The sequence below is a fragment of the Streptomyces sp. NPDC046881 genome, assembly GCF_040645015.1.
In the GTDB taxonomy this organism is placed as follows: Bacteria; Actinomycetota; Actinomycetes; order Streptomycetales; family Streptomycetaceae; genus Streptomyces.
On sequence record NZ_JBEYXJ010000060.1, the window covers coordinates 1 to 50,381 of the forward strand.

Annotated in this window: 32 protein-coding genes; 23 read left to right on the top strand and 9 right to left on the bottom strand. The window is 73.8% G+C overall.

Features of this window, described 5'->3' with window-relative positions; all coding sequences use genetic code 11:
- Positions 1-9 precede the first annotated feature (9 nt).
- The 10 genes from ABZ923_RS25535 (at position 10) to ABZ923_RS25580 (ending at position 18,028) form a co-directional block, all read left to right on the top strand.
- Complete coding sequence (locus ABZ923_RS25535; protein ID WP_361475843.1) at positions 10-8,307, top strand: SDR family NAD(P)-dependent oxidoreductase; 8,298 nt, start codon at positions 10-12, stop codon at positions 8,305-8,307.
- Positions 8,308-8,351: 44 nt separating this feature from the next.
- Entirely contained in the window at positions 8,352-9,149 is a 798-nt protein-coding gene (locus ABZ923_RS25540) for an arylamine N-acetyltransferase (protein WP_361475781.1), read from the top strand.
- A 56-nt stretch (positions 9,150-9,205) separates the two neighbouring features.
- Positions 9,206-10,549 (top strand): NAD(P)/FAD-dependent oxidoreductase, encoded by a 1,344-nt coding sequence (locus tag ABZ923_RS25545; RefSeq protein WP_361475783.1) that lies wholly within the window; start codon positions 9,206-9,208, stop codon positions 10,547-10,549.
- Positions 10,550-10,668: 119 nt separating this feature from the next.
- Positions 10,669-11,745, top strand: coding sequence for a 3-dehydroquinate synthase family protein (locus ABZ923_RS25550; RefSeq protein ID WP_361475785.1), 1,077 nt, complete (start codon positions 10,669-10,671; stop codon positions 11,743-11,745).
- Positions 11,742-13,160 (top strand): 3-deoxy-7-phosphoheptulonate synthase class II, encoded by a 1,419-nt coding sequence (locus tag ABZ923_RS25555; RefSeq protein ID WP_361475787.1) that lies wholly within the window; start codon positions 11,742-11,744, stop codon positions 13,158-13,160. Before ABZ923_RS25550 ends, ABZ923_RS25555 begins: the two co-directional genes overlap by 4 nt.
- Positions 13,157-13,975, top strand: a complete 819-nt coding sequence (locus tag ABZ923_RS25560) for a shikimate dehydrogenase (protein ID WP_361475789.1) — start codon at positions 13,157-13,159, stop codon at positions 13,973-13,975. The genes ABZ923_RS25555 and ABZ923_RS25560 overlap by 4 nt, the downstream gene beginning before the upstream one ends.
- A gap of 175 nt (positions 13,976-14,150) precedes the next feature.
- Entirely contained in the window at positions 14,151-15,311 is a 1,161-nt protein-coding gene (gene rifK / locus ABZ923_RS25565) for a 3-amino-5-hydroxybenzoate synthase (RefSeq protein ID WP_361475791.1), read from the top strand.
- The gene (locus tag ABZ923_RS25570) at positions 15,308-16,402 is read left to right on the top strand and encodes a Gfo/Idh/MocA family oxidoreductase (protein WP_361475793.1); all 1,095 of its coding nucleotides are present in this window, start codon (positions 15,308-15,310) and stop codon (positions 16,400-16,402) included. Before rifK ends, ABZ923_RS25570 begins: the two co-directional genes overlap by 4 nt.
- A 7-nt stretch (positions 16,403-16,409) precedes the next feature.
- Positions 16,410-17,105 carry an HAD-IA family hydrolase gene (locus ABZ923_RS25575; RefSeq protein WP_361475795.1) on the top strand — a complete coding sequence of 232 codons (696 nt, stop codon included), beginning with the start codon at positions 16,410-16,412 and terminating at the stop codon, positions 17,103-17,105.
- A 2-nt stretch (positions 17,106-17,107) separates the two neighbouring features.
- Positions 17,108-18,028 (top strand): ROK family protein, encoded by a 921-nt coding sequence (locus tag ABZ923_RS25580; protein WP_361475797.1) that lies wholly within the window; start codon positions 17,108-17,110, stop codon positions 18,026-18,028.
- 437 nt (positions 18,029-18,465) lie between these two features.
- On the opposite strand, the gene ABZ923_RS25585 is transcribed toward ABZ923_RS25580, so the two are convergent.
- Entirely contained in the window at positions 18,466-20,127 is a 1,662-nt protein-coding gene (locus tag ABZ923_RS25585) for a bifunctional 3-(3-hydroxy-phenyl)propionate/3-hydroxycinnamic acid hydroxylase (protein ID WP_361475799.1), read from the bottom strand.
- Positions 20,128-20,335: 208 nt separating this feature from the next.
- On the opposite strand from ABZ923_RS25585, the gene ABZ923_RS25590 reads away from it, so the two are divergent.
- The 6 genes from ABZ923_RS25590 to ABZ923_RS25615 all read left to right on the top strand — a co-directional run bounded on the left by ABZ923_RS25590 (position 20,336) and on the right by ABZ923_RS25615 (position 24,793).
- Positions 20,336-21,109, top strand: a complete 774-nt coding sequence (locus tag ABZ923_RS25590; protein WP_361475801.1) for an alpha/beta fold hydrolase — start codon at positions 20,336-20,338, stop codon at positions 21,107-21,109.
- Between the two features lie 33 nt (positions 21,110-21,142).
- On the top strand, positions 21,143-22,501 hold the full coding sequence (locus ABZ923_RS25595) for a cation:proton antiporter (RefSeq protein WP_361475803.1): 1,359 nt from the start codon (positions 21,143-21,145) through the stop codon (positions 22,499-22,501).
- Positions 22,498-22,941: a type II 3-dehydroquinate dehydratase gene (locus ABZ923_RS25600; RefSeq protein WP_361475805.1), complete on the top strand. Its 444-nt coding sequence runs from the start codon at positions 22,498-22,500 to the stop codon at positions 22,939-22,941. Before ABZ923_RS25595 ends, ABZ923_RS25600 begins: the two co-directional genes overlap by 4 nt.
- 69 nt (positions 22,942-23,010) lie before the next feature.
- Positions 23,011-23,703, top strand: a complete 693-nt coding sequence (locus ABZ923_RS25605; RefSeq protein ID WP_361475807.1) for an alpha/beta hydrolase — start codon at positions 23,011-23,013, stop codon at positions 23,701-23,703.
- Between the two features lie 53 nt (positions 23,704-23,756).
- Positions 23,757-24,335, top strand: coding sequence for an SRPBCC domain-containing protein (locus ABZ923_RS25610; protein ID WP_361475809.1), 579 nt, complete (start codon positions 23,757-23,759; stop codon positions 24,333-24,335).
- A 110-nt stretch (positions 24,336-24,445) separates the two neighbouring features.
- A complete protein-coding gene (locus tag ABZ923_RS25615; RefSeq protein WP_361475811.1) occupies positions 24,446-24,793 on the top strand; it encodes a DUF1330 domain-containing protein in 348 nt (115 codons plus the stop codon).
- Between the two features lie 19 nt (positions 24,794-24,812).
- On the opposite strand, the gene kynU is transcribed toward ABZ923_RS25615, so the two are convergent.
- The 8 genes from kynU to ABZ923_RS25655 form a co-directional block, all read right to left on the bottom strand.
- Complete coding sequence (gene kynU / locus ABZ923_RS25620) at positions 24,813-26,009, bottom strand: kynureninase (RefSeq protein ID WP_361475813.1); 1,197 nt, start codon at positions 26,007-26,009, stop codon at positions 24,813-24,815.
- Complete coding sequence (locus ABZ923_RS25625; protein ID WP_361475815.1) at positions 26,002-28,278, bottom strand: Sir2 family NAD-dependent protein deacetylase; 2,277 nt, start codon at positions 28,276-28,278, stop codon at positions 26,002-26,004. The genes kynU and ABZ923_RS25625 overlap by 8 nt, the downstream gene beginning before the upstream one ends.
- Positions 28,279-28,330: 52 nt before the next feature.
- On the bottom strand, positions 28,331-32,278 hold the full coding sequence (locus ABZ923_RS25630; protein ID WP_361475817.1) for an amino acid adenylation domain-containing protein: 3,948 nt from the start codon (positions 32,276-32,278) through the stop codon (positions 28,331-28,333).
- A 3-nt stretch (positions 32,279-32,281) separates the two neighbouring features.
- Positions 32,282-38,671, bottom strand: a complete 6,390-nt coding sequence (locus ABZ923_RS25635; RefSeq protein ID WP_361475819.1) for an amino acid adenylation domain-containing protein — start codon at positions 38,669-38,671, stop codon at positions 32,282-32,284.
- 90 nt (positions 38,672-38,761) lie between these two features.
- Positions 38,762-39,493 (bottom strand): dienelactone hydrolase family protein, encoded by a 732-nt coding sequence (locus ABZ923_RS25640; protein ID WP_361475821.1) that lies wholly within the window; start codon positions 39,491-39,493, stop codon positions 38,762-38,764.
- Between the two features lie 38 nt (positions 39,494-39,531).
- A complete protein-coding gene (locus tag ABZ923_RS25645; RefSeq protein ID WP_361475823.1) occupies positions 39,532-40,875 on the bottom strand; it encodes an MFS transporter in 1,344 nt (447 codons plus the stop codon).
- Between the two features lie 65 nt (positions 40,876-40,940).
- Entirely contained in the window at positions 40,941-42,509 is a 1,569-nt protein-coding gene (locus ABZ923_RS25650; protein ID WP_361475825.1) for a tryptophan halogenase family protein, read from the bottom strand.
- Positions 42,510-42,565: 56 nt separating this feature from the next.
- Complete coding sequence (locus ABZ923_RS25655) at positions 42,566-43,372, bottom strand: tryptophan 2,3-dioxygenase family protein (RefSeq protein WP_361475827.1); 807 nt, start codon at positions 43,370-43,372, stop codon at positions 42,566-42,568.
- A 306-nt stretch (positions 43,373-43,678) separates the two neighbouring features.
- Between ABZ923_RS25655 and ABZ923_RS25660 the strand changes: the two genes are divergently transcribed.
- The 7 genes from ABZ923_RS25660 to ABZ923_RS25690 all read left to right on the top strand — a co-directional run bounded on the left by ABZ923_RS25660 (position 43,679) and on the right by ABZ923_RS25690 (position 50,327).
- Positions 43,679-45,361, top strand: coding sequence for a 4-hydroxyphenylacetate 3-hydroxylase N-terminal domain-containing protein (locus tag ABZ923_RS25660; RefSeq protein WP_361475829.1), 1,683 nt, complete (start codon positions 43,679-43,681; stop codon positions 45,359-45,361).
- Entirely contained in the window at positions 45,358-45,906 is a 549-nt protein-coding gene (locus tag ABZ923_RS25665; protein ID WP_361475831.1) for a flavin reductase family protein, read from the top strand. The genes ABZ923_RS25660 and ABZ923_RS25665 overlap by 4 nt, the downstream gene beginning before the upstream one ends.
- Positions 45,903-46,460 carry a hypothetical protein gene (locus ABZ923_RS25670; RefSeq protein WP_361475833.1) on the top strand — a complete coding sequence of 186 codons (558 nt, stop codon included), beginning with the start codon at positions 45,903-45,905 and terminating at the stop codon, positions 46,458-46,460. The genes ABZ923_RS25665 and ABZ923_RS25670 overlap by 4 nt, the downstream gene beginning before the upstream one ends.
- Complete coding sequence (locus tag ABZ923_RS25675) at positions 46,457-47,476, top strand: amidohydrolase family protein (protein ID WP_361475835.1); 1,020 nt, start codon at positions 46,457-46,459, stop codon at positions 47,474-47,476. Before ABZ923_RS25670 ends, ABZ923_RS25675 begins: the two co-directional genes overlap by 4 nt.
- Before the next feature lie 32 nt (positions 47,477-47,508).
- Positions 47,509-47,976, top strand: coding sequence for a RidA family protein (locus ABZ923_RS25680; protein WP_361475837.1), 468 nt, complete (start codon positions 47,509-47,511; stop codon positions 47,974-47,976).
- A 31-nt stretch (positions 47,977-48,007) separates the two neighbouring features.
- Positions 48,008-49,447: an aldehyde dehydrogenase gene (locus ABZ923_RS25685; RefSeq protein ID WP_361475839.1), complete on the top strand. Its 1,440-nt coding sequence runs from the start codon at positions 48,008-48,010 to the stop codon at positions 49,445-49,447.
- A 106-nt stretch (positions 49,448-49,553) separates the two neighbouring features.
- A complete protein-coding gene (locus ABZ923_RS25690) occupies positions 49,554-50,327 on the top strand; it encodes an SDR family oxidoreductase (protein WP_361475841.1) in 774 nt (257 codons plus the stop codon).
- The last annotated feature ends 54 nt before the right edge of the window (positions 50,328-50,381 follow it).

Consider the following 50,381-nt stretch of genomic DNA (forward strand, 5'->3'; position numbering starts at 1 on the left):
TCGGTCGTCCTGTCCGGCGACGAGTCGGCCGTGCTGGCGGTGGCGGAGAAGCTGCGCGAGCAGGGCCGCCGGGTCAAGCGGCTCACCGTCTCCCATGCCTTCCACTCGGCGTTGATGGAGCCGATGCTCACGGACTTCGCCTCAGCCCTGGACGGGCTGACGTGGAACGAGCCCGTCATCCCCGTCGTATCGAACGTCACCGGAAAGACCGCCGAGCCGGGCCAGTTGACGGACCCGGCCTACTGGGTCGACCACGTCCGCCGCCCCGTCCGCTTCGCCGACGGAATCGCCGCCTCCGGCGGCTCGGTGTTCCTGGAACTCGGCCCGGGCGGTGCGCTGACCGGCGCGATCACGGAATCGGTGGACGCCGTCAGCGTCCCGGCCCTGCGTGACGAGCGAGGCGAGGCCCAGACCCTCCTCGCGGCCGTGGCCCACCTCTTCGTCCGCGGCTCGAAGGTGAACTGGGCGGCGGTCCTCCCCGAGGGCGCCACCGGAACTCACCTGGACCTGCCGACGTACGCCTTCGACCACCAGCAGTACTGGCTCCCGGCCCCTCGTCCCCTCCTGGACGCCACCGCCCTCGGGCAGGGTGCGGCGGACCACCCGCTGCTGGGCGCGGTGGTGCAGCTGCCGCAGTCCGACGGGCTGGTGTTCACCTCCCGGCTGTCGCTGCGCACGCACCCCTGGCTGGCGGACCACGCCATCGGGGGAGTGGTGCTGGTGCCCGGCACCGGGCTGGTCGAACTCGCCGTACGGGCCGGTGACGAGGTCGGCTGCGGAGTGCTGGACGAACTCGTCATCGAGGCGCCGCTGGTCGTCCCGGAGCAGGGTGCCGTACGGGTCCAGGTCGCCGTCGGCGGGCCGGACGAGACCGGCGCCCGCAGCGTGGAGGTGTACTCCACGCGCCAGGACGTCGGCACGGAGAGCGGTCCGGACGCCTGGACCCGGCACGCCAGCGGCACGCTCAGCACCGACATCGCCGCCACCGGCACCTTCGACTTCACCGCCTGGCCGCCGCCCGGGGCCCAACAGGTCGACATCTCCGGCGGCTACGAGAAGCTGACGCACGCGGGATACGGGTACGGCCCGGCGTTCCAGTGCGTGCGGAAGGTGTGGCGGCGCGACGGCGAGCTGTTCGCGGAGGTCGTCGTCCCGCAGGAGCAGCGGGAGAACGCCGCCGGGTTCGGCATCCACCCGGCGCTGCTCGACGCCGCGCTGCACGCGAGCATCCTGGACGCGGCCGCCGGGGTGAGCGACGGTGCCGTGGCGGAGGAGGAGGCGGTCGTACGGCTGCCGTTCGCCTGGAACGGGCTGACGCTGCACGCCTCCGGGGCCGCGTCGATCCGGGTCCGGCTGCTGCGGCCCGACCCGGACACGCTGTCGCTCGAGGCCGCGGACGACGCCGGTGACCTGGTGCTGACGCTGGACTCGCTGGTCTCGCGGGCCGTCTCCGGCGAGCAGCTCGAAGCGGCGGCCGGTGCGCCCGGCACCGACGCGCTGTTCCAGGTGGAGTGGAGCGAACTGCCGTCGGTGGCCGGCACCGGTGAGCTGCCGGCGGCGACGGTGGTCGAGGCCCGCAGCGGCGCCGGTGACCCGCCCGTGGCGGTGGTGGGGCGGGTGCTGGCGGCCGTGCAGGCGTGGCTGGCGGACGAGTCCGCCGGGGACGGGCGGCTGGTCGTGGTGACCCGGGGCGCGGTGCCGGCCGGTGGCGACCAGGCGGTCACCGACCCCGGCGGGGCGGCCGTCTGGGGTCTCGTGCGTGCCGCGCAGGCGGAGAACCCCGGCCGGATCGTCCTCGTCGACACCGACACCGACACCGACGATCCGGACCTCGGTCCCGCGCTCGCGACCGGCGAGCCGCAGCTGGCGGTGCGGGGGTCGGCGCTGTACGTGCCGCGGCTGGCCCGTGCGGTCGGTGCGGGGGAGCGGGGGCTGGACCCGGAGGGCACGGTGCTGATCACCGGTGGTACCGGTTCGCTGGCCGGTCTGCTGGCCCGGCACCTGGTGACCCGGCACGGCATCCGGCACCTCGTCCTGGTGAGCCGCAGCGGCCTGGCGGCCGAGGGGGCGCCGGAGCTGGTGGCGGAGCTGGAGGCGCTGGGCGCCGAGTCGGTCGCGGTGCCCGCCTGTGACGTGACCGACCGGGCCGCGGTGGCCGCGTTGCTGACCGGGCTGACCGGGAGCGGGGCCCGGCTGACCGCCGTCGTCCACGCGGCCGGTGTCTTCGACGCCGGTGTGGTCGGCGAGATCGACCCCGACCGGTTGGAGCGGGTGTTCGCGCCCAAGGTGACCGCTGTCGAGCACCTGGACGAGCTGACCCGTGAACTCGCCCCCGATCTGGACGCGTTCGTCACCTACTCGTCGGTGTCCGGTGTGTTCCTCGGTGCGGGCACCGGGAGTTACGGTGCCGCGAACGCCTGCATGGACGGGCTGATGGCACGGCGCCGGGCCGCCGGGTTCCCGGCGCAGTCCCTTGCTTGGGGCCTGTGGGAGCAGACCGGAGGGATGGGCGCCGGCCTGGACGACCTGTCCCGCAGCCGGATGAACCGCCGGGGCGGCGTGCTCGCGCTCGGGCCCGAGGAGGGCATGGAGCTGTTCGACGCCGCCCTGGGCAGCGACCGGACCCTGCTGGTGCCGGTGAAACTGGACCTGCGGGGGCTGCGCGCCGACGCGAGCGCCGGGGCCACCGTGCCGCCGCTGCTGCGCGGACTGGTCCGGGCGGGCCGGCGGGCCGCGCGCGGGACCGGACGCGAGGGCCGGGACGGGCTGGCCGGACGGCTGGCCGGGCTGGCGCCCGCCGAGCGGGAGGCGCTGCTGCTCGACCTGGTCCGCACCCATGTCGCAGGCGTCCTCGGGCACGCCGGGCCGGAGCGGGTCAGGGCCGAGACGGCGTTCAAGGACGCCGGGTTCGACTCCCTCACCTCCGTCGAGCTGCGCAACCAGCTGCGCGAGGCCACCGGCCTCAACCTGCCCGCCACCGCCGTCTTCGACTACCCGACCCCGCTCGCCCTCGCCCGGCACCTGCACGAGGAGTTCCAGGGCGTCACCCCGGCCGCGGCCGCCTCGCCGGCCGTGGCACACGACCCGGACGAGCCGGTCGCCGTGGTCGGCATGGCCTGCCGGCTGCCCGGCGGGGTCGCCGGCCCCGAGGACCTGTGGCGCCTGGTCCGCGAGGGCCGCGACGGCGTCACCGGCTTCCCCACCGACCGCGGCTGGGACCTCGACACGGTCTTCGACGCCGACCCCGAACACGCCGGCACCTCCTACGTCGGCCAGGGCGGATTCCTGCACGAGGCACCGCTGTTCGACCCGCTGTTCTTCGGGATCTCCCCGCGCGAGGCGGTGGCCATGGACCCGCAGCAGCGGCTGCTGCTGGAGACGTCCTGGGAGGCGCTGGAGCGGGCCGGCATCGACCCGCTGGCGCTGAAGGGCACCGACGTCGGCGTGTTCAGCGGCATCATGGGCGTCGACTACTACTCCGGCGGTGACGTGCCGGAGGAGGTCGGCGGCTTCGCCCTGACCGGCGCCGGGGCCAGCGTGGCCTCCGGCCGGGTGTCGTACGTGTTCGGCTTCGAGGGCCCCGCGGTGACCGTCGACACCGCCTGCTCCTCCTCGCTGGTCGCCCTGCACCTGGCCGCGCAGGCCCTGCGCAACGGCGAGTGCTCCCTGGCCCTGGCCGGCGGCTCCACCGTGATGGCCGGGCCCGGCATGTTCATGGAATTCTCCCGGCAGCGGGCGCTCGCCACGGACGGGCGGTGCAAGTCCTACGCCGACGCCGCCGACGGCACCGGCTGGGCCGAGGGCGCAGGTGTGGTCGTACTGGAACGGCTGTCGGAGGCGCGGCGCAACGGGCACCCGGTGCTCGCCGTGATCCGCGGCAGCGCCGTCAACCAGGACGGCGCCTCCAACGGGCTCACCGCCCCCAACGGGCCCTCGCAGCAGCGGGTGATCCGCAAGGCGCTGGCGAACGCCGGGCTGACCCCGGCGGACGTCGACCTGGTGGAGGGCCACGGCACGGGCACCGTCCTCGGCGACCCGATCGAGGCGCAGGCCCTGCTGGCGACCTACGGGCGGGACCGGGACCCGGAACAGCCGCTGTGGCTCGGCTCGCTGAAGTCGAACATCGGGCACGCGCAGGCCGCCGCCGGAGTCGCCGGCGTGATCAAGGCCGTACAGGCGCTGCGGCACCGGGAGATGCCCGCCACGCTGCACGTCGACGCGCCCTCCTCCCAGGTCGACTGGTCGGCCGGTGCCGTGCGCCTGCTCACCGAGGCCCGGGCGTGGGCCGACCCGGGACGGCCGCGCCGGGCCGCGGTGTCCTCGTTCGGGCTGAGCGGCACCAACGCGCACGTCATCCTGGAGGAGGCCGCGCAGGAGCCGGCGCAGCCGCCCGCGCCGGAGCCGGCGGATCCGGCCGGTGCCGTACCGCTCGTGGTGTCGGCCCGCGGCACCACGGCGCTCGCCGGGCAGGCCGCGCGGCTCGCCGCGTTCCTCGACTCCACCGGGGCCACGCCCGCCGACGTCGCGGCCGCGCTGGTGAGCCGGCGGGCCGTCCTGCCGGAGCGCGCCGTCGTCGTGGCCGGCACGCGTGCGCAGGCCCTCGCCGGACTGGGCGCGCTGGCCCGCGGCGAGAGCAGCCCCGACGTGGTGACCGGAAGCCCCGCCCCGGCCGGCGCCGGCAAGGTCGTCTTCGTCTTCCCCGGCCAGGGCAGCCAGTGGGCCGGCATGGGCCGCGAACTCCTCGACACCAACCCGGAGTTCGCCGAGCGGATCGCCGAGTGCGCCCGGGCGCTGGAACCCTGGGTCGACTGGAAGCTGGAGGACGTGCTGCGCGGCGAGGCACCGGCCGACCTGCTGCGGCGCACCGACGTCGGGCAGCCGGCGGGCTTCGCCGTGATGATCGGCCTCGCGGCCGTGTGGGCCGCGGCCGGGGTCGTACCGGACGCGGTGGTGGGCCACTCGCAGGGTGAGATCGCCGCGGCCTGCGTCGCCGGAGCGCTGCCGCTCGACGAGGCGGCCCGGCTCGTGGCGCTGCGCTCCCAGGTGATCGCCGAGCGGCTGTCCGGGCACGGCGGCATGATCGCCGTTGCCCTGCCCGAGGCCGAGGCGGCCGCCGCCGTCGAACCCTGGGCGGGCCGCGTGCAGGTGTCCGCGGTCAACGGCCCCTCCTCGGTCGTGGTGGCCGGGGACGCCGACGTCCTGGACGAGGTCGTCGAGACGCTGTCGGCCCGGGGCGTCCGGGCCCGGCGGATCGCGTCCGACTTCGCCTCGCACACCTCGCACGTGGAGGCGGTGCGCGAACCCCTCGCCAAGGCGTTCGCCGACGTCCGCGGCCAGGCCCCCGTCATCCCCTTCCACTCCACCGTCACCGGCGAGCGCGTCACCGAGGCCGGCGCCCTCGACGCCGACTACTGGTACCGGAACATGCGCCGGCAGGTGCGCTTCGGCCCCGTCGTCGCCGACCTGCTGGCCACCGGGCACACCGTGTTCGTGGAGGTCGGCGCCCACCCGGTGCTGGCCCCGGCGGTCAGCGAGACCGCCGACGGCGCCGACGTGCTGGTGACCGGCACCCTGCGCCGCGACGACGGCGGCCCCGCGCGGCTGCTGGCCTCCCTGGCCGCGCTGTTCGTGAAGGGCGTGCCCGTGGACTGGACGGGTGTCCTGCCGGCCGCCGCCCGCCCCGTGGACCTGCCCACCTACGCCTTCGACCACCAGCACTACTGGCTGCCCGCCCCCGCCGCCGGGGGCGACGCCGCCTCGCTGGGACTGGCCGGCGCCGACCACCCCCTCGTCGGCGCGGTGGTCGAGGTGCCCGACACCGGCGGCGTGCTGTGCACCGCCCGGCTGTCGCTGCGCACCCACCCCTGGCTCGCCGACCACGCCGTGGGCGACGTCGTCCTGCTGCCCGGCACCGGCCTGGTGGAACTCGCCGTCCGCGCGGGCGACGAGGCGGGCTGCGCCACCCTGGACGAACTCGTCATCGAAGCCCCGCTGATCCTGCCCGCACAGGGCGGTGTACGCGTCCAGGTCGGTGTCTCCGGCCCCGACGAGCAGGGCGCCCGTACCGTCACCATCCACTCCGCGCGCGACGGCGCGGCCGGCGCCGACGGCTGGACCCGGCACGCCACCGGCGTCCTCACCCCGGCCCCCCGCACCCGCCCCGCCGCCCACCCCGACCTCACCGCCTGGCCGCCGCCCGGCGCCGAACGCGTCGAGGTGACCCCGGAGGACTTCTACGCCGGACTGCGCGACCACGACTACCGCTACGGCCCCGTCTTCCGCGGCCTGCGCGCGGTGTGGCGGCGCGGCGAGGAACTCTTCGCCGAGATCGCCCTGCCCGAGGAGCAGCACGCGGCCGCGACGGAGTTCGGACTCCACCCGGCCCTGCTCGACGCCGCCCTGCACACCAAGGCGTTCCTCAGCAGCGGCGAGCACCGCACGATGCTGCCCTTCGCCTGGAACGGGCTCACCCTGCACGCCTCCGGAGCCGCCGCCCTGCGGATCCGGGTCACCCGGCCCGCCCCGGACGCGCTCGCCCTGGACGCCGCCGACGAGACCGGCAGCCCCGTCCTGAGCGCGGACTCGCTGGTGTTCCGGCCGGTCGCCCCCGAGCAGCTGCGCACCACGGGCGGCGCCGACATGCTCTTCGGCGTCGACTGGCTCCCGCTGCCCCGGCCCGCGGACCCGGAGACACCGTCCTGGCTCCGGCTGGCCACCGCGGAGGAGGTGGCGACGCTCGCCGAGGACACCCCGGACGGCGCCGGACTGCCCCGCGCCGTCGTCCTGGAGGCCGTGACGGCCGGCCCGGACGACACCCCGCTGGCCGTGACCGACCGCACCCTGGAGGTCGTCCAGACCTGGCTCGCCGGCGGCGGCCTGGAGGACAGCCGGCTGGTCGTGCTCACCCGGGGCGCGGTGCCCGCGGGCGGCGACCAGGCGGTCACCGACCCGGGCGGCGCGGCCGTCTGGGGGCTGATCCGCGCCGCACAGGCCGAGAACCCCGACCAGATCGTCCTGCTCGACACCGACGACGAACCCACGGATCTCGGGTCGTTGCTCGGTGCGGCCCTGGCGACCGGTGAGCCCCAGCTGGCGGCGCGGGGGTCGGCGCTGTACGTGCCGCGGCTGGCCCGTGCGGTCGGTGCGGGGGAGCGGGGGCCGGACCCGGAGGGCACGGTGCTGATCACCGGTGGTACCGGTTCGCTGGCCGGTCTGCTGGCCCGGCACCTGGTGACCCGGCACGGCATCCGGCACCTCGTCCTGGTCAGCCGCAGCGGCCTGGCGGCCGAGGGGGCGCCGGAGCTGGTGGCGGAGCTGGAGGCGCTGGGCGCCGAGTCGGTCGCGGTGCCCGCGTGCGACACGACCGACCGGGACGCGGTCGCCGCGCTGCTCACCGGACTGACCGGGAGCGGCCCCCGCCTCACCGCCGTCGTCCACGCGGCCGGCCTGTACGACGCGGGCGTGGTCGGCGAGATCGAACCCGACCGGCTGGAGCGGGTGTTCGCGCCCAAGGTGACCGCTGTCGAGCACCTGGACGAGCTGACCCGTGAACTCGCCCCCGATCTGGACGCGTTCCTCGCCTACTCGTCGGTGTCCGGTGTGTTCCTCGGTGCGGGCACCGGGAGTTACGGTGCCGCGAACGCCTGCATGGACGGGCTGCTGGCGCGCCGCCGGGCCGCCGGGTTCCCGGCGCAGTCGCTCGCCTGGGGCCTGTGGGAGCAGACCACCGGCATGGCGGCCCGCACCGACGAACTCACCCGCGGCCGGCTCAGCCGCCGCGGCGGCGTCCTCGCCCTCACACCCGAGGAGGGCATGCAGCTCTTCGACGCGGCGCTGCGCAGCGACCGGACCCTGCTCGTGCCGGCCAAGCTCGACCTGCGCGGGCTGCGCGCCGACGCGAGCGCCGGGGCCACCGTGCCGCCGCTGCTGCGCGGACTGGTCCGCGCGGGCCGGCAGTCGGCGCGCGCCGCCGTCACCGGGGACGAGCGGCGCCGGCTCGCCGAACGCCTCGCCGGGCTGCCGGCCGGGGAGCGGGCCGAGGCCCTGCTGGACCTGGTGCGCACCCAGATCGCCGTCGTCCTCGGCTACACCGACGGCCACCAGGTCGACCCCGACCAGGGCCTGTTCGAGATCGGCTTCGACTCGCTGACCGCGCTGGAACTGCGCAACCGGCTCGGCGAACTGATCGGCGCCAAGCTCGGCGCGGGCCTCGTCTTCGACCATCCGACGCCCACGCTGATCGTCGCCCACCTGACCGAGCGCCTGTACGGCGAGGACGCGACCGGGCCCGTGGCCCTGTCCGTCTGAGGCGTCCACGCACCCCACCACCCCCGAAGGGAGCAGCTGACCGCATGTTCGACGTGGATGCCTACCTCCGCCGCATCGGCTGGACGGCAGGGCCGCCGAGGCCCGACCTCGACACCCTGCGCACGCTGCACAAGCAGCACCTGACGACCCTGCCGTACAACGTCGCCGGGCAGGGCTTCGCCGACGGCGTCCACCTCGTGGACATCGACGAGGACGAGGTGTTCCGCACCGGGATCATGGAGGGCCGGGGCGGCACCTGCTTCCAGCTCAACCGGCTCTTCTTCCGCCTCCTGTCCGCACTGGGCTACGAGGTCTCCCTGCTGGCGGCGAGCACCGCCGAGGGCCGGGAGAACTTCGGCACCGAGATCGAGCACATGTTCATCCGGGCCGTCCTCGACGGCGAGGAGTGGCTCGTCGACGTCGGCTACCCGGGACCGTCGTACCTCGAACCGCTGCACGTCGGCGACGAGGTGCAGAGCCAGTACGGCTGCCAGTACCGGCTCGTCCGCGGCGACGACGGCGCCATCGCCCTGCAACGGCGCGGACGCGTCACCCGGTGGGGCACCGTCTACACGTTCCGGCTGCAGGCCCGCCAGTGGCACGACTGGAAGGAACTGGAGGACCGGGCCCGCGCCCACCACGCCACCGCCACCGAGGACGACGGCCAGGGCACCCTGTGCGGCCGGACGTTCGACAACGGCCAGGCCGTGCTCAAGGGCCGCCGCTACCTGGTCGTCCGCGACGGCCGCGAACGCGTCCGCACCGTCGTGGACGACGCCGAACACCGAAGGCTCGTCACCGCCCTCCTCACCGGCGACCTCGACTCCGCCGACCTCGCGTGACCGGCCGGCAGACCAACCGAACCGACAACACCAGCACACGACCGGAAGGACATTCCATGAGCAGCAACACGGCCGACGTCGTCGTCATCGGTGGGGGACCGTCCGGCGCGGTGACCGCCTACACGCTGGCCAAGGAAGGGCACTCCGTGGTCATCCTGGAGCGCGAGGAGAACCCGCGCTTCCACATCGGCGAGTCCCTCCTGCCGTACATGATGGGCCTGTTCGACCGGATCGGTATCCGGGAAGCGGTGGAGAGCGGGGGCTACGTCCCGAAGTTCGGCGGCGAGTTCATCGACCCGACCGAGACCAAGTTCTTCTCCGGCGTCTTCCGCGCCGACTTCGCCAAGCAGGGCGAGGGCCGCTACGACCGGGCCTTCCAGGTCCAGCGCGCCAGGTTCGACCGCATGCTCGTCGAGGAGGCCGGCAAGGCGGGCGCCGAGGTGCACTTCGGCGCCGTCGTCGGCGACCTGCTGATGGAGGGCGACCGCATGGTCGGCGTCCGCTACACCAAGGGCGGCGAGGAGCACGAGGTCCGCGCGCAGTACGTGGTCGACGCCAGCGGGCGCGCCGGGCGCATCGCCCACAAGTTCGGGCTGCGCAAGACGCTGGAGAAGCTCCGCATGGTCGCGGTGTTCCGGCACTACGACGGCCTGGACGAGCAGCACAACCTCGGCGTCGAGGGCGACATCCAGGTCGGCGCGCACGCCGACGGCTGGGTCTGGGCCATCCCGCTGTCCAAGGACGTCATCAGCGTCGGCACCGTCATGCCCCGCGACGTCTTCCGCGCCTCCACCCCGGAGCAGGTCTTCGAGGAGCACCTCGCCCGGGTGCCGCGGATCACCTCCCGGCTGACCGGCACCCGCCCGATCATGGACCTCAAGGTCGAGACCGACTACTGCTACCACGCCGACACCGTCACCGGCCCCGGCTGGGTCATGGTCGGCGACGCCGGCTGCTTCGGCGACCCCATGTTCTCCGGCGGTGTGCTCGTCGCCTCGGCCACCGCGGTCCGCGCCGCCGAGAACCTGAGCCGGGCCCTGAAGAACCCGCAGGACGCCGACCGGCTCATCGCGGAGTACGAGAACTTCTTCAAGACCGGCTACGACACCTACATCCGGCTCATCCACGCCTTCTACGACGGTGAACTGGTCGCGGTCGCCGCCGACGCCGGCCGCACCACCGACCGCGACACGCTGGAGCGCTACCTGATCCGGCTGATCGGCGGCGACTTCTGGAGCGAGCACAACGCGGTCGCCCAGGAGATGCGCCGGCGCACCGAGTGGGACACCTTCGAGCCGTTCCAGCGGGTCTTCGGCTGCCCGTCCTACCCGCACCTGGACGAGCAGGACCGCAAGGAGCGCGCCGAGTCCCGCGTCCGCCGGGTGACCGCCGGCCAGTAGCCCCACGGTGCCCTCCGGGGCCCCCGTCCGTCACGGAGACCCGGCCGCGGTGTGCCGCCGCCGGCCGGGCTCCGGGCGACCGACCGAGTCCGCGCGCTACGGAACAAGGTGAAGCGGAAGTGACAAGAACAGTCCCGGTGCGCTTCGGCGACCGGTCCTACGACGTGCTCATCGGCCCCGGAGTCCGCTCCGCCCTGCCCGGGATCATCGAACGCATCGGCGCCCGGCGCGTCGCCGTCGTCTCGGCCCGACCCGCCGAGTGGGTGCCCGACACCGGCGCGGAGACCCTGTTGCTGTCCGCCCGGGACGGTGAACCGGACAAGAACCTCGCCACGGTGGAGGCCCTGTGCGCCGCGTTCGTGCGGTTCGGGCTGACCCGCTCCGACGCCGTCGTCTCCGTCGGCGGCGGCACCACCACCGACGTCGTCGGCCTGGCCGCCGCGCTCTACCACCGCGGGGTGCCCGTCGTGCACCTGCCGACCACCCTGCTCGCCCAGGTCGACGCCAGCGTCGGCGGCAAGACCGCCGTCAACCTGCCCGAGGGCAAGAACCTGGTCGGCGCCTACTGGCAGCCCGCCGCCGTGCTGTGCGACACCGACTACCTGTCCACCCTGCCGCCGCGCGAACTCCGCAACGGCCTCGGGGAGATCGCCCGCTGCCACTTCATCGGCGTCCCCGGTCTGCACGGACTTCCCCTCGCCGAACAGATCGCCGCCAGCGTCACGCTCAAGGCGGGCATCGTCTCCGCCGACGAACGCGACGCCGGCCCGCGGCACCTGCTCAACTACGGCCACACCCTCGGCCACGCCCTGGAGGCGGCCACCGGCTTCGCCCTCCGGCACGGCGAGGGCGTCGCCATCGGCACCGTCTTCGCGGGCCTGCTCGCCGGCACCCTCGGCCGCATCCCGCCCGAGCGGGTCGGCGAACACCGGGCGGTGGTCGCCTCCTACGGCCTGCCCACCGCCCTGCCCGACGACACCGACCCAGGCACGCTCCTCGCGCTGATGCGCCGTGACAAGAAGGCCCGCTCCGGCCTCACCTTCGTCCTGGACGGCCCGGCGGGCGCCGAACTCGTCGCCGACGTGCCCGAACAAGCGGTGGCCGACGCCCTGGCCCGGATGGAGCGCGCCCCTCTCGACCGACTGGTCGCCGGTGCCCCGGCCGGGGTCGCGGGAACGGAGGCGGCGGTGACATGACGTACTTCCCACGGTGGCCGCCCGGCACCCCCGGGCGGATCCGGCGGCGGGCGGTCGAGCGCATCCTCGCCGACCGGCTCGAAGCGGCCCTGGCCAGGCCCGCCGCACAACAGCCCGGCTGGCCGGACCCGGACCGGGCCCGCGCCGTGGTCCGCCGGCTCACCGCCGGCGAACCCCTCGTCACCCCCGCCGAGACCCGGCGGCTGCTCGACCGGCTCGGCGCCGTCGCCCGCGGCGAGGCCCTGCTGCTCCAGTCCGGCGACTGCGCGGAGACCTTCGCCGAGTCCACCGAGCCCCACCTGCGGGCCAACCTCGGCCTGCTCAGGCGGATGGCGCTGGTCCTCACCCACGGCGCCGGCCTGCCCGTGGTCACGGTCGCCCGCGCCGCCGGACAGTACGCCAAGCCCCGCTCCGCGGCCGTCGGCGCCGACGGACTGCCCGTGTACCGGGGCGACATCGTCAACTCCGGCGAGGCCACCCCCGCCGCCCGCACCCCCGACCCCGAACGCATGGCCCGGGCGCACGCCCACGCCCGCGAGGCGATGACCGTCGTACGACGGCTCTCCCGCGGCGACCTCGCCGACGCGCACGCCCTGCACGAGGAGAACCGGCACTTCGTCAGCACCGCGCCCGGCGGCCGCCCGCACACGGCACGGGCCGCGGAGATCGGCCGCGGGCTGCGCTTCATGACCGGCATCGGCGCCCCCGCCCCCCGGCTCGGCGAGATCTGGACCAGCCACGAGGCCCTGCTGCTCGACTACGAACGTACCCAGCTGTGGGTGGACACCGAGGGCCCCGAACCCCGGCTGTCCAGCGGCCTCGCCCACTTCCTGTGGATCGGGGAGCGCACCCGGCACCCCGACGGCGCGCACATCGCCTTCGCCGAACTGCTGGCCAACCCCATCGGCGTGAAGATCGGCCCCGGCACGACCCCGGAGCAGGCCGTGGAGTACGTCCGCCGGCTCGACCCGCACGGGGTGCCCGGCCGGCTCACCCTGATCAGCAGGATGGGACACGACCGGGTCCGCGAGGTGCTCCCGCCGATCGTGGAGAAGGTCACCGCCTCCGGCCGCCAGGTGATCTGGCAGTGCGACCCCATGCACGGCAACTCCCGCACCACCGCCGCCGGTTACAAGACGCGGCGCTACGACCACATCCTCGACGAGATCACCGGCTTCCTGGAGGTGCACCGGGCGCTCGGCACCCATCCCGGCGGCCTGCACCTGGAGGCCACCGGCGAGGACGTCACCGAGTGCACCGGCGGCGCCCGCGGCCTCGCCGACGAGGACCTGCCCGCCCGCTACCGCACCGCCTGCGACCCTCGCCTCAACGCCGAACAGTCCATGGAACTCGCCTTCGCGGTCGCCGAGTTGTTCGCGGCCCAGGCGGCGCGCAGCACGGAGGCACGACGATGACCGACACCCCCCGGCAGACCCTGGTCAGCGGAACCACCCGGCTCTACGCCGTCCTCGGCGACCCGGTCGGCCAGGTCCAGTCGCCCGGACTGCTCAACCCGCTCTTCGCACGCCTCGGCATCGACGCCGTGCTCGTCCCCGTGCACGTCGGCCCCGCCGACCTGGAGACGGTCGTGCGGGGACTCCAGCGTGTCGGCAACCTCGACGGCCTGTTCGTCACCGTCCCGCACAAGCCGGCCGCCGCCCTGCTGGCCGACCGGCGCAGCCGCACCGTCGAGATCACCGGCAGCGCCAACGCGCTGCGCCGCGAACCCGACGGCGCCTGGCTCGCCGAGAACTTCGACGGCTCCGGCTTCGTGGCCGGCCTGGGCCAGGCCGGCCACCGGCCCAAGGGCGCCCGGGTGGCCCTGGCCGGCGCGGGCGGCGCCGGCAGCGCCATCGCGGCCGCCCTGCTCGACGCCGGCGTGGACCGGCTGACCATCACCGACCCCGACACCCCCAAGCTGACCACGCTCGTCGGCCGGCTCGCCGCCCACTGGCCCGGCCGCGTCCGGGCCGCCGACACACCACCCCTGGCCGACAGCGACATCGCCGTCAACGCCACCCCGCTCGGCCTGCGCCCCGACGACCCGCTGCCCTTCGCCCCGCAGGCGCTGCCGCCGGGCGCGGTCGTCGCCGACATCATCATGAAACCCCGCGACACCCGGCTGCTGCGCGAGGCCGCCGCCAGCGGACTCGCCGTGCACCACGGAAGCCACATGCTCACCGGACAGATCGACTCCTACCGTGCCTTCTTCGGACTGCACACGACCTAGCCAACCCCGCCACCGGCCGACTACCAGACCGAGGGATGGGAGGCCCGGCACGCCGCGCCCTAGCCTGAGGACGGCCAGCACTGCGCGAACCGTCCGGACCGGCTCTGTCGCCCCCCCTCTTCGCCTCGCCCGCTCACTCCCGCCCAGCCCGTTCCCGACGGAGATTTGGAGAACCATGAACGCGCGACCGGCACCGGAATTCCCGAAGTGGCCGCAGTACGACGACGACGAGCGGACCGGACTGATCCGGGCCCTGGAACAGGGCCAGTGGTGGCGCATGGGCGGGGAGGAAGTCGACTCCTTCGAGCGTGAGTTCGCCGACTTCCACGGCGCCCCGCACGCCCTCGCCGTCACCAACGGCACCCACGCCCTCGAACTCGCCCTCCAGGTCATGGGCGTCGGCCCGGGCACCGAGGTGATCGTGCCGGCCTTCACCTTCATCTCCTCGTCCCAGGCCGCCCAGCGCATCGGCGCGGTCGCCGTCCCCGTCGACGTCGACCCGGACACCTACAACATCGACGTCGCCGCGGCGGCCGCCGCCGTCACCCCGCGCACCCGGGCGATCATGCCCGTGCACATGGCCGGCCTGATGGCCGACATGGACGCCCTCGGCAAGCTCTCCGCCGACACCGGCGTCCCGATCCTCCAGGACGCGGCCCACGCCCAGGGCGCCCGCTGGCAGGGCAAGCGGGTCGGCGAACTCGGCTCGGTCGCCGCGTTCTCCTTCCAGAACGGCAAGCTGATGACCGCCGGCGAGGGCGGCGCCGTGATCTTCCCCGACAGCGACCTGTACGAGTCGGCTTTCCTGCGGCACAGCTGCGGCCGGCCCCGCACCGACCGGCACTACAAGCACCAGGTCGCCGGCACCAACATGCGGCTCAACGAGTTCTCCGCCGCCGTGCTGCGCGCCCAGCTGCGCCGCCTGCCCGCCCAGACCGCCCTGCGCGACCAGCGGTGGGCACTGCTGTCCCGGCTGCTCGGCGCCGTCGACGGCGTCGTACCGCAGGGCGGTGACGTCCGCGCCGACCAGAACACCCACTACATGGCGATGTTCCGGCTCCCGGGCATCGCCGAGGCGGACCGCAACGCCCTCGTCGACCGGCTGGTCGCCGCCGGGCTGCCCGCCTTCGCCGGGTTCCGCGCCGTCTACCGCACCGACGCCTTCTGGGAGGTCGGCGCCCCCGACGAGACCGTGGAACAGGTCGCCGAGCGCTGCCCGAACACCGAGGCCATCAGCGGCGACTGCGTCTGGCTGCACCACCGGGTGCTCCTGGCCGCCGAGCGGGACCTGGAGCTGACGGCCGAGATCATCGCGGACGCAGTGGCCGCCGTATGAGCGTGCGGGCCGCCGTGGTGGGGCTCGGCTGGGCGGGGCGGGAGCTGTGGCTGCCCCGGCTGCGGTCCCACCCGGACTTCGACCTGGTCGCCGTCGTCGACCCCGACCCCGCCGCGCGGGCGGCCGTCGGCGCGGCGACGGGCACCCCCGCCCACGCCGCACCGGACGCGCTCGACGCCCGGTCGGTGGACCTCGCCGTCGTCGCCGTACCCAACCACCTGCACACCACGGTCGCCGCCGGCCTGCTCGGCCGGGGCGTGTCCGTCTTCCTGGAGAAGCCGGTGTGCCTGTCCGGCGCGGAGGCCGACACCCTGGCCGAGGCCGAACGCGACGGCGGTGTGCTGCTGGCCGGCAGCGCCGCCCGGCACCGCGCCGACGTCCGCGAACTCGCCGCACTGCTGCCCGAGCTGGGCAGGGTGCGGCACGTCGACCTGGCCTGGGTACGGGCCCGCGGGGTGCCCCGGGCGGGCGGCTGGTTCACCCGGCGCAGCGAGGCCGGCGGCGGCGCCCTGGTCGACCTCGGCTGGCACCTCGTGGACACCCTGACCGCGCTGCTCGGACCGTCCCCGGTCCGCCAGGCCGTCGGCGCGACCTCGGACGACTTCCTCAACACCGGTGCCTGGTCGGCCGCCTGGCGCCGCGAGCAGCCGGCCGCCGCCCCCACCGGGGACGTCGAGGACACCGCCCGCGGGTTCCTGCTCCGCGAGGACGGCGTCTCCGTCTCCCTGCGGGCCAGTTGGGCGTCGCACGAGGCGACGGACCTCTCCCTGATCCGGATCGAGGGCAGCACCGGCACCGCCGAACTGCGCTGCACCTTCGGCTTCAGCCCCAACCGGCAACCGGAGTCCGTGCTCACCCTCACCCGCGAGGGCACCACCCGCCGGTTGCCGGTGCCCGCCGAACCCGTCGGCGCGGAGTACGGCCGGCAGCTGGACGGCGTACCGGCCCTCCTCGCCGACCCCGCCGGCCGGGGCCGGGCCGTCGCCGAGGCGCGGACCACCGTACGGCTCATGGAGCGCCTCTACGCCTCCGCGCGGGCCGGCCGCGACGGGCCGAGCGAGCCCGTGTACCAGCAGACCACCAGCAGATGAGGACCCCATGACAGTCCACTCGACCGACCGGCCCCTCGTCCCGGCCGGCCTCCTGACGACACCCCGGCGGGCGGTCGTCTTCGACCTGGACGGGGTGATCGTCGACAGCTTCGCGGTCATGCGGGAGGCCTTCGCGGTCGCCTACGCGGAGGTCGTCGGCGACGGCCCGGCCCCGTTCGAGGAGTACGTGCGCCACCAGGGCCGCTACTTCCCCGACATCATGCGGATCATGGGGCTGCCGCCGGAGATGGAGGAACCCTTCGTCCGCGAGAGCTACCGGCTCGCCCACCGCGTGGAGGTCTTCGACGGCGTCCTCGAACTGCTGCTGACCCTGCGGGTGCGCGGCCTCCGGCTGGCCGTGGCCACCGGCAAGGCCGGCGACCGCGCCCGCTCGCTGCTCGACGGGCTCGGCCTGCTGCCGTTCTTCGCGCACGTCATCGGCTCCGACGAGGTGGCCCGGCCCAAGCCCGCGCCCGACATCGTGCGGCGCGCGCTGGAACTGCTGGACGTACCGCCCGAGCAGGCCATCATGGTCGGCGACGCCCCCACCGACCTGGCCAGTGCCCGGGACGCCGGTGTCGCCTCGGCCGCCGCGCTGTGGGTCGGCCCCGACGAGGAGGAACTGCTCGCCGCCGGCCCCGACGCGGTGCTGCGCCGCCCCGGCGACCTGCTCGCCCTGTGCCCCGCCGTACCGGGCGACTGAGCGTGCCCGCTCCCCGGGACCGGCAGCCCGGCGCCGCCTCGGCGCCGGGCTGTCTCGGCATCGACGTCGGCGGCACCAAGGTCGCCTTCCGCGCGGAGCGCGCCGACGGCCGGATCGAGGAGTCCTCCTTCACCTGGGGCCCGCACCGGGACGCCGACCGCGACCTGGCCGACCTGGCCACCCACCTGAAGGAGTTCCCCGGCGCGGCGGACGTACGGGCCGTCGGCGTGGCCATGCCGGCCACCGTCGGCCCCGACGAGCGGATCACCGCCTGGCCCAGCCGCCCCGCGTGGACCGGGCTCGCCCTGGGCCCCGCCCTGCGCGCGCTGTTCCCCGGGGCGAGGGTCGCCTGGGCCGACGACGGCGACCTCGGCGCCCTCGCCGAGGCGGACGCGGCGGACTGCCCGAACCTCCTCTACGTCGGCGTGGGCACCGGGATCGGCGGCGGACTCGTGCTGAACGGCGCCCTGTGCCCCGGTCCCGCCCGCGGCTCCTTCGAGATCGGCCACCTCGTCATCGACCGGGACGGCCCCGAGTGCGTCTGCGGCCGCCACGGCTGCCTCCAGGCGACCGCGTCCGGCCCGGCCACCCTGGCCCACGCCACCGCCCTGCGCGGCACGCCGGTCACCTTCGACGCACTCCGCCGCGGCCTGGGCGAGCAGCGGCCCTGGGCCGTCGCCGCACTGGACCGCACGGCCCGCGCCCTCGCCGCGGCCATCGCCGGCGTCGGGGAACTCGTCCACCCCGAACGCGCCGTCCTGGGCGGCGGCTTCGCCGGGGGGATCCCGGCCCTCCTGGACTGCGTCACGGCCCACCTGGCCGCACTGTCCCGCCCCGGCCACCCCACCCCCACCCCGACCCCGGCCCGCCTGGGAGGCCTGTCGTCCCTCCGCGGCGCGGTCCTGCTGGCCCGCCAGCTCTGACGGCCCGGAACCCCCCCACCCAGCGACCGACCCAACGCGTCTGCCGGGCCCGTCACCCGCGCCCCCTGTGGTCCGCCGCCCGCGTCTGCCGGGCCCGTCACTCGCGTCGGCCGGGTGGGCCGCCCGCGCCACCGCGCCCGGCACCCGTGTCTACCGGTCCGGCCGTCCGTGCCTGCCGCCACCCGGCAGCTCCGGCGCCCCACGTCGCTCATCCCGAGCGCGCCGCCCAGCGCAACCGGAGCGCCCGCCGGACCGAACCCGCGCCGCCCGCCGGACCGAACCCGCGCCGCCCGTCGGACCGAACCCGCGCCGCCCGTCGGACCGAACCCGCGCCGCCCGCCGGACCGAACCCGCGCCGCCCGCCGGACCGAACCCGCGCCGCCCGCCGGACCGAACCCGCGCCGCCCGCCCGACCGAACCCGCGCCGCCCGCCCGGCTCAGCCGACGCGGGCCGCGCCGGCCGGTGTCGTCGCCGTCACCTGGGTGCGCAGGTCGTCCACCAGGGCGTTCACGCCGGCCGGGTCGGCTGCCGCGCCGAAGACGTGGTAGTCGGGGCGTACCAGCAGGGCGGTCGCGCCGTAGCGGTCGAGGCAGGCGCGCAGCACGCCGTCGGCGTCGACCGCGTCGGTCGCCCCGGCCGTGCCGTCGTACGACGTGCCCGCCGGCCACAGGCGGACCAGCCCCGCGCCCACGTCCCGCAGGAAGGACAGCCGGTCCGGGCCGAGGGCCGGCTCCGCCTCGGACTTGGTGAACAGGACGAAGCCGCGGCCCACCGGGTCCTCCAGCGGCGCACCGGACGGTGTGAGCAGCCGGCCGTGCGGCAGGACCTCGCCCGCCGGCGGTACCCGGGTGTCCGCGTCGGTGCCCTCCGGGCGGTGCAGCAGGCCGCAGGTGACCGGCCGCGCCGGATCCGGCCGGCCCGGCCCCCGCCCGCGCCGGTTCGCCAGCACCGTCGCGTCCCGCTCCGCCGCGGCCGCCGGGTCCGTCACACAGATCAGCCGCCCCAGCTGCACCGACGCCAGGATCGACTCGCGGACCTGCGCCGTGCGCTCCTCGGTGTAACTGTCGAGCAGGGACTCCGGGGCGGTCCCGCGCAGCACCAGGTCCAGCCGCCACGCCAGGCCGGCCACGTCCCGGACCCCCGAGCACATGCCCTGCCCGGCGAACGGCGGCATCAGGTGGGCCGCGTCCCCGGCCAGCAGCACGTGCCCGGCCCGCCACTCGTCGGCCCACCGCGCCTGGAAGATGTACGTGGTGCTGCGCAGCAGCCGCGCGGTGTCCGGGGTGACGTCGAACGGCGCGAGCAGCCGCCACGCGGTCTCCTCCCGGTTCAGGTCGGCCGCCCGCTCGCCCGGCAGCCGCATGAACTCCCAGCGCCGGTGCCCCGGCCCGCTGCCGACCAGCGTGGTCGGCCGCGCCGGATCGCACAGCTGCACGTTGGTCGGTTCGAACGCGCGCGGTTCGCGCAGCTCCACGTCGCACAGCAGCCACTCGTAGGAGAACCCGAGGTCGGTGACGGACACGCCCATCCGGTCCCGTACGAAGCTGTTGGCGCCGTCGCAGCCCACCACCCACCGCGCCGTGAACGTCCCCGCCGACCCCTCGTCGTCCTCGGCGGTCACCGTCACCCCGTCCGGCCCGTCGGCGATGTCCACCACCCGGCGGTCCCGCAGCACCGTGATGTTCGGCAGCTGCGCGGCGCGGGCGGCGAGCACCTCCTCCAGCGCCGGCTGGTGCATGGTGTTGGCGTCGGGCCAGCCGTACGGCCCCTCGGTGGTGAACTCGATGTCCAGCAGGGTCCTGCCGTCCGCCGTACGCCACTGGTAGCCGGTGCCCGGCTCGGTGATCCGGCCCAGCTCCCCGCCGATGCCCGTACCGGCCAGCAGCCGGGCGGTCTCCCCGTCGAAACTGGTCGCCCGGGGCAGCGTGTACGGCCGCCGCCGGCGTTCGAGGACCGTCACCCGCCAGCCGCGCTGCGCCAGCAGCACGGACAGCACCGAGCCGACCGGCCCGTACCCGACGACGAGCACATCCGTCCCCGGCTCCGGCTGCGGTGAACTGCTGGACGTCTTCGGGTCGTCGGTGGGCACAACGGACATGGAAACCCCCTCGGTGCGGCCTGGCTGACGGGCCCTGCTCGGGTGACTGGTGGTGAGCGTACGGCCCGGCGACCGGCTGTGGCCGGGTTCCGCCCGCGGGCTATCAGGTTGAGGGATACCGGCCCCGCTCCGGCTCGGCCTACTCTGCCGAAGTCCCGTACCAGACGCTGATTCCCGATGTCCTCGACGTGAAAGAGAGCCCTTCGGCATGCCTGGAGCAACGGCACAGTTCGAGAAGTGGGTCAGCGTCTTCCGTCCCTCGCCGGACAGCGACGTACGGCTCGTCTGCCTGCCGCACGCCGGCGGCTCGGCGAGCTTCTTCTTCCCGGTCGCCACGGCCCTCGCGCCCGCGGTGGAGGTCCTGGCCGTCCAGTACCCGGGCCGGCAGACGCGCCGGCAGGAACCCGGCATCGACAACATTCCCGACTACGCCGACCAGATCTTCGCGGCCCTGCGCCACCTGGACGACCGGCCGCTCGCCCTGTTCGGGCACAGCATGGGCGCCGTCCTCGCCTACGAGGTGGCCCTGCGCATGCGGGAAGCCGGACTGCCGTCCCCGGTACGGCTGTTCGCCTCCGGCCGGCGCGCCCCCTCCCGGTACCGCGACGAGCGCGTGCACGACGCGACCGACGAGGGGCTGCTGGCCGAGCTGCGCACCCTGAGCGGCCCCAACCAGGCGGTCCTGGCCGACCCGGAGGTGCTGGCGATGTTCCTGCCGGCGATCCGCAGCGACTACACCGCCATCGAGAGCTACCGGCACGACCCCGGCCGGCTGCTGGACTGCCCGCTGACCGTCCTCACCGGCGACGCCGACCCCCGGACCAGCCTCGACGAGGCGCGCGCCTGGGAGGAGCACACCACCGGCCCGACCGACGTACAGGTCTTCACCGGCGGTCACTTCTTCCACGTCGAACACAGCGCCGAGGTCATCGCGCTGCTGTCCCGCAGCCTGAGCGGCCAGGGCGCCGACACCACCCGCTGACCCCACCGACCGCTCCCGACGAGGGAAGAGCCCGTGACGCTCGCCAACCCGGTGCCCACCATGGCCCCGCACTCGCTCCTGGTCTTCCTCCTCCAACTCGCCTTCCTGCTGCTGTGCGCCCTCGTCCTGGGCCGGCTCGCCGAGCGCTTCCGCATGCCGGCGGTCGTCGGCGAGCTGTGCGCGGGCCTGCTGCTCGGCCCGTCCGTGCTCCAGCACGTGCTGCCCGGCTTCTCCGCGTGGCTGCTGCCCCGGCAGCCGGAGCAGATGCACCTGCTGGACGCCACCGGCCAGCTCGGCGTGCTGCTCCTCGTCGGGGTCACCGGCGCCGAGCTGAACTTCGGTCTCGTCCGCAAGCGCGGCGTCACCGCCGCCCGGGTCAGCATCGCCGGCCTGGTACTGCCCCTCGGCCTCGGTATCGCCACCGGCTTCGCGCTGCGCGGCGTCCTGCTGCCGGACGGTGTCGACCCCACCGTGTTCGCGTTCTTCCTCGGCGTCGCGATGTGCGTCACCGCGATCCCGGTGATCGCCAAGACGCTCCTCGACATGAAGCTGCTGCACCGCGACATCGGCCAGCTGATCCTGTCCGCCGGTGTCGTGGACGACATCGTCGGCTGGTTCCTGCTCTCCGTGGTGTCCGCGATGGCCACCGCCGGACTCACCGCGGGTGTCATGGCGACCTCCGTGCTCTACCCGGTCGGCGTCGTGCTGTTCGCCGTGTTCCTCGGCCGCCCGCTGGTGGGCGCCGCACTGCGCCGGGCCGGCCGCGCAGAGGGCTCCGCGCCCACGATCATGACGGTCGTCGTACTGGTCCTGTTCGGGGCCGCGGCCACCCAGGCCATGAAGCTGGAGGCGATCTTCGGCGCCTTCGTCTGCGGCGTGCTGGTCGGCACCAGCAAGGACCTGGACCGGGAGAAGCTCGAACCGCTGAAGACGACCGTACTGGCCTTCCTCGCCCCGCTGTTCTTCGCCACCGCCGGGCTGCGGATGGACCTCACCGGCCTGCGCCACCCGGAGGTCCTCGCCGCCGCCGTCGCCGTCCTCGCCGTCGCCGTCCTCGGCAAGTTCTCCGGCGCCTTCCTCGGCGCCCGGTTCAGCCGCCTCAACCGCTGGGAGGCGCTCGCCCTCGGGGCCGGCATGAACTGCCGTGGCGTGGTCGAGGTCGTCGTGGCGATGACCGGCCTGCGCCTGGGCGTCCTGGACACCGACGCCTACACCATCATCGTCCTCGTCGCCATCGTGACCTCGCTGATGACACCGCCCGTCCTGCGGTTCGCGATGGCCCGCGCGGAGGAACTCGCCGACGCCGGACTCAGCCTCCAGGACGCGGAGCCGGGCCGGACCCCGCGCGCGGCCGGACGGTCCGGCGCACCCGACAGTGAGGTGACCCCATGAGCACCCTGCTCCTGCTGAACGGCCCCAACCTCGGCATCCTGGGCCGCCGCGAGCCGGAGATCTACGGCACCGACACCCTCGCCGACATCGAGAAGGCCGTCGCCGCCGAAGTGAGCGGCGCCGGCTGGGACGTGCTCTCCCTCCAGCACGACTCCGAGGGCGACCTGGTGCGCGACATCCACCGGCACCACCTCGACACCGTCGGCGCCGTCGTCAACCCCGGGGCGCTGATGATCGCCGGCTGGAGCCTGCGCGACGCCCTCGCCGCCTACCCGCGGCCCTGGATCGAGGTGCACCTGAGCAACGTGTGGGCCCGGGAGCAGTTCCGGCACGAGTCCGTGATCGCCCCGCTGGCCTCCGGCGTCGTCGTGGGCCTCGGCTCCCTGGGCTACCGGCTGGCCGCGAGGGCCCTGCTGGAACTGGTCGGCGCGCACCGCTGACGACCGGCGGGCCGGCCCGCGCCGCGCCCGCACCTCACCGCATCCGTGTCGCGAAAGGACACCCCGCTCATGAAGCTCGCCCTGCACGAGGCCGGTGACGGCGACCGGACGGTGCTGCTCGTCCACGGCGTGATGTCGTCCTCGGACACCTGGCGCCGGGTGGCGCCGGCCCTCGTCGAGCGCGGCTACCGCGTGCTCATGCCGGACCTGCGCGGCCACGGGGACAGCCCGCACGCCGACGAGTACACGCCCGACCTGCTCGCGGCCGACCTCGTGGAGACCGTCCCGGCCGGCGTCGACCTGGCCCTCGCCCACTCCTTCGGCGCGCCCGTGCTCGCCCTCGCGGTCGCCGGCCTGCGCCCGGCCCGGGTCGTCTACAGCGACCCCGCGTGGAAGCTCGGCGCCAAGTCCGTCGACGAGGTACGGGAGTTCGCACAGGCCACCAAGTCCGCGACCGCCGAGAGCATCCGTCAGCTGTGCCCCCGTTGGCTGCCCGAGGACATCGAGGCGGAGCTGGCCGGGTACGCCCGCTGGGACGTCCGGGCCATCGAGTGGCTGCAGAGCGACCGCGACCTGATCCCCGCGCGCGCCGAGGTGCCCTCGCTCGTCCAGGGCGCAGGCGACCACCACCTCGTGCCGGACGAACTGGCCGAACGGCTCCGCGCGCGCGGCTTCGAGGTGGTGTACGTGCCGGACACCGGGCACTGCATCCACCGCGACGACCTCGACGGCTTCCTGAAGTCGCTGGAGGGCTGGCTCTGACCGCGGGGGCGGGACGCCCGGCCCGGTGCCCCGCCCCGTGTTAGGTTCGTCCCATGGACGCAGGTCACCTCACGCAGGTGGAGACGGGGAGTTCCCCGGCCGCCGGCCCCACACCCCCCGCGCTGCACGGCTCGTTCACGATCGGTCTGGACTTCACGGTGCCGCCGGCCGAGGTGTTCCGCGGCTTCGCCGACCCGTCCCTGCGGCGCCGCTGGTTCCGGCTGCCGGGCAGGTCCGCCACCGCCCGGCACGAGCTGGACTTCCGGGTCGGCGGCGAGGAGACCGCCCGCAACGTCTTCGTCTCCGGCGACACCGAGGAACACCTCGCCTACCGCTCCCGGTTCCTGGACATCGTGCCGGACACCCGGATCCTGTACGTCTACCAGGCCGAGGTCGACGGCATCCGCCGCTGGGTCTCCCTCGTCACCGTCGAACTCGCCGACCGGCCCGCCGGTTCCCACCTGACCTGGACCGAGCAGTACACCTGGCTCGTGCCCACCGGGGACGGCACCCAGGACACCGCCCACCTCCGCGGCGGCACCCGCCTCCTCCTCAACGGCCTCACCGCGACGGTCGACCCGACCCGCCACCCCACCCTGCCCGCCACCACCGCACTGGCCAAGCGCGCCTGACCCGCGGCGGCGGCCGCGTGCCCGGGCGATTACCTCTCAGGTCATCGATCCGCGTGCGCCCGCGTGTCAGGATCGTCGGTGTACGGAGGCCGACCGACCGGAAGGACACCATGCCCGCCTACGCCATAGCCCACTTGCAGGAGGCCGCCCCGCACCCGGAGATCGCCGCGTACATGGAGCGCATCACCGCCACCCTGGAGCCGTACGGCGGCCGCTTCCTCGTGCACGGCGCACAGCACGAGGTCAAGGAGGGCGACTGGCCCGGACACGTCGTGGTGATCTCCTTCCCCGGCATCACCGAGGCCCGGGCCTGGTGGGACTCGCCCGCGTACCAGGAGATCGCACCGCTGCGCTTCCGGCACATCGCCGGCGACATCGTCCTGGTCCCGGGCGTCCCCGAGGACTACGACCCCGCCCACACCGCGAAGGCGATGCGGGAGAACCTGCCCGCCGAGTAGCGCGCGGGGTGCCCCGCGGTCAGGTCCGCAGGGTCCGGGCGAGGGTCCGTGCCGCCCGTTCCGCGTCGGTGAAGCGTGTGTAGAGCGGGGCGAAGCCGAAGCGGAGGATGTCGGGCGGGCGGACGTCGCCGGTGACGCCCGAGTCGATCAGGCGCTTCATCACCTCGGCCGCGTCGGGGCAGCGCAGGGCGACCTGGCTGCCCCGTTCCTCGTGCCGGGCCGGGGTCAGCGGCTCGACCAGGCCGGCGGGAACGTACGCCGTGACGCACTCCAGGAAGAAGTCGGTCAGCGCGAGGGACTTCGCCCGTACCGCGTCGACCGGCACGCCGTCCCAGACGGTCAGCGCCTCCTCCAGCGCGAGCAGGGAGAGGATGTCCGGGGTGCCGACCCGACCGCGCGCCGCGCCGGACGCGGGCGTGTACTCCGCCCCCATCCGGAACGGTTCCGCGTGGGAACTCCAGCCGGGCAGGGGCGAGTCGAAACGGTTCTGAAGGTCCCGGCGCACGTACAGGAACGCGGGCGAACCCGGCCCGCCGTTCAGGTACTTGTAGGTGCAGCCGACGGCCAGGTCGACCCGGTGCGCGTCCAGGCCGACCGGCAGGGCGCCCGCGCTGTGGCACAGGTCCCACACGGCGTACCCGCCCGCCGCGTGCACCGCGGCGGTCAGGGCCGGCAGGTCGTGCAGCCGGCCGGTGCGGTAGTCGACGTGGTTCATCAGGACCACCGCGGTCCGCTCGCCCAGGGCGTCCGGCAGCCGGGCGGGCTCGACGGGCCTGAGCGTGCAGCCGGTCATGCGGGCCGCGGACGCGGCGATGTAGCCGTCCGTCGGGAACGTGGTCCCGTCCACCAGGATCTCCCGGCGGCCGTCGCCGTCGGCGGCGGCCATCCGCGCCGCCGCCACCACGGCCTTGAACACGTTGACGCTGGTGGAGTCGCCCACGACGATCTGGCCGGAGGCCGCCTGCACCAGCGGGGCGATACGGTCACCGACCCGCTCCGGGGCGGTCCACCAGCCGCCCTCCGCCCAGGAGCCGATGCGGTCCGCGCCCCACTGCCTGCGGACGACGTCCTCGATCCGGCCCGGCACGCTCGCCGGCAGCGCGCCCAGCGAGTTGCCGTCCAGGTACACGGTGTCGTCCAGCACGAACCGTTCGCGTACGCCCGCGAGCTGGTCGGTGTCGTCCAACCGGGCGGCCTTCGCCGCGAGTTCAGTCATCCGACCCGGCCAGCAGCCGTCCGGCCCGCGCGGGCAGGTCGCCCGGCTCCTCCAGGCGCGCGGCGGTGTCCAGCGCGCGCCTTGCCGTCGCCTCCGCCTGGTCGGCACGGCCCAGGTCGGCGAGCCGCTCCGCCAGGTGGACCAGCGTCTTCGCCAGGCCGCGCAGCCCGTTCTGCGTCTTGGCGCGTCCCTCGTACGCCTCGACCAGGCTCTGCGCCAGCAGCACCGGGAACTCGCCGAACAGCGTGACCCCCGCCGGTACGGCGTCCAGCAGGTCGGCGGGCAGGGCCGGGTTCCGCTCGGCGAGGGAGGTCAGCGCGTCGGCGAGCGGCTTCGGATACCCCCCGCTCAGGGCCACCGCGACGGCGGTGGGGGACAGGCCGGGCAGCAGCGACAGCAGCTCGGTCAGCCGCTCGCGCACCTCCGGACGGGTGTCGGCGGCCCGCGCCAGCACGGTCAGGACACGCCGGTCCTGCTCCTCGGTGGTCTCCATCAGCAGGCCGAGCAGGAACCGGGGCGTGGCCACCGCCAGGACGAGTTCCTCGGCGGGCCCGTCCGGCAGCGACTCGTCCCAGTACGGCTCCGCCCCCGCCGTGGCGGGCGGGTACATCGCGCGCAGCCAGCGGGCCGCCGCGAGCCGCACCTCGGGCTCCTCCAGCTCCTGGATGTGCCCCAGCGCGGCGAGTGCCGCCTCCTCGTCGCCGACCCCGCAGAGCACGGCGGTGGCCGCGGCCCGCGCCACCACGTCGGCGGACAGGCCCAGCCCGTGCGCGTCGGCGGAGCCGCGCAGATACGCCAGTTCGCCGGCCACGAGCAGATCGTCCGGCCGCCCCTCGAACCCCAGGAGGCCGGCCAGCACCGCCGCCTGTACGGCACCGGGCAGCCCCGGCGTCCCCGGCAGGGGCGGCGCAGGCGGCTGGTACCCGGCGGCGGCCAGCGCGGCCCGGTAGTCCTCCGCCGCCTCCCGGACGGCCTCCGTACGCGCGGCCTCCGCGGTGTCGGGGGCGGTCAGCTCCTCGCTGGTCACGGCCGCCCCGGACGCCGGCCGCTCCCACCAGCCGTCGTCGGCTCGGGCCAGCAGCAGCACCCGTACCGGCGCGCTCCCGGCGCGTCCGGCCGCCGCGTCCAGGACCGCGGCCACCTGCTCCTGCCGGGTCTCGGCGTCGTCGACGACCACCAGCAGCGGCCGTTCACCGGGCGGCAGCTGCCCGCCGGGCGCGAGGAACTCGGTGTCCCACCGGCCCGTCGCCCGGAGCCGGTCGGCGAGTTCCAGCGCGAGGCGGGACTTCCCGGCCCCGGCCGACCCGCACACCACATGGGCGCGCACTCCGGTGCCCTCGCACCACCGCGTGAGGCCGTCCAGCCGCTCCGCCCGCGAGCGGAACCGGGCGACGCGCGCCCCGGCCGCCAGCAACCGGCTGGGCCGCACCGGGGGAGCGGCGGGCACGTCCGCGGCCGACGCGACCGCCCCGGCGGCCGGGCGGGGCGCTGCGGCAGCGGCGGTCAACTGCCCGACGATGCGCGGCAGGGCCTCGCTCAGCGGTTCCCGGACGAGGTCGGTGGCGATGGCGTCGTAGGGCGTCGGGTCGTAGTTGACGATGACCAGGGTCGCCCCGGCGTGCACCGCGCTCGCGCACAGCGAACCGGCGGGCTCCACGGTCAGTGTCGTCCCGACGGCGAGGATCAGGTCGCAGGAGGTGACCGCCTCCTCGGCCCGGACGAACACCTCCGGGGACATGGTCTGCCCGAACATGGTGCTGGCGGTCTTCTGGATCCCGCCGCACTCCGTGCACGGCGGCGTGGCCTCACCGGCCTCGATCCTGGCCAGCACCTCGGTCGTGGGCGACCGGTGCCCGCACGCCACGCACAGGGTGGTGCGCATCGTGCCGTGCAGTTCGATCACCCGGTCGGCCGGGGTGCCGGCCTGCTGGTGCAGCCCGTCCGTGTTCTGGGTGACCACCAGGGTGTCGATGCCCGAGTGCGCCAGCTCGGCCACCGCGCGGTGCCCGGCGTTGGGCTCGGCCTCCCAGACGGGGTGCTCGAAGCGTGACTTCCAGTAGCTGACCCGCAGTTGGGGGTCCGCCATGAACGCCTGGTAGGTGTGCCGGGTCTGCATGCCCGGGTTCAGCGTCCACACGCCGGACGGGCCCCTGAAGTCCTGGATGCCGGAGTCGGTGGAGATTCCGGCACCGCTGAACACCACCAGGCGGCGGACCCCGTGAGCCCAGTCGGGGACGGTGCCGGGCGGTGCGGTGCGGGATGACGTCATCAGACCCTCCAGGGGGAATCGGCATGGCCAACCGTAGTGGCCGGACGGCGTTTCACCGGGACGCGGCCGGATCCCCGGCGAAGCGGCCCAGCGCGCCGACTCCCTCCCGCATGGCGACCACCAGCCGCGCGGCGAGGGCACTCACGTGCTTCTTCGACAGCAGACTCCGGTGGTCACCCGGCGTCCGGAGCACCACCAGCGAACCGTCGATCCTGGCGCCCCAGCCCATGTCGGGCAGGGTGTGCGTCGCCTCGTCGCCGCGGATCACCACGGCGCTGCCGTCGTACGGCGTGTGTACCTGATCACGGTACTGCAGCAACGCCTTGGCGTGCCGCCGGTAGAGCGCGACCAGCCGCTGGAGGTCCTCGACGTTCCCCACGTCCGGGCGGGCCAGGTGGCCCTCGGCGAGGGACAGGGCGTGCTGCAGCCGCCGTTGCGGCGGGATCCGGTGCAACTCCTCCAGCGTGATGGGCAGTTCGTCACCGAAGGCGCCGAGGATCGCCGCCGCGTCGTCGTCCACCCAGGCCGGCGGTACGGGGTCGGCGATGCTGGAGTCGATGAGCGCCAGCGCCTCCACCTCGCCGCCTTCCTCGCGCACCTGGCGCGCCATCGCGTAGGCGACGGCACCGCCCATGCACCAGCCCCCGAACCGGTAGGGGCCCTCGGGCTGCACGCTCCGCACCACCCGCAGGTAGTGCGCGGCCATGTTCTCGACGGTGGCGGGCCGGGGCCCGGTCGCGGACACGTGGTCGTACGCCTGGATCCCGAAGACCGGCTGGTCGTCCGGCAGGGCGTCGCTCAGCGCGCCGTAGCAGAACACCGTGCCGCCCAGCGGGTGGATCAGGAACAGCGGCCGCTCCCCGGAGCCGGCGGCCTCGCGCAGCGGGACGAGGACCGAGCCCTGTTCCTGCCGGCGGCTGTCCACGCCCTCCGCGACCGAGGCCACCGTCGCGCCGGTCAGCAGGCTCGCCAGCGGCACCTCGTGGCCGGTGGCCTCCTTGATCCGCAGCACCACCCGCAGCGCGGCCACGGAGTGACCGCCCAGTTCCCGGAAGGTGTCGGTCGCGCCCACCCGGTCCAGGCCCAGCTCCTGCGCCCACAACGCGGCGACCAGCCGCTCGGTGTCGGTCGACGGTTCGACGATCCGCCCGGCGGCCGTGCTGCCGCGGTCCGGGTCGGGCAGCGCGGCCCGGTCGATCTTCCCGTTGGGCGTCAGGGGATACGCGTCGAGCCACACGTACGCCGAGGGCACCATGTAGTCCGGGACCGAGGCGGCCACGTGGGCCCGCAGCTCCTGCGGGGTCGCGGGTTCCGCCGCCGGGGCCGCCACCGCGTAGGCGACCAGCCGATGGCCGCCCTGGTCGTCCGGCCGCGGCACGACCACGACCTGGCCGACCGCGGGGTGGGTGGCGAGCACCGACTCGATCTCGCCCAGCTCGATCCGGAACCCCCGTATCTTCACCTGGTGGTCGGACCGGCCGAGGAACTCCAGCCGCCCGTCCTGCCGCCGGCGGACGGTGTCGCCGGTGCGGAACAGCCGGGAGCCGGGCCGGCCGAAGGGGTCGGCGACGAAGCGCACCGCGGTCAGGGCAGCCCGGTTCCGGTAGCCGCGCGCCACCCCGTCACCGCCGATGTACAGCTCGCCGGGCACCCCGACGGGTACGGGCCGCAGCGCCTCGTCCAGCACGTGGACCCGGGTGTTGGCCAGCGGCCCGCCGATGGCGACCGGCTCCTCGGCGCGCACCGGCTGGAGACAGGACCAGATGGTGGTCTCCGTCGGTCCGTAGGCGTTCCACACCGCGCCCATGCGGACGGCGAGCTGCTCGGCGAGGTCGGCGGGCAGCGCCTCGCCGCCGCAGATCGCCCTGAGGCCGGGTTCCGCGCCCAGCCCGGCCTCGATCAGCATCCGCCAGGCCGACGGGGTGGCCTGCGCGACGGTGGCCTTCCGCACCTCGGCGACCAGCGCGCCGCCCTGGGTCTGCTCGCCCTGCGGCACGCGCAGTTCGGCGCCGACCAGCAGCGGGGCGAAGACCTCCAGGGCGGCGATGTCGAAGGACAGGGAGGTGATCGCGAGCCAGCGGTCCCGGGCGGTCAGACCGGTCTCGACGATCATGGACAGCAGCAGGTTGACCAGGGCCCGATGGCTGATCTGCACGCCCTTGGGCCGGCCCGTCGACCCGGACGTGTAGATGACGTACGCCAGGTCGTCCGCCCGCAGCCCGGAGGAGAAGACGACGTTCCGGCCCTCGTCCAGGCTGTCCGGCGTGACGGTGAGCACCTTCGCCGAGGAGGCGGGCGGCCGCGACCCGGGGTCGGTCAGCACGATCGGGGCCTGCGCGTCCGCCAGCATGTACGCCAGCCGGTCGGCCGGGTAGTCGGGGTCCAGGGGCAGATACGCCCCGCCGGCCCAGAGCACGGCGAGCAGCGCGGTGATCAGGTCCGCCGAGCGGCGCATGCACACGCCGACGATCACACCGGGGCCCACCCCGTGCTCCCGCAGGTGCCCGGCCAGCCGGTTGACCCGCTGGTACAGCTGCGCGTACGTCAGCTGCCGGTCGCCGGACCGCAGCGCGATCCGCTCGGGGAAACGCTCGGCCGTCTCGGCGAGCAGCGCCGGCAGCGGGCGGTGCCGCTCGGGTCCGTCGATCGCCGTGTCGTTCCAGTCGCGCAGCAGTCGGTGCGTCTCGGCCTCGCTCAGCAGCGACGCCCGCGACACGGCGCCGGCGGGATCGCCGACCATCGTCTCCAGCGCCGCGGCGTAGTAGCCGCCGATCGCCGCGATCTGCTCCGCGGAGAACTGCGCCGCGTCGTAGTTGATGCCGAGCCCCAGCTCGCCCGTGGTCGGGTCGGCACCGAAGTTCGCGGTGAACGGGAAGTTGGTCTGCTCGAAGAACTCGGTGGCGTCGATCTTCAGACGCGTCAGCGACAGATCGCCGTAGCTGCGCATCGCCCGGTAGTCGACCAGCGTCTCGAACAGCGTGTCGCGGTCCAGGTCGCGTTGCATCTGGCCGAGCGGATAGCGCCGGTGGGGGAGGGCCTCGACCTCGGCCTCGTGCACCCGGCGGGCGAGGTCCTGCCAGGTGGCCCCCGCGACGTCCACCACCAGCGGGACGCTGTTCAGGAACAGCCCGAGCATCCGCTCCGCGTCGGCGGACTCCGGCCGGCAGTTGGCGACCCGTCCGGTGACCACCCGCTGCCGGCCCGACAGCAGGGAGACGACCGCGACGTGCGCCGCGTACAGCGCCGCCTTCACCGGCACCCGCGCACCGGCCGCGAACTCCTTGATCCGCGAGGTCAGTTCCGCCCCGAACGGCACCCGGTGCACGATCGCGGACCGCTCCGCCGTGCCGCCCGTGTCCGCGGTGTCCCCCCAGCGGGGCAGCTCGGCGACCTCGGTGTCCGCGAGCCGGTCCCGCCAGTACGCCCGGGACTCGTCCCCGGCCAGCGCGGCCCGCTCCAGCCGGACGTAGTCACGGAACCGCGCGGCGAGCCGCGGCACCTCGGGCGCGCCGTCCCGGTCGTACTCCGCGAGGAGCCAGGAGATCAGCAGCGACAGGCTCCAGCCGTCGAGGATCGCGTGGTGGAAGCTCACATGGAGCCAGAAGGTGCTCTCGCTGACCGTCTGCACGTGGAACCGCAGCAGCGGAGGGGTGGCCAGGTCGAACGGCCGGCTCTTCTCCGCCGCCCGCCACGCGGCCAGCCGGGCCTCCTGTTCCGCCGCGGCCAGGCCGGTCAGGTCCTCGACGGTCAGCGGGGGCGCCACCGCGTCGTGCACCAGCTGCATGGGCTCGCTGAACCGGGTCAGGTCCACGCTGCTGCGCAGGATCTCGTGCCCGGCCAGCAGCGCGGCGAGCACCGCCCGGAACCGGTCCTCGTCGAACGGCCCGTCGATCTTCAGGCTCGACAGGTCGTGGTAGGTGGACCCGGTGGTGTCGAGATGGGAGTGGTACAGCATCCCGGACTGCAGCCGGGTGAGCGGGTAGGCGTCCTCGATCGTCATGGTTCAGGCTCCCCCGGTGACATCACGCAGCAGGGCTCGGTCCGCTTCGGACATGAGCAGGAACTCCCCGGAACCGTCGGACGGCGGGCCGTCCGGTGCGGGGGCGTCGGCCTCGTCACGCCGGCGGGCGGCGAGCGCGGCGACGGTGGGTGTGCGGAACACGTCCTCGACCGTGAGCGCGAAGCCGTGCCGCCTGGCGCGGCTCACCACCGCGATCACATGCATGGAGTCGCCGCCGAGTTCGAAGAAGTCGTCGTCGGCGCCGACCCGTTCGACGCCGAGCACCTCCGCCCACAGGGCCGCCAGGGCCCGCTCCGACGCGGTGCCGGGCGCCCGCGACGGCGCCTTCGCCCCGACGCCGGGTGCGGGCAGCGCCGCCCTGTCGGTCTTCCCGCTGCCCGTGACCGGGAAGGCGTCCAGCACGACCACGCTCGACGGCACCATGTACGAGGGCAGCAGCGAACCCGCCAGGGACTGCAGCTCCGCGGGCGAGGGCGCCGTACCGCCGGGCGCCGCGACCACGTAGGCGACCAGCCGGCGGTCGCCGGGCTGGTCCTCGCGGACCACCACCAGCGCCTGGCCGACCCGCTCGTGGCCCTGGAGCACCTGCTCGATCTCGCCCGGCTCGATCCGGAAGCCGCGCACCTTGACCTGCTGGTCCACCCGGCCCAGGAACTCCAGCCGGCCGCCCGGCAGCCAGCGGACGCGGTCGCCGGTGCGGTACATCCGGGTGCCGGGCGGACCGTAGGGCGCGGCGACGAAGCGCTCGGCGGTCAGCGCCGCCCGGCCGCCGTACCCCCGGGCCAGCCCCTCGCCGGCCAGGTACAGCTCGCCGGGCATGCCGACCGGGGCCGGCCGGAGCCCGCCGTCGAGCACGTACACCCGCGTGTTGGCGATGGGCGCGCCGATCGGGACGCGTGCCGTGCCGCTGTCGTGTCCGCAGCTCCACGCGGTGACGTCGACGGACGCCTCGGTCGGGCCGTACAGGTTCTCCAGCCGCGCGTCCAGCGTGCGCAGGCACAACCGGGCCACGTCGGCGGGCAGTTCCTCGCCGCTGCACACGATCAGCCGCAGGGAGCGCAGCCGCACCACGTCCGGTACGTCGAGGAACGCCCGGAGCAGCACGGGCACGAAGTGGCAGACGGTCACACCGGTACGGGCCATCAGCCCGGCCAGGTACTCCGGGTCCCGCTGCCGTCCCGGGGCCGCCAGCACCACACAGGCCCCGTTCATCAGCGGCCAGAAAAGCTCCCACACCGAGACGTCGAAGCTGATCGGCGTCTTGTGCAGGACGCGGTCCCGCTCGGTCAGCCCGTACGCCTGCTGCATCCACAGCAGCCGGTTGACGATGCCCCGGTGCGGGATCTGCACGGCCTTGGGCGTGCCCGTCGAGCCGGAGGTGTGGATGACGTACGCCAGGTTGTCCGGCCGGGCCGTCTGCCGCGGACCGGCGTCGGCACCCTCCGTACCGACGGACAGCTCGGTGCAGCCGTCCGCGGCGAAGGTGCCGGGCGACTCGGCGCCGGTGAGCACCACCGGTGCCGCGCAGGCGCGCACCACGGCGCGCAGCCGCTCCACCGGGTGGTCCGGCTCCAGCGGGAGGTAGGCGCCGCCGGCCTTGAGCACGGCCAGCAGACCGACCATCAGTTCCACGGACCGGTACAGGTGGACGCCGACGGCGACGTCCGGTCCCACGCCCAGCTCCACCAGGCGCAGGGCCAGCGCGTTGGCGCGCCGGTCCAGTTCGGCGTAGGTCAGCTCCACGTCCTCGAACCGGACGGCGGGGGCGTCCGGGGTCCGGCGGGCCTGCTCGGCGATGAACTCGGGCAGGGTGCGGTCCAGCGGGTACGCCGTCGCGGTGTCGTTCCACGCGTACAGCAGGTCGCCCTCGTCGGCGGGGCCGGTCAGGGACAGCCGGTGCAGGGGCAGGTCCGGCTCGTGGACCACCCGGGCCAGGACGCGCTGCAGGTGACCGACGAACCGGTCGACGGTGGTCTCGTCGAACAGGTCGAGGTCGTAGTCCAGCATGCCGACCAGGCCGTCCTCGTCCTGGTGGAAGCGCAGGCTGAGGTCGCACTGGGCGCGGGCCTCGGTGCTGGCCAGCGTCTCGATCCCGGGCACCGGCAGCCGCAGCGGCACCTTGGGCACGTTCTGCAGGGCGAACAGCACCTGGTAGAGCGGGTTGCGGCTGAGGTCGGGGTCGGGGACCAGCTCGGCGACCAGCCGTTCGAACGGCGCCTGCTGGTGGTCGAAGGCCTCCAGCGACATCTCCCGCACCCGGGCCAGCAGGTCCCGGAAGGCCGGCCGGCCGCCCGTGTCCACCCGCATCACGACGGTGTTCAGGAAGCAGCCGACGGCCTGCTCGAACTCCGACCGGGGACGGAACGCCACCGGGGTGCCGACCAGCACCTCCTCCTGGTCGGCGTGGCGGGCGAGCACCACGCCGAAGGCCGACAGCAGCGTCATGAACAGGGTCGCGCCGGCCGACCGGCTCAGGCTCTCCAGACCGGTGACCACCTCCGCCGGGACGGTGAACCGCCGCCGGGCGCCGCGGTGCGCCTGGACCGCGGGCCGGGGCCGGTCGGTGACGAGGTCGAGCACGGTCGGCGCCCCGGCCAGCCGCTGCTTCCACCACTCCACCAGCCGCCGCTGCTCCCCGCTGTCCAGCGCGGACCGCTCCCAGTCCACCATGTCCACGAACTGCGCGGCCGGCGCGCCGAGCGCCCGCGCGCCGCCCTCCACCGCACGCGACAGGTCCTCGAAGAAGACCCCGGCCGACCAGCCGTCGAACACGATGTGGTGCACGGTGAACGCCAGCAGCTGTTCGTCGTCGGCGAGCCGGACCAGCACGCACCGCATCAGCGGCGCGACGGCCAGGTCGAACGGGCGCCGGGTCTCGGCCGAGGCGTAGGCCCGCCCGGCCTGCTGCGCGTCGTCCCGGCCGCGCAGGTCCACCACGTCCACCGGCACCCGGACGCCGGACAGCACCTCCTGCACCGGTTCGCCGTCCACCACGGCGAACCGGGTCCGCAGCGCCCCGTGCCGGGCCACCACCGCGTCCAGCGCCGCCTGCAGCGAGGTCACGTCCAGCGTGCCGCGCACCCGGAGCACGACCGACATGTTGTAGGAGACGTCACCGGGCTGCACCTGGTCCACGAACCACAGCCTGCGCTGCACCAGCGACAGCGGGTGGACGCCGTCGCCGCGCGTGGTGAGGGCGGCGGCCCGCTCGGGCCGTACGGGCTCCCGGGCCGCGTCCTCGACGTGGCCGACGAACCCCGAGACGGTCGGGGTCGAGAAGACGTCGCGCAGGGTGAGCCGGACGCCGAAGGTCTCCGCCACCCGGGTGAGCAGCCGGGTGAGCAGCAGGGAGTGCCCGCCGAGGTCGAAGAAGTCGTCGTCCAGCCCGATCCCGGTGACCGCGAGCACCTCCTCCCACAGGCCGGCCATCGCGCGTTCCGCCTCGGTGACCGGCGGCCGGAAGCCGTCGTCGCCGTCCCGTACGTCGCTGGGCGCCGGCAGCGCCGCCCGGTCCACCTTGGCGTTGTGGTTCAGCGGGAAGCCCGGCAGGACGACGAAGGCCGAGGGCACCATGTGCTTGGGCAGCGCCGCCTTGGCCAGGGTCCGCAGCTCGGCCGCGTCGGGCGCGCCGGCCCCGGGCACCGACGTCACGTACGCCACCAGGCGGCGGTCGCCGGGCCGGTCCTCGCGCACCAGGACCAGAGCCTGGCCGACCCGCTCGTGCCGGACCAGCACCCCTTCGATGTCCCCGGGTTCGATGCGGTGGCCGCGGAGTTTGATCTGGTGGTCGACCCGGCCGACGAACTCGGCGCAGCCGTCCCCGAGGTACCGGACCCGGTCCCCGGTGAAGTAGACCCGGTCCTCGGGGTCGCCCGTCCACGGGCTGGTGGTGAACCCGCCCGCCTCCCCCCGCAGATAGCTGGCGAGATACGGCGTGCGGACGACCAGTTCGCCGATCTCGCCCTCGGCGCACAGCTCGCCCGCGGGGTTGACGCACAGGATCTGGATGCCGGTGATGCCCGGTCCGATCGGCGACGCCGAGCCGAAGGGGCGGACCCCGTCGGGGGAGGAGGGGTCGCGCAGCGCGAGCGCCGAGATCACCTGCGGGGTCTCGGTCGCGCCGTAGATGTTGATCAGGCTGGCGTGCGGGGCCATCGCCGCCCAGGCGGCGGCCGTGCCGCGGCGCAGCACGTCACCGTTGATGCCGACGAGCCGCATGTCGGGCAGCGACCCGCCGGGCGGCAGGGCCGCGGCCAGCTCGTTGGCGTACGGCGGGGTCAGGTGGACCACCGTCGCCCGGGACTCGCCGAGCCACCGGGTGGTGGCCGGGAAGTCGAGCCGGTCGTGCTCCGGGAAGACGGACGCGCCCCCGACCCACATCGGGGTCAGCAGGTCGCGCATCAGCACCTCGTAGCCGAGCCCGGCCAGCACCGCGAACCGGTCGTCCGCACAGAGCTGCTGGGACTGCTCGTACCAGTCGAGGAAGTGCATGACCGCGTCGTGCCGGGTCACCACGCACTTGGGCACCCCGGTGGAACCGGAGGTGAACACCGCGTAGATCCGGTCGTCGGGGGTGAGTTCGGTGCCCGGGTCGTGCGCGGGCAGGGCGGACCAGTCGAGGTCGTCCATCCGGACCACCTCGGCGGCCGCGGAACCGGCCTGCGCCACCTCGGCCGGCAGCGGGTCGCAGCCGTGGGTGAGGACGATCGCCTTGGGCGTGCTCACCTCCACGCACTGCGCGAGCCGGGCGGGCGGCATCGTCGAGTCCATGATGATGAAGGGTGCGGCGCACTTCAGCGCGGCCAGCATCGCCACCTGCGTGGTCGGGTGGCGGGTGAGGAGGATGCCCACCATGTCCCCGCGGCCGACACCGGCCGCGCGCAGCCGGTGGGCGAGCCGGTTGGCGGCCTGGTCGAGCTGCCGGTAGGTCCAGTCGCCGTCCTTGGCGGACATGGCGATCCGGTCCGGCGCGGTGTCCACGTGCTTGGCCAGCCGGTCCAGGATCGAGCCGGGCCAGTCCGGGGTGAGCGGCTCGTACGGGTCCGGCAGCACGGCGGCGCTCTCGGCGGACAGCAGCGGATAGCCGAGGACCGGGCGGTGCGGGTTGCGGCTGACCTGGTCCAGGAGCCGGCCGGTCTGCTCCAGCAGCCATCCGATCCGCTCCTCGGCGAACAGGTCCGCGTCGTAGACCAGGTCCAGCAGCAGCCGGCCGCCGGACGACTTCACGTAGAGGGTGAGGTCGAACTTGGCGGAGACGGTGTCGTTCGGGACGCGCTCGACGGTGCAGCCGGGGAAGGCGGGCGGCTCCGGCTCCGCGTCGAAGTTGAGGAGTACCTGGACCAGGGGGTTCCGGCTGAGGTCGTGGTCGGGGGCGAGTTCGGCGACGAGCCGTTCGAAGGGCGCCTGCTGGTGGTCGAAGGCCTCCAGGGACATCTCCCGGACGCGCTCCAGCAGTTCCTTGAAGGACGGCCGGCCGGAGGTGTCGACCCGCATCAGCGCCGTGTTCAGGAAGCAGCCGACGGAACGCTCGAAACCGGTGCCCGGGCGGAAGGCCACCGGGGTGCCGACGAGCAGTTCCTCCTGGCCCGCGTGGCGCGCGAGGACGGCACCGAAGGCGGCCAGCAGGGTCATGTACATCGTCGCCCCGGTGGACCGGGCCAGGCCCTCCAGGCCCGCCACCACGTCCGGCTCCACGGTGAGTTCCCGCCGTGCGCCACGGTGCGCCTGCACCGCGGGCCGGGGGCGGTCCGTCACCAGGTCCAGCACGGTCGGCGCCCCGGCCAGCCGTTCCTTCCACCACTCGACCAGCCGGTCCTGCTCCCCGCTCTCCCGCGCCTCGCGTTCCCAGCGCACCAGGTCCGCGTACTGCGCGGCCGGGGCGCCCAGGGCCCCCGGGCCGCCCTCGAACGCCCGCGACAGGTCGTCGAAGAAGACCCCGGCGGACCACCCGTCGAAGACGATGTGGTGCACGGTGAACACCAGGAGCTGCACGTCCTCGGCGAGCCGGACCAGCACGCACCGCATCAGCGGCGCCGCCGCCAGGTCGAACGGCCGGCGCGTCTCCGCCTGGGCGTAGGCGTGGCCGGCCTCCTCCGCGTCGGCCTGCCCGCGCAGGTCCACCACGTCCAGCAGGACCCGGGCGTCCGGGACGACCTCCTGCACCGGCTCGCCGTCCACGACGGTGAACCGGGTCCGCAGCGCCTCGTGCCGGGCCACCACGCCGTCCAGCGCGGTCTGCAGGGCGGCGGCCTCCAGCACTCCGCCCACCCGCAGCACCACGGGCACGTTGTACGAGGCGTCGGCCGGCTGCACCTGATGCACGAACCACAGACGCCGCTGGATCGAAGAGAGCTCGACGAGCTGGCCAGACACTGACTTCCCCCTACTGGACCGTGCGGATTTCATGGGCGGCGCGACGTCACCCCGTGGCGGCGACGGCTTCACTTCACGGCGGTGACGGCTTCACTTCATGGCGGTGACGACCGAGTTCACCGCCTGGCGGACGGCTTGGCGGGACTCCTCGGTGTGGTCCGCGAAGTCGAACCCGTGCGTGCCGTTGGGCACGTGGATCAGCTCGACGTCCCTGCCCAGTTCCCTCGCCACCTCGGCGAAGCGGGTCTCGGTCGCGTAGATCAGCGGGTCCTCCTTGCCGACCGTGGTCAGCACGATCGGCGGCAGCTCCCCGGCCTCGGCCAGCGCCTGGGCCGGCTCGAACCGGGGCAGCAGCTCCTTGCCGGGCCGGGAGCCGAGCACCGGGTAGGTGACGCCCAGGCAGCGCAGCCACTCCGGGGCCTCGCGCAGCCAGTCGGAGATGAGCGGCCCGCCGCCGCAGAAGAACCAGATCCCGACGCGGTCGCCGTCGATCCGCGGATCGGCCCGGAGGGTGTCGACGGCCTGCGCGAGGGCGTCCGCGGCGCGCGGGAAGTCCGCGTACACGTGCAGGGGCAGCTGCACGGGAGCGGCGGCCACGCCGAGCGAGGCGAGCAGGGCTCCGTAGCCGCGGTACACGGGCCAGTCACGCGGCCGGTTCCACTCCAGCTCGGCGGGGATCGGACCGCCGCACACGAAGACGACCACCGGAGCGGGGTCCGCCTGCCGCGGCAGGTACAGGTCGATGGTGCCGATGCGTTCGGGCGTGACCGCCTCGACCGGCAGCACGAAGGGGGCGTCCACCCACGGAGGAATGTCGTTCACGCTGGGACCTTTCATCTACGAGTCGGCGGTACGGGACATCAGGAGGGCTTGGCGGAGGGCGCGTCCGGGGCCGGCTCGGGGTCCGCGTCCTCGTCCTGGACGTCCGGCAGCTCCGTACCGATCCGGGTCAGCGCCGTACGCAGCACGAAGTGCGGCACCGGCACCAGCAGCATCACGGCGGCGACACCGAACAGCGCCGGGCGCAAACCCATTTGGGAACCGAGGAAGCCGCCGAACAGGGAGCCGAGCGGCACCAGGCCCACGCCGAGGAAGCGCAGGGTCGCCATGACGCGGCCGAGGAAGCGGTCCGGGGTGATGGCCTGCCGGATCGCCACCAGGGACACGGAGAACGTCTGGCTGAGGCAGCCGTAGAGGAAGTTGAGGACCACCAGCGAACCGACCGCGAGCAGTCCGTTGCCGTGCACCAGGGAGACCCCGACGAGGAACACGTTGCTGATGAACGCGCAGGTGATCAGGACGCGGCCGTAACCGAACCGCTTGGGCAGCGCCGACGAGAACAGCGCGCCCACCAGCAGGCCGGGACCGGTGGCGGCGAAGGCCAGACCGATCTCGTAGCCGGACAGGTGCAGCCCCTTGGGCAGGTACACCAGGTAGATCGCCGTGTAGGCGGCGTAGCAGAAGTTGAAGCAGGCGGTGATGATGGTCACCGAGCGCAGCACCGGGTTGCGGGCGACGAAACGGATGCCCTCACCGATCTGCCGGAACGGCTGGATGCTCGTGCGGGCGGCGTCCGGCACCGGCTCGGGCTTGCGGATGCGCCAGACGCCGACCGCCGACAGCAGGAAGAAGCCCACCGCGGCGATCACCGCGACCGGCGGCATGAAGAGGGAGACCAGCAGGCCGCCGAGCGCCGGACCGCAGATGAGCGCCGCGGAACGGGCCGTCTCCAGCTCGCTGTTGCCCCGGGCGATCTGCTCGCGCTCCACCAGACGCGGCAGATAGGCCTGCGAGCCCACGTCGAAGAGCACCGTGCAGGTGCCGACCAGGAACGCGACGATGTACAGCGCCGGGAGGCCCAGCCCGTGGAAGGCATAGGTCAGCGGGATCAGGGCGAGGGCCAGGGCGCGCCCCAGGTCCGCGGCGATCAGCATGTTGCGCCGGCGCCAGCGGTCCACCAGCACGCCGACGAAGAGGACCAGCAGCGGGTACGGCAGCTGGCCGACCATCCGCATCATGCCGACGTCGAACGCGGAGGCCCCCACCGTGGCGATCGCGGCCAGCGGCACGGCGACTTCGCTGATCTGGTACCCGAAGTTGGAAGCGGTGCTGCCCACCATCAGGCTGCGGAAGTCGCGGTTGCGCCACGGGCTGGCCGGCACGGTCCCGGCAGCCGGCTGCTCCACGGATTCTTGGGTGGTCAATTGACAGTCCTTCCCCTCGGCCGGGGGCCGAGGAGGCTTGTGCGGCGGATCGCGGTCGTCGGCGATCAGGCCGGGGCACTGGTGCGCATGTGCGCGAAGTACTCGTACTGGCTGGGCAGTCGGGTGATCAGCTCACGGCTCTCCTCCCGGATGCTCTGCATCTCCTTCAGCGCCCGTGAGTCGTCCACCAGGTCAAGGACGGGGGAGTGGTGCAGCGGGACACCGCCGAGCCCGAGCAGCATCACGTGGTACGAGTACGGCTCGAACCCGTGGTAGTGCGGGTACACCGACTCGGCGTCGGGCAGCTTGGCGCGCCACTGCTCCAGCCGCTCGGCCATCCCGTCCGGCAGCGGGCGGGTCTTGGCGTCCCGCCAGTACTGGTTGTCCTGGCGGCGGGCCGCGTAGTAGTGCAGCACCAGGAACTCGCGCACCCCGTCCATCATCCGGGCCATGCGGGTGTTGTAGGAGCGGCGCAGCTGCTCGTTCCAGCCGGCGTCGGGGAAGTGCTTCACCAGCTGTTCGATGCCGTTCTGGATGAAGAAGATGCCGGTCGACTCCAGCGGCTCCACGAAGCCGGCCGACAGGCCGATGCCGACGCAGTTGCGCACCCAGGCGTTGCGCGTGCGGCCGATCCGCATCCGGATGTGGTTGGCCTCCACGCCCTCCGCGGCGGGACCGACGAAGTCGCGCAGCGTCCGCTCGGCCTCCTCGGGGGTGATGTAGTCGCTCGCGTAGACGTAACCGGTGCCGAGCCGCTCGAACAGCGGGATGGTCCAGATCCAGCCGGCGTCCTGGGCGGTCGCCGTGGTGCAGGGGCGCAGTCCGCGCGCCGCGACGTCCACCGGCACGCGCAGCGCCACCGCCCGGTCGTTGGGCAGGGTGTCCTGGTAGGACTGGAACGGCTCCTCCAGCGCCTGGTTGAGCAGCATGCCGCGCCAGCCGGTGCAGTCGATGAACAGGTCGCCGCGCACCTCACCGTGCTCGGCCGTCTCCACGTGGCTGATCCAGCCCTGCTCGTCCAGCGCCACCCGGGTGACGTCGTCGAGGACGTGCCGCACCCCGCGCTCGGTGCCGTACTTGGTGAGGAACCGGGCCAGCAGGACCGTGTCGAAGTGGTAGGCGTACGGGAACTGCGTGCGCTGCTCGGCCATCGTGCTGCGGCCCACCGGCTCCGCGCCGTTGTCCTTGCGGTCCTCGCGCTGCTCGAAGACGTCACCGCCGAGGAAGCGGGGTGAGGACTTCTGCTCGCACAGCGAGGGGATCACGAAGCAGTCGTCGTCGAAGCGTTCGGAGGGGGAGCGGTGCAGCCACCAGTCGGTGACGGGGAAGCCGTCGACCATCCGGGTCCGCTCGAACGGGTGGTAGAAGTGGTGGCCCGGCTCCCGCCAGTTCTCGAACCGGATGGCCAGCTTGTACGTGGCGCTGCACTCCGGCATCCACTCGTGCTCCTGCAGGCCGAGGTACTGGAAGAAGTGCCTGACCGTGCTGAAGGTGGCCTCGCCGACGCCGATGGTCGGGATGTTCTTCGACTCGACCAGGGTCACCGAGACGCTGGGCCCGAAGGTCGCCTTGAGGTAGCAAGCAGACATCCAGCCGGCGGTGCCCCCGCCGACGATGACAACGTTCCTGATCATTCGAGACCTGCCTTCAGAGAGGTGTCGCAACGAACTCGGTCGGCCGGGCGGCGGGTTCAGATCCGCGCCCGGACCGCCCAGAGCTCGGGGAAGAAACGGTGTTCGGCGGCGCGCCTGAGCCATGCGGCGCCCGAGGTGCCGGCGGTCCCCGTCTTCGAGCCGAGCAGCCGCTCGACGGTCAGCAGGTGGGTGCTGCGCCACCGGCCGAGCTCGAAGGCGATGTCCACGAGGACCTCGGCCAGCAGGTACACGTCGTAGTGCTTGTCCTGCTGCGCGTAGACGGTGTGCCAGGCGTCGACGACCTCGTCCCGTTCGGGGTACGGCAGGCGCCAGTCCCGCTCGACGCTGCTGTCCGGCACGGGAAGTCCCCGCCGCCACAGCAGCCGCAGCACCGCGTCGTACAGGCTCATCTCGCCGAGCGTGCGCAGGAGTTCCCGGTGGACGGCCTCCTGGCCGCGGTGCACCTCGGCCATCGCCGGTACCTTGTGGCCCAGCAGGAACTCCATGTGCCGGTAGATGTACGACTGGAAGCCGGAGCCGTCGCCGAGCGCGTCGCGGAACTCGGCGTACTCGGTCGGGCTCATCGAGGTGAGCGCCTCCCACGAGCCGCACAGTGCCAGGCACGCCCGGTGCAGCCGGCGCAGTGCGCGCAGCGCCCCCGACAGGTCGTCCTCCTCCAGCAGGTCGCGGCCGCTCACCGCTTCCGTGCAGACGAGCTTGAACAGCAGCTCCATGACCTGGGTGACGATCAGGAAGGACGGTTCGCTCCCCGACGCGGTCCGGGTGCGCTGCAGCGACAGCAGGACGTCACTCGACACGTACTGCACGAACGGGTTTCCGGGCTGGTTATCGGGATATTCCATAACTCTCTCAAGGTCCCGTTCGGTCCATACAGGCGGAATTGCAAAATCCGGGCATGCGGGGACCTCGACCCGATGAAATGACCCCCGTCGAACCCGAGTCGGCATGTGGACTGGGTTTGAATCACTGTGAAGATGGGGCAGCCCTCGACGGCTGCAGACCCGCTCCCCCGGCCTCGATGAGGCTGATCTCGATACAAGCAGCGCTTCCCGGCCAGCGTCAAGGGGCTGACTACAAGCGGAAGGTGAAGGGATTTCGCAGGTCGTTTCCGATCCGGACAGATTGCCTTCTATGAAACTATGCCTCGAATGCGCGAGGCGGTGCCGGTTGTCGCTTTTACGGCGATCGGCCCGCCCCGGCCGGCGCCCCCGGGCCGGGGCCCGCCGGGCACCGTACGCCAAACCTGGTACGCCCCAAATTTTCCGCAAGGATTCGCCGTCCGGGGCGCGTTGGAGCCGGCCTCGGCTAAAGAAGGGTGCGACAGAAGTCAAGGCTGGCGACGCTGCGGATCTTGTGATTTGCTCCGTCGGGTGTTGAAGACTGGCAAGGAGCACCTAGAGAGCCTGCAAGACGGCCGCCGCGTCTACGTCGGTCGCACACGTGTCGATGACGTGACCACGCATCCCGCGTTCGCACGCGCGGCCCGGACCATTTCCGGTCTTTACGACATGAAGGCCGACCCCGCCCACCGGGAAGTGATGACTTACCTGGAGGACGGGGAAAGACACAGCACCTACTTCATGCGCGCCAGAACCCGCGAGGATCTCGAAAAGCGATCCGCGGCCCACCGGCGCACCGCAGAGCTGACCTACGGCCTGCTGGGCCGTTCACCGGACTATGTGGCGAGCTTCGTCACCGGTATGGCCATTTCGCCCGAGGTGTTCAAGGACAGGGCCGGCCACATTTCCGCGTACTGGCGTCACATGCGCGACAACGACGTGTACGCCGCGCACGCCATCGTGGCCCCCCAGGCCGCCCGTGACCCGGCGTTCTACGAGCGGCAGAACCTGCCGATCCCCACCCTGCGCGTCGTCGACGAGGACGACGCGGGTGTCGTCGTGCACGGCATGAAGATGCTCGCGACCGGGGCGATCCTCGCCAACGAGATATGGATCGGGAACATCCTTCCGCTGGCCCCGGAGAACGAGGCCGAATCCATCACGACGGCCGTGCCGTGCAACGCCCCGGGTGTTTCCCTGTGGTCCCGGAAACCGCTGGAGAACTCCGCGGCCTCCGAGTTCGACGGCCCCTTGAGCTGGCGGTTCGACGAGACCGACGCCATGGTGCTCTTCGATCACGTGCACATTCCCTGGGAACGCGTCTTCGTGCACAACGACGTGCCGCTCTCCCGCGAGCTGTACTTCCGCACCCCGGCGCACGCCTACGGAAACCACCAGTCCAACGTGCGTTTCCGCGCGAAACTCGAACTGCTGGTGGGCGTCGCGAGCAGAATCGCCCAGTCGACCGGCGCCGACCAGGTGCCGGCCGTACGCGAAAAGCTCGGCCGGCTCGCTTCCCAGGAAGCCCTGCTGGCCGGACTCATCGACGGGCAGATCTGGGCGGCGGAACCGTGGGGCGACGGCTATGCCTGCTACAACCGGCGCTCGATGTACGCCGCCATGAACTGGTGCGTCGAGCACTATTCCGAACTGGTCGACGTCCTGCGCGAGCTGTGCGGCGGAGGCTCCCTGCAGTTCCCCGCCGACCACACCGTGCTCGACGACGAGGAACTCGGCCCGGTCTTCCGCGAATTCTGGCACACCCCGCAGCTGGGCGCCGTCGAACGGATGAAACTGCACCGGCTGGCCTGGGACCTGGTGGGCAGCGAGTTCGCCGGCCGCCATCTGCAGTACGAGAAGTTCTACGCCGGCGCCGGGTTCATCGTGCGCGGCCACAACCACCGGGAAGCCCCCTGGCAGCGGTTCCACGGTCTGGTGGACGATCTGCTGGGCTCCTACACCCATCCCGCCGACCCCTCGCCGCAGTCGTGAGCGGCGAGCAGACACCGGCCGTGGACCTCGCCGACTTCCGGCTGGGCATGAGCCGGCTGGCCAGCGGGGTGAGCGTGGTCGCCACCGGATCGGCCGACGACCCGGCCGGCTGGCGGGGCATGACGGCCACCGCCGTCAGCTCCCTGTGCGCCGACCCGCCGAGCCTGGTCGCCTGCCTCAACCGCGGCACCGGCACCTACCGGGAACTGCGGCACAACAGCCTCTTCTCGGTGAACCTGCTCTCCAGCCGGGACGTCGCGCTCGCCCGGACCTTCGCCGGCCAGGACGTGTTCGGCGCCGAACGGTTCGCCCCCGACGCCTGGTCGACCGGCACCCTCGGCGTCCCCGTGCTGGCCGGCGCCCTGGCCTCCTTCGAATGCCGGGTCTCCCGGTCCGTCGACCACGGCACGCACGCGCTGCTCATCGGCGCCATCGCGTCGATCCGCTGGATGGACGAGGCCTCCAGCGGCCCCCTCATCTACCACCGTCACGAATTCCGCGACCTCGGCGCCGAGGTCGGGGTGACAGGAGGCTCCGCCACATGACCGAGCAGGCCGAGGAACGAGAAGGCATCGTCTCCGTCGACCGGCTGCGCAGCGCGGGCGCCGAGGCGTTCCCCGGAGCGCTCGCCGCCAAGGCCCTCTACCCGGACTCCCAGTTCGAGGTCGTCCTGGTGCGCGGCCCGAACAGCCGCAACGACTTCCACGTCAACCCCTACGACGAACTGTTCCTCCAGGTCGAGGGCACGATCCGGGTCGACACCCGGGAGGGCGCGGGCGCGGTGCGGCGCAACCTCGTCCACGAGGGCGAACTGTTCGTCGTACCCGCCGGCACCGCGCACTCGCCGCTCAGGCCCGCGGGTACCTGGGGGCTCGTGGTCGAGATCCGCCGCCGGCCCGGCGACGTCGAGGCCGTGGAGTGGTACTGCGACCGGTGCGACGCCCTGATCGAGCGGGTGACCATGGAGTCGTCGCAGATGATCGAGTCCCTCATGCCGCTGCTGAAGGAGTTCCAGGCGAGCGAGGACCGCCGGACCTGCCGTGCCTGCGGCTCGGTGCTGGCCGTGCCCGGCCCCTTCGTCCTGGACGGAACGGCGTGACCGGACCCCAGGACCTGACCGACTGCCACACCCACACCCTGCCCCGGCGCTGGCTGGACCTGGCCGAACGCTACGGCGACGACCGCTGGCCGGTACGGCGCCACGTCGACGCCTGCAGCGCGGACCTGTTCGTCGGCGGCAAGCACTTCCGCACCGTGCCGCACACCTGCTGGGACCCGGCCGCCCGCATCGAACAGATGGACGCCACCGGCGTCGCCCGGCAGTGGCTGTCCGTCACCCCGGTGATGTTCGGCTACTGGGCGCCGCCCCGCCAGTCGGCCGAGATGGCCCGGCACGTCAACGACGGCATCGCCGAGATGACCCGGTACGCGCCGGACCGCTTCACCGGCCTGGCCACCCTGCCGATGGGCGATCCGGACCTCGCGGTCGGGGAACTGGAGCGCGCGGTGGGCCAACTGGGGCTGAGCGGAGTGGAGATCGGCACGAACATCGCCGGCCGCGAACTCGACGACCCGATGTTCCGGCCCGTCTTCGAAGCCGTCGCCGAACTGGACGTGCCCGTCCTGGTGCACCCCTGGGACGTGCGCTCCGCCGACCGGCTGGCCCGCTACAACGCGATGTACACCGTCGGCATGCCCACCGAGACCGCCTACGCCGCGCTCGCCCTGCTGCAGGGCGGCGTACTCGCGCAGGTCCCCGGCCTGCGGGTGCTGCTCGCGCACGGCGCCGGCGCGCTCGCCTGGCTGCTGCCCCGGATCGACCGGGGCTGGCAGACCTGGCCGAAGCTGCGGGGAGGCGCGCCCGAACCGCCCGGCACGCTCGCCCGCCGCCTGTGGGCCGACTCCCTCGCCGGCGACGAGGCCAACCTCCGGCTCGTCGCGGAGCGGATCGGCTGGGACCACCTCGTGCTCGGCACCGACTACCCCTTCCCGTTCGGCGAGCAGCGCCCCGGGGACGTCGTGCACGAGTCCTCGCTGGACGCCGGCGTCAAGTCCCGCATCCTGCACGGCAACGCCTCCGTTCTGCTGCACGGAGCGCCCGGGGAACGGCCGTAGCGGCACCCATCACCGCCAAGAGAGAGGTAAGCATGGCTGACGAGTCGGCAATCCCGTCGGCGGAGGCCCGGTTCAGGGAACTCGGGCTGTCGTTCCCGGCCTCGCCCAAGCGGACCGGCAACTTCCTGAGCGCCGTCCAGGTCGGCGACCTGCTGTTCCTGTCCGGTCAGGGCAGCCACGACATCCTCGGCAAGGTCGGCGTCGACCTCGACGTGGACACCGCGTACCTGGCGGCGCGCGAGGCCGCGCTCCGGCTGCTCGCCCTGGTCAAGGAGGAACTCGGCTCGCTCGACCGGGTCCGGCGCATCGTGAAGCTGCTGGGGTTCGTCAACTGCGAGGCAGGGTTCGACCGTACCCCGCAGGTCCTCAACGGCGCCTCCGACCTGCTCGCGGAGATCTTCGGCGACGCGGGACGGCACGCGCGCTCGGCCATCGGCGCCATCGCGCTGCCCCACGACTTCGCCGTGGAGATCGAGATGATCGTGCAGGTGGAGCCGTGACCGGGACCCCGACGAGGCACAGGGGACCGGCATGAGCGCACTGACCCGCATCGGTCACTTCATCGGCGGCGAGGTGACGGACTCCCACGACGGCGCCACCATGCCCTCGGTCGACCCGACCAGCCGCGCCGCCTGGGCCGAGGTGGCCCGCGGCTCCGCGAAGGACGTCGACCGGGCGGTCACCTCGGCCCGCGAGGCCTTCGACGCCGGCCCCTGGCCCCGCATGACCCAGAACGAGCGCTCCGCCCTGCTGCACCGGTTCGCCGACATGCTGCTCGGCCACGCCGACGAACTGGCCCTGCTGGACACCCGCGACATGGGCCGGCCCCTGTCGCTGACCCGGGCCAACGACGTGGTGCGCAGCGCCGCCAACCTGCGGTTCTTCGCCGACGACGCCCGGCTGGCCGCCGACGTGTCCCTGCCCGGTCACCCGGGGCACCACATCTACACGCGGCACGAACCGGCCGGCGTCGTCGCCGCGGTCTCCCCGTGGAACTTCCCGCTCATGCAGGCCACCTGGAAGATCGCGCCCGCGCTCGCCTACGGCAACACCGTCGTGCTGAAACCGGCCGAGCAGAGCCCCGCCTCCGCGACCCGGCTGGCCGAGCTGGCCGTCGAGGCCGGTCTGCCGCCGGGCGTCCTCAACGTCGTCCACGGCACCGGGCCCGCCGGGGCGGGGGAGGCGCTCGTCTCCCACGAGGGCGTCGACCTGGTCACCTTCACCGGCGAGACGCGCACCGGCGAGGCGGTCATGCGGGCCGCCGCCGACGGGGTGCGGGCGGTCAGTTTCGAACTCGGCGGCAAGGGCGCCTCGATCGTCTTCGCCGACGCCGACCTGGACCGTGCCGTGTCCGTCGCGGCCGACGCGGCGTTCTCCAACGCCGGGCAGATCTGCCTCGCCGGATCGCGCCTGCTGGTCGAGCGGTCCGTCTACGGCCGGGTGGTCGACCTCCTGGTGGAGAAGGCGCGGCACCTGCGGCTCGGGGACCCGCGGGAACCGCGGACCGAGGTCGGGCCGCTGTCCTCGCAGGAGCACCACGCCAAGGTCACCGGCCATCTGCGCCGGGCGGCCGGGGAAGGTGCCGTCCTGCTGGCCGGACAGGCTCCCGACGGCTGGTGGGTGGCCCCGACCGTCGTCGTGGACGCCCCGTCCGACGCGGCGATCTGCCGCGAGGAGGTTTTCGGTCCCGTCCTCACGGTCCACCCCTTCGACACGGAGGAGGAGGCCGTCCACGCCGCCAACGCCACGCGCTACGGCCTTTCGGCGATGGTGTTCACGAGCCGGCTGGCCCGCGCGCACCGCGTCGCCGGACAGCTGCGGGCCGGCAACGTCTGGGTCAACTGCTTCTGGGTCCGGGACCTGCGCGCCCCGTTCGGCGGCTTCGGCCGGTCCGGCATCGGCCGGGAGGGCGGCGGACACTCCCGGGAGTTCTTCACCGAGGCGAAGACCGTGGTGATGGACGTCGGCTGAGCACGCCGTCCGCGATCCGGCACCGCCCGCGGTGCCACGACCACCGATCTCTTCCGAACGGCCGCCGCGTCGGCGGCCGTTCCCTGTGCAGGAGGTGTACTACTCGATGGACCTTGGCATACGCGGCCGTACCGCCGTCGTCTGCGCGTCGACCGCCGGCCTCGGCGAGGCCACCGCGCGCGCCCTCGCGGCGGAGGGCGCCCGGGTGGTGATCTGCGGGCGCCGCGGGGACGTGGCGAAGGCGATCGCGGCGGAACTGCCCGAGGCGGTGGGCGTCGAGATCGACCTCACCGCGCCGGACGGCCCCGCCCGCCTGATCGCCGCGGCCGAGGAGGCCTTCGGCCCGGTCGACATCCTCGTGCTGAACAACCCGGGCCCGCCGCCGGGCGGTTCGTCCGACATCAGCGACACCGACATCGTGGCCGCGACGGAGTCCCTGGTGCTGCCGCACCAGCGGCTGGTCTCCCTGGTGCTGCCGGGCATGCGGGAACGCGGCTGGGGCCGGATCCTCGCGCTGGCCTCGATCGGGGTCGTCGCCCCGATCCCCAGCCTGGCGCTGTCGAACATCGGCCGGGCGGCCCTCGCCGGATACCTCAAGACGCTCGCCACCGAGGTCGCGGGGGACGGGGTCACGGTCAACCTCCTGCTGCCCGGCCGCATCGCGACCGCCCGCACGGTGCAGATGAACACCTACCGCGCGGCCAAGGAGGGCGTCGGCGTGGAGGAGTTCGCCGCCCGCGCCCAGGCGGCCATCCCCGTCGGCCGGTACGGGAAGCCCGACGAGTTCGGTGCCGTGGCGGCCTTCCTGTGCAGCGAGGCGGCGTCGTACATCACGGGCACCGCCCTGCGCTGCGACGGCGGCGCCGTGCCCACCCTCTGACCCCGCCCGGCTGTCCCGGCAGGTACCACGGCCCCGGCACCCCCCGAGGGGTGC

Bases quoted from the DNA above. Each gene is read 5' to 3' on its own strand.
- ABZ923_RS25540 (WP_361475781.1), top strand. From the start codon at position 8,352: ATGTTCGACGTGGATGCCTACCTCCGCCGCATCGGCTGGACGGCAGGG.
- ABZ923_RS25545 (WP_361475783.1), top strand. From the start codon at position 9,206: ATGAGCAGCAACACGGCCGACGTCGTCGTCATCGGTGGGGGACCGTCC.
- ABZ923_RS25555 (WP_361475787.1), top strand. From the start codon at position 11,742: ATGACGTACTTCCCACGGTGGCCGCCCGGCACCCCCGGGCGGATCCGG.
- ABZ923_RS25560 (WP_361475789.1), top strand. From the start codon at position 13,157: ATGACCGACACCCCCCGGCAGACCCTGGTCAGCGGAACCACCCGGCTC.
- rifK (WP_361475791.1), top strand. From the start codon at position 14,151: ATGAACGCGCGACCGGCACCGGAATTCCCGAAGTGGCCGCAGTACGAC.
- ABZ923_RS25570 (WP_361475793.1), top strand. From the start codon at position 15,308: ATGAGCGTGCGGGCCGCCGTGGTGGGGCTCGGCTGGGCGGGGCGGGAG.
- ABZ923_RS25575 (WP_361475795.1), top strand. From the start codon at position 16,410: ATGACAGTCCACTCGACCGACCGGCCCCTCGTCCCGGCCGGCCTCCTG.
- ABZ923_RS25585 (WP_361475799.1), bottom strand. From the start codon at position 20,127: ATGTCCGTTGTGCCCACCGACGACCCGAAGACGTCCAGCAGTTCACCG.
- ABZ923_RS25590 (WP_361475801.1), top strand. From the start codon at position 20,336: ATGCCTGGAGCAACGGCACAGTTCGAGAAGTGGGTCAGCGTCTTCCGT.
- ABZ923_RS25600 (WP_361475805.1), top strand. From the start codon at position 22,498: ATGAGCACCCTGCTCCTGCTGAACGGCCCCAACCTCGGCATCCTGGGC.
- ABZ923_RS25605 (WP_361475807.1), top strand. From the start codon at position 23,011: ATGAAGCTCGCCCTGCACGAGGCCGGTGACGGCGACCGGACGGTGCTG.
- ABZ923_RS25610 (WP_361475809.1), top strand. From the start codon at position 23,757: ATGGACGCAGGTCACCTCACGCAGGTGGAGACGGGGAGTTCCCCGGCC.
- ABZ923_RS25615 (WP_361475811.1), top strand. From the start codon at position 24,446: ATGCCCGCCTACGCCATAGCCCACTTGCAGGAGGCCGCCCCGCACCCG.
- kynU (WP_361475813.1), bottom strand. From the start codon at position 26,009: ATGACTGAACTCGCGGCGAAGGCCGCCCGGTTGGACGACACCGACCAG.
- ABZ923_RS25625 (WP_361475815.1), bottom strand. From the start codon at position 28,278: ATGACGTCATCCCGCACCGCACCGCCCGGCACCGTCCCCGACTGGGCT.
- ABZ923_RS25630 (WP_361475817.1), bottom strand. From the start codon at position 32,278: ATGACGATCGAGGACGCCTACCCGCTCACCCGGCTGCAGTCCGGGATG.
- ABZ923_RS25650 (WP_361475825.1), bottom strand. From the start codon at position 42,509: ATGATCAGGAACGTTGTCATCGTCGGCGGGGGCACCGCCGGCTGGATG.
- ABZ923_RS25655 (WP_361475827.1), bottom strand. From the start codon at position 43,372: ATGGAATATCCCGATAACCAGCCCGGAAACCCGTTCGTGCAGTACGTG.
- ABZ923_RS25660 (WP_361475829.1), top strand. From the start codon at position 43,679: ATGCGCGAGGCGGTGCCGGTTGTCGCTTTTACGGCGATCGGCCCGCCC.
- ABZ923_RS25670 (WP_361475833.1), top strand. From the start codon at position 45,903: ATGACCGAGCAGGCCGAGGAACGAGAAGGCATCGTCTCCGTCGACCGG.
- ABZ923_RS25680 (WP_361475837.1), top strand. From the start codon at position 47,509: ATGGCTGACGAGTCGGCAATCCCGTCGGCGGAGGCCCGGTTCAGGGAA.
- ABZ923_RS25685 (WP_361475839.1), top strand. From the start codon at position 48,008: ATGAGCGCACTGACCCGCATCGGTCACTTCATCGGCGGCGAGGTGACG.
- ABZ923_RS25690 (WP_361475841.1), top strand. From the start codon at position 49,554: ATGGACCTTGGCATACGCGGCCGTACCGCCGTCGTCTGCGCGTCGACC.